We start from the raw sequence: 57,671 nt of genomic DNA, 5'->3' as shown, positions 1-57,671 counted from the left end.
ACTAACCAGTGCTTGTGTATACTGAGCTCCGCCCAATGAGTAGATAGTAGATTGGGCGATTCAGAACCAGCATTGATATCAGCCATTGGTAATCATTCCGCCATTGAGATGCAGGGTTTGACCCGTCATAAAGCTGCTATCTTGGCAAGCGAGAAATACGTAAGCGGGTCCCATCTCATAAGGCTGGCCTAAGCGTCCCATAGGGGATGACATCGACTTTAAAATGTCTTTATCGAAGTCTTTAAATGCCAGTTGGATTTCTGTCACTACCGGGCCTGGTGCTACTTGGTTGACACGAATGCCGCGGCTCAGCAGTTGCTGCGATAGCGCACGGGTATAGCCGACGATAGCTCCTTTGGTGGCGGTATAAGGCACCAAAACGTCATTACCAACATACGCGTTGACCGATGTGGTGTTAATGATACTAGCGCCTTCTTTCATGTGCTCAAGGGCGGCGCGGGTCGCATAAAACATACCTGACATGTTGACATCAAAATGTTGCTGCCAGTCTTCATCGCTGACTTCCGACAGGTCATGGTAAGGCTTTTGCATACCAGCGTTGTTTACTAATACATCGATGCCGCCCCATTGTGATACTACAGATTCTACTGCTTTTTTGCAGCTGTGACTGTCTGCGGTATCGCCTTGTAGGACTAAAGCGTCTGCGCCTTCCGCTTCAATTCCTTCGCGCGTCGTACGTGCGCTGTCTTCATCCGTATGATAAAGAATAGCAACCTTGGCGCCTTCACGTGCCATATGCAAGGCAACGGCACGGCCAATACCGCTATCTCCGCCCGTAATCAAAACACGTTTATCAGCCAGTTTATCCGAGCCTTTATAAGCGTCAGTGATGTATTCAGCTGGTGGTAATAAGTCATCTATATGATCTGACATAAAAGTATCTTTTGTTGTATTTGGTTTTTGTTTTATGGTCTTATAGCAAGGCTGTAATACAGAAATGCTTGTTTTAAAAAGCATATTCCGTAGCCTTGAGAATAATTATAATAATATTTTCGAGTGCAACTTAAAATCTGACTGGGTTTATGTTTGGTAATTTAACGATGCGTTATGGTGACAATGCGATTTCTAATTGGCAAGGATAAGATTACGATAACGCACAGGGAGCACATCGTTTTTGTTATGAGGGGTTTTTCTATATTAGTGTGGGCTTGATTGAGTGCGGGCTTAAAACACAGATGTTTTGATAAATGCTAGAATATTCGCGATTAAAGCTAACTATAATCGCAAATCATGACGAGACTCAAAAACTGTTATATTTAATGATAATATTGTCAGCAACATTTTAAAAACCTTAACCAGCTAACATACTGTTAACTGGATAGGCACAGGCATAGGCACAGAAAAGCGTCATTATCAATAACGCTTTATACTTTTGTCTTTGCCAATATATTCTTGGTGGACGGGAAATTGGGTGTGACTGTCAAACTGTTGTCGATCTGCAAAGTAGCTTTTTAACGTACGGCGCACCGCTTCAAAAGCAATTTGATCCCACGGGATGTCTTTTTCATCGAATAAAGCAGATTCAAGGCTCTCAGAGCCAACGCCATAAGCCCCGTCTTTTAGCTCGGTTAGGTAAATGCTATAGATTTGAGCGATATCAGGAATGTCATACAGACAATATAATTGCGGGTTAATAACCACCGCTTCCGCTTCTTCAAAGCTCTCGCGCGCCGCGCCTTCAGCCATGGTTTCGCCATTTTCCATAAAACCCGCAGGAAGCGTCCAAAGCCCATATTGCGGCTCAATAGCACGGCGACACAAAAGGACTTTGTTTTCGTGAATGACCAGAGAGCCACAAATCACTTTTGGGTTCTCATAGTGAATATAATGACAATTTGGGCATACCAAACGCGGCATATTATCCGTGGGTGGTATTTTATATTCTGCTTCATGACCGCATTCTATACAATAGCGCATATTGGCTGCCTTATATAATAAATAAGATAGAAATGAATTTTTTAATGATTATCGTTCTTATTCTATTAGCATAACATGACCATTATCAATTCATGTTTTATCTGGTGAAAGAGCCGATGTCTAAAGTAACAAAAATTGCTTTTATGCTGGCAAGGATGACAAAGTTAGCACAGGATCGCGTGCGGTTGATGCGGTTGATGCGGTTGATGCGGTTGATGCGGTTGATGCGGTTGCTGGATAAGGAAGGTTTGCGCCAGACCGTCCATGTCAGTCACACAAAGTATATGCAGCGGCAACCCGTTTGCGCTAGGCTTGACTAAGGGTAAATATAGAAGTTAAGCGGGTAGGGCTAGCAAATGAGGGCGCGCCTATCATGATAAAGCCAGCCGTTTGTGATAAAACAGACAATGATAAAAACACAAGGCAATTATAATGTTACTCCCCACGCAGTCTATTAGTTTGGATGAATTGTCAGTCGCTGTTCCAGCCTTTATTCGTTATCCGACGCTCAGAAAGTTGGCTGAGCGAATCCAGCATGAGACGTTAAATGCAGTCACCAGTCCATCACGCCATAACGCTCAAAACGCCTCTTATAGTACCCGCGTCTTAGACAGTCTTTATCAGACACCTATTGCAGACGCGTCGGTCTTGGTCGCTATCACTCATGAGCGTCATCCTAAGCTGCTATTGACGCTCCGTGCGGCTCATATGAATAGTCACGCAGGTGAGGTGTCCTGCGTCGGGGGTAAGCATGATGAGGGAGATGGCAATAACGTAGTGACAGCTCTGCGCGAAGCCTGCGAAGAAACGGCGCTACCACCCAACAAAGTCCAACTGCTCGGTCAATTGCCCATTCAAACATCTAAGAGTGGGCTGAGTGTGCGTCCCATTGTCGCGCTCATTGCCCCAGATTTGGTGCTCGTACCTGAGCTTGGAGAGATATCCCGTATATTTTGGGCAGACTTTGAAGCTCTACTTACTCAGCCTACCGTCGAATATGCCGTAGAATACACAATGCAAGATCAAACGGCGACTATGCTCACGCCCAGTTGGCAAGTGGATGGTGAGACGGTATGGGGTCTGACGGGACGAGTGATAGCCAGTCTGCTAGAAACGGGTTTTGATCGGCAGCTTGAATGGTATTACCGGGTACAGAAAACGCGGCTATAACTATAATCAATTCCCTTCAAAGGTCTCTTTAAAAGCGCTCTTTAAATAAGACGCATCACCCGAGTTTCGTCATAAAAAGGTTAGGACAATAGTTAGTCCATCCATTTTAGTGAGTCGATCCACTTCTAAAAGTACGATGCTATTGGATTAATTTTTTGTTGCCTCTGTCTGTAATGACACAGTAAGCAAGAAAAACCTGCTACTTCATACTACTTCATACTACTTCATACTACTTCATACTACTTCATACTACTTCATACTACTTATAATAATCATCATTCTTTTTGAGCCACCAATTCATATTGTCTTGGCGTTTGGCGCGGAACGCTTCTAGCTTTTTATCTACGACTCGATTGTGCTGCCGTGCCGTGTCTAGGGCAAAAAGAATCGGCACTGAAGACAACACACCAAAGCGTATCTTGGATTTTGGTAAATCCAATCCGTCGCCAATATCGTCCCCGACTAAGGTACGTGTCACACTGGCATTCACCATCTCTACAAAGCGTCCGCGGCGATTGTCCTCACCCATGAGCTGGCGCGGCAAATCGTGCAAGGCTTTTGCCAATGGTTGTCCCATTTTAAAATCAAGCTGCTGAATGGACAGATAGGTATAGAGCCACTCCCAACATGCCGCTTCATCTTTCGGTAGTCGCTGTAAATCAACGCCCATCCAGTAACTGGCCAAGTTCCATAAATGCAGAATGCCTTCGGCTTCCTCCTGACTGATGCGTGCACCAAGCAGTCGTAACCCGCGCATAATCAATAGTGAGAACTGTAAATGCGTGGCAATCATATCGGTCTGATTGATCGGCACGCCCCAATAGTCAGTGTTCCAGCTACCATCAGGATTGTGGTGCTGATCCGCCGCTACTATCGATGCCGTATGGTTCTTACCTTTAAGCAAATTTTGACGTACCAAGGTATGGATCTGACGTACTTGGATTGATTGCCGCCAGCCTTCAGAGCCGATCGCCAGTACTTGCTCGATTGGTTTGCGCTTATGAGAGGTATTGGTATTAGAAACGGGGTGTTCGGAGACCGCTAAAATATAAGCATAAGTACGCATGAGCCGAGGGAGGGCATCATGCATCAGAGCGCCCGTCTGGACCAGGGGCAAGGAGAGCGCAGGAATACTATAGCCTGCCATGAGCGCCACGTTACGTAATAGCCAAATCAGCATTAGTGGATAACGGCGGTAAGCAACCGCGCCAATCTGCGTCAGATTTGGGTCGAACCAGTCAGGGTGGTTGCTAAATTGCTCAGTTAAAGCAGCAAAAGCGGGATCATTGATAATAAGGCTGTCGTTATTGTTATCGTTGTTATTAATAATGACTTGCTGTAAAGGTTTAGCAAAACGAATGCCTTTATTGGCTAAGGTATCTGCAAGTGGATCACCAATATCGTAACCGGTGACCATCTCATTTAATAAGTCTTGTGAGATGACAAAGTCTTTTGGCAGTAAATAACGCTTAATCCGTTTTAAAACCTGAAGGTCACTATGATCGTCAATGGCGGTGGTACGACCATGACGTTGATAGGAGTCAGTCGGCCGCTGCTTGTGGTTTTTATTCATCGAATCCATAGGTATCCATTGCCTTTATGATGACGTGTTCACACAATGCCAACGATAAGCATATCTAGTCATTTCAAGAATAGAGGGTGCAACTGGGGTAAATGTTGCGAGGTCTCTGTCGCGCTCCCACACCGCAAGCAAGAAAAATTTCCACCAGTAGAACATTATAATGGTATGTACACTTTTCTTTTGGTTTGGTTATATCCGTTCATTTGAGGCCAGTAGGTCGATGTTCTAAACTGGCACCACATCGCTTGATAACGATAAGCTACTTATCCGCTATATGGCGTTTAAGTAGCTTATTATGCGATCAATGCGGACGGGTCAAATCGACCGATGTGCCGCTGACATTGTCTTTTAAGCTGAATTTAAGCATGAGATAACCTGCAATACCAGAGACAATTGAACCCATGATGATACCTAGGCGCTCATCGAACATGGTAGTGTCGCCTGCGAAAGCAAGACCGCCGATGAACAAACTCATCGTAAAACCAACCCCGCACAACAAAGAAGCGCCATATATTTGCTTGAAGTTCATGCCTCTTGGCATGGTCGAAATACCAAGCTTGAAGATTAACCAGCACATGATCATGATGCCAAGCTGTTTGCCGATAAATAGACCGGCGGCAATACCAAGCGGTACAGAATGGAACAGCTCAGCAATACCCGCGCCTTCAAGCGATATGCCAGAGTTTGCAAACGCGAATAACGGCAAAATACCAAAAGCCACCGTATTATGTAAATCATGCTCCAGCTCTTCAACGGGTGAGTGCTCAGGATCGGTACGGTCAAACATCGGTATAAAGAGCGCTAAGACCACCCCCGCCAAGGTTGCATGGATACCAGATTTTAGTACGGCAATCCACATAATTACACCAATGAACAGATAAGGCGTAATACGGGTGACGTTGCGACGATTCAAGAAGTATAAGGCTGGCAGACACAGACCGGCAACGGCCAATGATTCTAGCGACAACTGACTGGTGTAAAACAACGCAATGATTAAAATGGCACCAATATCATCAAAAATCGCGATGGACACCAAAAACACTTTTAAAGAGTTGGGAACACGGTTGCCTAAAAGACTCAAAATACCAAGGGCGAAGGCAATATCCGTCGCTGCTGGAATTGCCCAGCCTTTCCAAAACTCAGGCTCATTGTGGTTAACGAGCAAATAAACAATCGCTGGCATAATCATTCCGCCCAATGCCGCACCAGCTGGTAGGATGATTTGCTTGACGTTAGACAGCTCACCGATTAACACTTCACGCTTGAGCTCAAGTCCGACTAAGAAAAAGAAAATCGCCATCAGACCATCATTGATCCAGTGGTGCGCATCTTTGGCAATAGCAAAGTCGCCTATTTGAACGGCAACAGGGGCGTGAATAAAACCTTCATACCAAACATTAAGAGGGGAGTTAGCAATAATCATTGCAGCGACGGCCGCCAATGCCAAGACGATCCCGCCTGCTGCGTCAAGTTGAAAAAAAGACTTAATCCTTCGTATTGCCATATCATCCTCATTTACTAAATACAATTTATAAAATAACTTCAAGTATCTACGTGACCGCTTGTAACCGTCTCGCAGATAGAAAGGGGTAGTTTCGCATACTATTCTTCATATAGACAATAAAACACGTCAACTAAAAGTTATCAGTACGTCTGCTATATCCACAATAACGATATTATAAAGAGGATATAACCGACAAAGTAGTTGTAAGTCGTTACAGCTTTTAGTCCATTTAGAGGACTATCAGTCGAATTAAGGACATGCTTTAGACAAATCTAGCAGACTTTTTCGGGTTTTTGGTTTTTTTTATGGTTTTATCTTTATAATGGGCAGCGTTGCCTCACACTCGGTCGTATTTGTGCCTGTCTCAGCAACGCTAGTGCTTGACCGCTAACGAACATTTTAGCTCACCGCTTTTAGACTTTTCTCTTATCTATCATCCATTCTGAAGGCCAGTGTCATGGACTTATCACTCTCTTTAGAGATTATTTTAATGCTGACGGCTGTGGCAACGCTAGCAGGATTCATTGACGCCATCGCTGGTGGTGGCGGTTTATTGACCATACCTGCCATGTTACTTGCTAACATTCCGCCCGTCCTAACACTTGGCACCAATAAACTACAGGCAGCTTCTGGTGCGTTAGCGGCATCGATCACGATGATAAGAAAAGGCGTTGTCAAACCGCAGCGTATCAAAGTTGCCATTATTGCCGCGTTTATCGGCTCGGTGATTGGAACGATTGCCGTCCAAATGTCTCCGCCAGATTTGCTCGAAAAGCTGATTCCGTTTTTGATTGCCGCCATCGGTATTTATACTTTGTTTGCGCCTAGGCTGGGTGAAGTCGAGGCGGCACCGCGTATCTCAGAGAGCAAGTGGCAAAAGATAGTCGCGCCACTGATTGGGTTTTATGATGGTTATATTGGCCCCGGTACCGGCATGTTTTTTGCGCTCGGCAATGTGGCATTACGCGGTCGTCAGATTATAGAAGCGACGGGTACGGCAAAAGTATTGAACCTATCGACCAATATTGGCTCATTGATCTTTTTTATCTTGGGCGGCAATGTCTTGTGGAAAGTAGGGCTGGCGATGATGGTGGGGCAAGCGATAGGCGCGTATTTTGGTTCTCACATGGTGGTTAAGGGCGGAAGCAGGCTGATTCGACCTTTGATTGTACTGGTGTGCTTGGCGATGATCACCAAATATGTGATGGGGTAGTAGGTAACAAACTGATTGAGTCGGCTCTATAGCCGATGCACTATAAAAAGAGCATAGCGCTACTAGAATGAATGTTGCACAGCCTCTAGGAACGCCGCAAGCCAGTAAAATGTATACCAGTAGCGCATTTAAGTCCGTATAACCGTTTTATTTTCAGCTGACTATATTTTCTGTCCGATATAAAAAAACCTCAGCCCATGTGCATATGTGACTGAGGTTTTTTATGTTATGAATAGCTATTTAGCAGAAGTGGTTAGTGACGACGGTCAACGTCATCGTACTCACTACCCATGATGCCATCATTCATGACTTTAGAGAATTCACGCTCATTGTCTTCATCAATGTGAGCATCGAATACGTCTTTAGAGCCGGCCTCAGGATCATTATAAACGGCTAAGTCCATTTTACCTTCTGACTTTGCCACAATGGCTGTCACTGCTGCATCACCGCCGACGTTAACAGCCGTACGTAACATATCAAGGATACGATCCACACCTAAGATGAGGCCAATACCTTCGATAGGTAAGCCCACTTGAGCAAATACCATTGATAGCATAATCAAGCCAACACCAGGAACCCCTGCCGTTCCGATAGAGGCCAATACCGACATCAAGATGACAATCAGATAGTCGGTCACACTCAAATCAATACCATAAATATTGGCAATAAAAATGGTCGCGGTCCCTTGCATAATGGCCGTACCATCCATATTGATGGTCGCACCAAAAGGAACGGTAAACGAAGCGACTGAGTTATTAACGCCCATGCGCTTAGTTACGGTACGCAACGTAATAGGAATGGTTGCGTTTGAGCTTGAGGTACTAAACGCAAAAATTTGTACTTCGCGCATTTTTGCCAAAAAAGTCTTGATCGACAAACCTGAAAACAGTTTGAGAACGATCATCATGGTAATAAAAAAGTGGAAAGCCAGCGAACCAACCAGGACGGCAACGTAACCAAGCAATGACCAAATAAGATCCAAACCAAGCTCAGCCATGGCTTTGGTTAACAGCGCAAACACACCGTATGGTGCAAGGTTCATAATGATGGTCACCATTTTTAGGATGACTTCATTGATAAGCTCCAAGCTTTGCACCAATCCTTTGGCAGGCTTGCCGACCATCAAAATACTGATACCAATAAGAATAGCAAAGAAAATAATCGATAACATGTCACCGTTTGCCATCGCGCTGATGGGATTAGATGGCACGATATTAGAAAATACGTCTATTAACGGCGGTGCTGATGTGGCTTCAAAAGCAGCTTCCGTTGCGATATTCATGCCTTTGCCGATACCAAACACAATGCCAAGTCCGATCGCGGTTGCAATGGCTAATGCGGTTGTCATCATATAGATAAAAAATGTCTTACCGCCGATACGCCCAAGCAAGCGAATGTCGCCAATACCGCAAACGCCGCAAATAAGGGAGATGAGTACTAATGGGACAACCAGCATCTTTAGCGAGTTAACAAACAGTTTGCCAATAATGGCGAGAAAACCGTTGGTTATGTAGGTATGAACAAAACCGCCTTCCGCATTCAGTCCTGAATAATTGATAAATAAACCCAGTATGATACCAAGCGCCATGGCAACGATGATCTTGCCCGTCAGTCCCATATTTTTCCACATAATATATATCCTTTTTATACAAAATGCCCAGTATCAGATATAGCAGCATTAATGATTGTCACATTGATGCTGCTATATTTAATGCTTCATTGTTGGAGATTTTCTGTCCATTGCTTATGTCAAATGACTGCGCAATATAAAATAATTATTAAGGTCACTGCAACATATTTTTATAGTTTAGTGCATAGGTATTTCATATTTAAGCCATTTAGAGCATTTTTTAGGATCAACAAAGGGAATAGTAATACACTTTGGAGAGCGTTAAGAAGTAAAATATTCATCTACCAACAAAAAAGACTGCCCAAGTTGGACAGTCTTTTTTATGCAAAGGATTTAAACAACGATATTTAAGGCTGTTAGCTGCTTAGACTTTATCGTTTTCGTCACGACGCAGGCCGTCTTGCCACTTAGTATCAGTGCTATCGCTGGCATGAGTAGAAGGTGCTTTCTCTACATTGTCAGTCGTCATGTCCGCATTTCTAGGGCGCTCAGTGTCAAGCACCTGTTTAGAGTCGTCCGCGTTGTACTGATTTTGATTGTGATTATTGCCCATTCGCTCATTCAAATGCGAGGCGGCGTCACGATGACGATGATCAAGGGCTTCGGCATCAGGGTTTGAGTCAGTGAAACTCGCTTGATCTTGCTTTTCTTGAGCGGTGTGCTGCTCAGAGACCATTTCTACATCGCCGTCACTCTCATAACCATGATTGGGATTGGCGTCGCCAGTCTCTTCATTTTTATCCGTCGCTGCATTACTATCGGCTGGGATACCGTGCTTAGCTTGCGCATCATTTTTTAGCTGAGCATAGTCGGTAAGCTGCTGTACCGCATTATCAAGGCTATGAGGGTTGCCACGTTTCAGCGCTTTTACAAGATGCTCATCAAACACATCCGTCAACAATGAGTCAAAACGCAGGGCGTTATATTGAATAAGAACTTCGGCTTCTTCTTCTGTAATCTCATTGTTTTGACTGGCATAAACCACATGGTCCTCAAACGTAAGACCTTCAAAGCTGTCTTTATGCTCTGCTTTTTTAAATTTCTGCCATAACGGTTCTATGTCGAGTAACGTTTGATAAGCGTGTTCCATACGTCCGGTTATATCATCAGCTTCTGTGTTGTAGTAAACCATGGTCTTGAGATAATCGCGGAATGGATTGGCCTCAAAGTCATCCATAAAGGTATCACCCAATTGACGTTTTAACTCATCACTTGGTGGAGTGAAGATACGACCACTTGGGAAAGTCACAAAGCTGACCACACCCGCTGCCATACGATTTGGGAAATTGTCAAAGAACGTCAAAAACGCTTCTTGAATGGTGTAGAGACTGTTTTGTAAAGCCACTTCAGCGTGCAAGCGTTCTGACTCTGATTTGGTACCATGCTCATAAAACTGCAAAATAGCAGTTGAGATAAATAGATGACCATGAATATCGGCAAGGCGACCCGAAAGCATCTCTTTACGTTTTAAATCACCCGCAAGCAAACCTAGTGCCATATCAGCGGTTAATGCAAAACTCGCGCTCAAACGATTGATGTGCTTATAATAAGGGCGGGTAAAGTTATCAGAAAAGCTTGGGGCGTGACTGCTGCCACCAACGTATCCTGCCACAAATGCTTTTGCCCCGCGGTTGAAGGTATAGCCCAAATGCTTGAAGAACATATTATCGAATTCTTTGAGCGCGCCTTTTTTGTCTTCACTTTGTAGTAGTTGCAGCTCATCAAATAGATAAGGGTGACAGCGCATCGCCCCTTGACCAAATATCATCAATGAGCGCGTCAAGATATTGGCACCTTCGACGGTAATAGAAACAGGAATCGCCTGATAAGGCGTTGCCAAAAAGTTGCGTGGCCCCATCTGTACGGCACGACCACCAACCACATCCATACCGTCGTTTACCACACCGCGCATGGTTTCGGTGGCATAATATTTTGCCATGGCAGTCATGACAGATGGCGTACCGCCTTGATTCAGACCGCACGTCACAAGATGACGAAAGGCTTCTAACATATAGGTATTACTCGCCATACGGCTGGTAGCATCTTGCACACCTTCAAACTTACCAACCGAAATCTTAAACTGTTCACGAACCTTGGCGAACGCGCCGACAGACAAATACGTCATTTCACTGGCTGACGTTGATAGGGCAGGTAAAGAGATACCACGACCCACGCCCAAGCACTCCATCAGCATGCGCCAGCCGCGACCCGCATTTTCAACGCCACCAATGATGTAATCTAACGGAATAAAGACATCTTTGCCATCGACCGTCCCGTTCATAAAGGGTGAACCGATAGGATTATGACGCGGCCCTGTAACCACGCCTTCATGGCTGGCAGGGACAAGGGCGCAAGTGATACCGTAATCGGTCTTTTTAGGATCGCCAAGCAAGCCTTCTGGATCATGCATTTTGAATGCCAAGCCTACAACAGTGGCGATAGGTGCTAAAGTGATCCAGCGTTTTGAGAAGTTCATACGTAGACCAAGAACGTTTTCGCCCTCATGCATCCCGTAGCAAACCACCCCTGTATCAGGAATAGCACCAGCATCAGAGCCTGCCTCAGGCCCTGTCAAACCAAAGCAAGGAACTTCATCACCGTTGGCAAGGCCTGGTAGCCAGCGTTGTTTTTGCTCATCTGTGCCGTAATGCATCAAAAGCTCGCCTGGACCGAGCGAGTTTGGCACCATACAAGTGACGGCAGCGGTAGGTGAGCGTGACGCGATCTTACTCATGACACGGCTTTGGGCATAAGAGCTAAACTCTAGGCCGCCAAATTCTTTTGGAATGATTAAACCTAAAAAACCATTACTTTTGATAAATTGCCATGCTTCAGGAGACAAGTCTTTGTCTTCATGCTGAATCTTCCACTCGTCAAGCATCGCACAGAGCGTTTCTACTTCGTTATCAATAAAGCTTTGCTCTTGTTCTGATAACTTTGGATACGGATAATTTGCAAACGTGTCCCAATTAGGCGCGCCCATGAAGAGCTCTTTTTCCCACCAGCTCGTACCAGCATCGAGCGCTTCACGTTCAGTGTCACTCATACTAGGCATGGCCCCGCCCAACGTTTTGTAGACAGGCTTAGTAATTAACGACTGTCTAATGGGCGCGATGAGTAAAACCAAACACAATAGGGCAATGGGTATGCCTAATAACAGCGACCAAGGGCTAATGAGCGCGGTAACAATGACGGTTATCAGGGCAACAACGCTGCCTGTGACCCGCGATAAGGACAACAAAAAGATGGCCAAAACCATGGCTAATTGAATGAGAATTGCTAATATAAATAAGCCAATGGCCATGACTGTCTCCTTTATGACGCTAAATGAAAAGCGTAAAAAATATGAATAGCTGTTTTTTGAATCAGTATTTTTAAATCGATGTTGTTTGCATTTATATATTTATTGTTCTAGGCGGTGATCTATCCTTTCGCATTTTCATTAAAGCTCTAGTCGCGTTTTCATTTAAGCTCTAGATTGCTAGCGAAAACGATCAAAATGAGTTAGCTATCAATATGAGACAGTTATCGATAACTATCAGTAGTTAAAATGCTACGCTGTGTCGATAATATGTATCACGTAGCTTTACACTAAGTTTCTCTTTGTTAATTTACAACGAGCGTGTAAAACTATTTTATAAAACAACCCTGTGAAGCTATGCTATAAACGTCCATGAGATAAACACGGAAAACAATCTTCGAACCCTGCAAATCAGCTGTGAAAAGGTCGCTATAAAAACAGGTCACTATAAAAACAGGTCACTATAAAGTCGTTATAAAAAAGGTCACTATAAAAAAGAGCCAGCATGGATGGTATGAATTTTCTACCACCTCTATCACGCCCTAATCGAAAGGCATTAAACAACTTTCTGCATAAGATAAGGTGTCATTACGTCCCACAATAATATGATCGACCAGCGCTATGTCTAATAAATCACAGGCTTTTTTTAGCTCATAGGTCAGTAGATTGTCTGCGGTGGATGGCTTGGAGTCGGTGTGTGGATGGTTGTGCGCAACGATTAACTGGCTGGCTGCGTGACTCAAGGTGTGCCGTAACACATGTTTGATACAGACAGAACAGGACGAAATACCGCCTGTAAACAGTATCTCAAAATTTAAAAGATTCAGTCCGTTGTCCAAACAAAGAACGGCAAAGACTTCACGAGACTCACCGCGCAGCTGCGTACTGATATAATCCTTGACCACTTGCGAGCGCCCAAGCGCTTGACCTGTTTTAAGCTTACTGTCTAGATAGCGCGTTCCCATCTCAAGCGAGGCAAGTATCTGAGAGTACTTGGCAGGACCAATACCGTGGTAAGCAAGTACCGTATCTTGAGGCGCTGCCAATAATTCAGCCAAACTACCAAATTGTTCAATGAGATGACGGGCAAGCTCGATAGCTGATTGCGACTGTGTGCCTGTCCGCAAAAATATTGCCAAAATCTCGGCATCGGTCAAATGTGCGGCACCAAATTTCAGTAGTTTTTCGCGTGGTCTGTCTTCTTCATGCCAATCTTTAATGGCCATTGTTTCTCCTCAGCGGTGGGTGGGTTGCAAATGCCTTTGTTAGATACCGAAATTGAATACTTAAGTTAAATACTTAAGTTAAATACGGAAAATCTTACCCAACTTATCTCATACTTGTTACTATAAGCGCAATTTTTATCTTTCAACTTTTTCATTGATACCATACTTATGTCCAATATTGTGCTTGCTATTACTGGCGGTATCGCCGCTTATAAATCTGCCATTTTTGCCCGCTTACTGATCAAAGCAGGCTTTGATGTGCGTGTCATTATGACCACAGGCGCTCAAGCGTTTATCACTCCTCTAACCTTGCAAGCCTTGACTGGTAATGAGGTACACATCTCATTGCTTGATGAAAAAGCAGAAGCTGGGATGGGACATATCGAGCTGGCTAAGTGGGCGAATCTAGTGGTCATTGCGCCAGCGTCTGCCAACACGCTTGCACGCCTTGCTATGGGGATGGCCGATGATTTGTTGACGACTGTGTGCCTTGCAACGGCGGCACCCGTTATTGTTGCGCCCGCGATGAACCAGCAGATGTGGGCGCATCCAGCGGTCAATCTAAACGTACAAACATTACGTGATATGAATTATCACATGATACAACCAGCCAGTGGTGAGCAAGCTTGCGGGGATGTGGGCGCGGGACGATTGCCTGAGCCTGAACAGTTATTGGCTGAGGTGCTCTTATTTACCGCCATGCAAACCACGCCGCAACTGCTAGCAGACAAGCGCGTCGTGATTACAGCGGGCGCGACGGTAGAAGCCATCGATCCGGTACGTTATTTGTCCAATCACTCAACAGGCAAGATGGGCTTTGCTTTGGCGCGTGCTTGTGTGGCTGCTGGGGCCGAAGTGATTTTGATTGCGGGTGGTAAGGTGTCTCTACCAACGCCGCTTAACGTCACTCGTATTGATGTGTTGTCTGCTAAAGATATGCTACTTGCCGTCCAGCAATGCATCGATGGCACACATAGTGCGCTACCGTCAGCCTTTGCAGAGGAACATGATCACCACCACGATCATGACCATCACCATCATCACGATGACTGTAACTGCGGCGATGAACATAACGAGGCACATGTGAGCGCGGTTAGCAGCAATGACGGCACGAGAGTCGCTGATATCTTTATTGCGACAGCAGCAGTGGCTGATTATCGAACTGAAGAAGCGGCACCGCAAAAAATCAAAAAAACCCAAGACGCCATGACACTGAACTTGGTCAAAAACCCTGATATCTTGGCCACTGTTTCACTTGCCAATCCTGACTTATTTGTCGTTGGGTTTGCCGCCGAAACGCAAGACGTCGAGCACTATGCTCGCGGTAAGCTTGTCTCTAAAAACTTAGATTTAATCGCGTGCAATGACGTCTCACGAGCTGATATTGGTTTTGCCAGTAATGATAATGCCATGCAAGTGTTCTTTTCTGAACGCTATGAGCGAGAAGCAGTCGCTCTGGAAAAGGCTAGTAAGGATAAGATCGCCGAGCAATTGGCGCTCATAATTGGTGAGTCACTTTGGCAACGTCAAAATGGGTAGCCGTGCCGTTCGGTGCGCCGTCATCAAGGCCATCATTAAGACAGGAACTAAACTTTGAGTGAGACGGCAGGTGTGCCGACAACTGTCGATGACGATAGTATGCAGACAGTAATGCTGCTTGTTATCTTTGCGCTGGCGTCCTTATTACATGGTATCAGTGGACTGGGCGTGACGTTGGTGACAACCACAGCGCTTGCCAGTATTTATCCATTACCGCACGCCATTATATTAACTCTCTTTCCATCGCTGGTGCTCAATGCGACGACGTGGCTGGCGGGCGGCGGGCGTACGCTTTGGCAAAATTTTATTTATTACGGCAGGCGCTATTGGTTGCTTGCTTTGATGAGTTTGCTCGGCAGTATTTTGGGCGCAAAGTTATTATTGTGGGTGGATAGCGCTTATATATTGTTGGTACTGGCAGCGGTCATCGGTTTTTATGTGATAAGCAGCCTACTGGGTAAGCAGATTCGTTTGCCTGATACCAAGCCTGTACTGATCGGTGTGGGATTTGGTGCAGGTGTTATTGGTGGCTCGACCAATGCCATGTCGACCATATTGATGATGTACTTATTGTCTGCCAGCGATGATAAAAACACCATCGCCAAAGTGGGTAATATGTGCTATTTTTTGGGCAAAATCGCTCAAATTATCGTTTTACGTGAGCCATTGATGGCACTAAGTAATAGTGAGTGGCAACTGATTGCATTATTAAGTGCTATATCTATGGTGGCGCTTTTGGTTGGCATTCGCTTACGTCGTTACTTACCACAAGCACGCTTCCGCCAGCTTATTTTAGTAATCTTGACCGTGCTTGGGTTGCGCGTAGGCTGGCAGGGGATAACCACGCTTCTTTAATAGAAGTATAACTAGCGATTAAATAAATTTAGAATGATCGTCGCAACGACGCTGATCACGATCATGGTAACCACAGGGAAATACACCCGCGTATTACCGGATGTGTGCTTAACATCGCCTGGCAAGTTACCTATCCACGAAAAGGCACTGGGAAACACTAGCCAAATTACGCCGACGATCACCAGCACAATGCCGATACCTATTAATATTTTTGCCATGTAAAACTGCCTTATAAAGTAACCAAGCAATTAGGTAAATATTGAGTTGCTCCATAGTTGCTTTCGTTTAAAAAAATACATATTGCTGGGATGAATTTTTTGAAGCCTCTGTCGGCGAAGGCACCGCAAGTGGGGAAAATTTATCCCAGCAATGCTTTTTTATGTCAGTCTGCTATGTTGAACTGGCGACGAGGTACGTCATTGAACTAATTAGTGGTCTCACTAAAATAAATCTGCTGCGCCAATCGAAAGGTATTACAGTGCGCTTCCACCACCTCTTCGATGTCTTCTGAATAACCGCCGCCCATGACAATGGCGATAGGAATATTGGCGACTTTCGCTTGACGCAGTACATATTCATCACGTGCTTTGCAGCCTTCGATCGTTAGCCCCAGCTTTCCCAGTTTGTCAGTGGCAAGTACATCAACCGCCGATTGATAAAATATCATATCGGGCGCAAACTCGTCTATTAAGCGGGGAAGGATGTTCTTTAAAATGGCTAAGTATTCCTCATCGCCCGTCTCGTTATCCAACTCAATATCCAAATCTGATATTTGCTTACGAAACGGGTAGTTTTTGGCGCCATGCATACTAAAGACGAACACGCGTGGCTCGTCGCGCATAATGCTGGCATTGCCATTGCCTTGATGCACATCCAAGTCTACGATCAGAATTTTTTGTGCTTGTCCGCGATTGAGTAATAAGTTGCTGGCGATACAGACATCGTTAAGAACGCAAAATCCTTCGCCATGGTCGGCAAACGCGTGATGTGTGCCACCCGCGACATTCATTGCCACGCCATATTGCTGAGCAAATAAGGCGCATTCATAAGTAGCGTGAGCAATATAACGACCACGCTCGACCAGCGTTGATGTCATCTCAAAACCAATGGCGCGAGCCTCTTTTCGGGGCAGCGTTTGGGTTTTGAGATGATGCCAGTAATCGGGCGTATGCGTGGTTAAAATCTCCTCTTCGCTTAATCGAGCAGGCGCAAAAAAATTCTCATTATTAATGGTCCCTTCAGCCAATAGACGCTCAGGAATGAGTGTGTATTTTTGCATAGGGAAACGGTGTTTTTCGGGTACCGAATAACGAAAAATGTCAGAGTAAGCAATTTTTAGCATCATATCAAAAGAATTCTTATTGGATGAGGTTTGTAAGGTTTTAAAAGTTTTACGAGAAAGGATGTAAGGATTAGCCTACATGTAACTGATGGCCTTATTATTCTTTACTGCACAAACTGGGTGGGCAAAAAGAAGGTACGCGCATCGGTTTGCTCGCGCAGCTCTATGAGTAACGTCTGCAAGTCTTCAGCCGGATCTTGGTTGCTAACCAAGTTGCTAAATAACTCATTAGCAACCGTGATCATGGCAATCGTACTTTGCAATAGGTGATCAATAATCTCATTATTAATGCCAACTGCTTCGACATCGATGGCGTATTTGTAACGTATTTCACCATCATTGATATCTATTTCTAGATTGCCAATGAGCATGTCGTAATTGAGCTGGGTAATCAGTAGCATTGCCGCGCTTTGATGAGTCTCTGGTATCAAAAATGGCAAGATTCCGTAGACAGCGAGCAGCTTGGTTTTTTCTTGCACACGAAACAGATAGCCGCAGTTCAGCTGCTGATGCTGCATTCTTAATGACAAATGATGTGATTGCTGACCGTCATGGGTTTTGGGTCGATAGTAAGTGTAGTGCCACTGTTTTTCATCAAAATAATGTTTTAAGACATCGACAATGGGCGTGTCAGAACGCTCGTGCTTTTTTGTGATCGGTTCAGAAGCGTTAACATGCAAGCGCTCATTGTCGTGTTCTTTATTTTGAGTTGAGACATTGCGTGTCTTTAGGTTGGCACTATCAACAAGGTGTGAAGAGACCGTCGACTTATTGCCGTCCTCATTCGTCGGCTGCGGCGCTGAGGTGGTCAGGAACCGTTTGATCTTTTGCCACAAGCTGAGTTTGTTGCGTTGGCTCATAATAAATAGTGTACTGACAATTAAATGAAGTTAAATATAGAAAAACATAAACGATCAATTATTGATCGTTCAATGTCAGACCGTTTTTAATCGTTGGCTGATCATAAAACGCTTGCAGCATCTCGCGGGTGTGTGCTTCAAACCACGCGCTGTTTAGAGCATCGTGTACGATAGGCAATAGCGCTGTGCTAAATTGGCTCATGGCCTCGGCATCGACATATAAGCTTGCCGCGATGGTCGCCATAGAATCGGTTTGATGATTGGCGTACCACGTATCGATGCCCGCTGCCACAAGGCTATGCACATAAGGCGACAGGCGCAAGCGGTTATAGCTTTGCTGAATACTGGCTTCAATATGCTCGATACTGCTGTCATCAGGCTCATCACGCAGGTAGGTTTGGATATGACTGACTGGCTGCTCTTTGATTCGTGCCCAACCTGTGATTAACAATCGCGCGACTTCTTCGTTTGATAAGTGCTCTTGCGCATTGGCCTCTGCTCGGCGTGCCAAATCTTTGATATTACGATTCAAATAGGCTTGCAGCTTTTCATCAAGGTTTCTGTTGGTGGCTTTTTCAAACGAGCTGCGCCCAAGTTTCATCAGTTTACCGACGCCGCCTGCTTTATCGAGCGTGGTTTCCATAAAATCATTGATGGCATGGTAGAGCGTTTGGGTAAGTAAATCGGCAAAGGTTTCGTTGCCGACCAGCGTATGAATCAAGACATTACGCTGCTGCTCATGACTGCCGACATAATTGGCGAGCATCTCAACCTGCGTGTCGTCTACCAGCTCAGACAACGGCACGTTGTCATTGACGGGATGATAAATCACGGCGTGTAAGATATCACGGATATCCGTACGCATTATCTCGCTCATTGGCTGACTCAGAATCCAATCATTGATAAGATACTGCAAATGATCGCGGCTGACGTATTTGTGTAGCGGTTGCTCGCCAAACCACTGCCAAGCCTCTCGGCTCAAAGGCTCAGATTGCTTATACAGCCACTGCTGCATAAACGCAACTTGGGCATCGATGAGGCTCTCTATAGTCAAGGCGCTACTTTCAGTAGTATCTTTTTGACTAGCATTTGACTGACTAGCATTTGTGTGAGTAGTATCTGCCTGAGGCGTTTGGTTTTGGCTGTCTTTTGAAGTCTGCATAGGTTTTAAGGTCATAGTTATCGACAATTTGTTATACTGTGTGTTTTTAGTACGTATAAAGTATTATGCCACGAACATGGTACTTGTTTGTGATGAATAGTGACTGCCGCTTGATAAATAATGAGAGGTTTTGATGACGGCTTTGGATACACCCTTACTTGTACTTGATGAGTTGACCGTTCAACGCGATGAAGTTCCGCTCTGTGAAGCGGTGTCACTACACTTATCGGCGGGTAGTATTTGTCACCTTATTGGTGCCAATGGAACAGGTAAGACGACGCTATTGATGCAGCTGGCTGGCCTGTTGCCAGTGCTGACAGGTGAGGTTGCTTATCAAGGAAGCACAGGCTTGCCCACACAGCCTTTGTATATCTCGCATCAGTTAGGTATTCATCCCAATCTCACGGTCGCACAAAACCTGACATTTTTGCTCAATTTGTATGGTATCACGCCAAGTCCTGACGACATTGATGATGCGCTCACATGGGTGGGATTACAAGGGTTTGAAACCATCAGCTCAAGCCATTTGTCTGCGGGGCAAACCCGCCGTATCACTCTTGCAAGATTGTATTTATTGACGCCTGAGGTGACGGAATTGTGGCTACTCGATGAGCCTTTTACCGCGCTTGATGTCGATATGGTGGCGCGCATGGAAGACAAGTTACGCGACTTTGCCAATGCGGGCGGGGCAATCTTAATGACCAGTCACCAATCAGTGGGCGTGGCCAATCAGGTACTCGATTTGACAGAGCATATGGTGTAGCGCATTTATCGAAATCCTGCACCGCTCTCGACAGTAAGCAATAAAAAAACCATACCAATAGTACGCTGATACTGACGTATCGAGCTTATGTCGTACTGATCATAATATAAGTGCGATAAGTATAAGTAGAAGAGCGAATAAATGACACAAACCGACAGTCCCTTACAGGCCGCGAATAATCGCTCAAATACAGTCGCAATGACGCGTGGTATTCGCTTTGGGCAGTTGTGGACGCGCGAATGGCAGGTCAAGCAGCAAGGCGCGGTGCAATGGCTATACCCTTTGGTGCTGTTTTTAGTCATTATTACCTTGTTTCCGCTGGCCGTCGGTAGTGAGCCTGCGCTTTTGCAGCGCCTTGGGGTATCAGCGGTGTGGATTGCGGCGTTGTTATCGCTTGTGATGGGCGTGGATGGTTTATTTAAGCCTGCCCTCGATAACGGGACACTGGCACAATTGGTCGTTGCCAACGCCTCATTGCCCTTATGGGTGCTGATTCGCTTGGCGATTCATTGGGTGTTTAGCAGCGGTATTGTGGCCGTACTCAGTTTATTGGCGGTGCCTTTATTTCAGTTAAGCTGGTTTGAGGCAGGGATATTGATGGCTTCTATTGTCACAGGTAGCCCTATGCTACTGATGCTCTCGGCCGTCGCCAGTAGCCTGACACTATCATTGAAAAACGGCGCTGTACTGGTGCCTTTGATTGCGTTGCCCATGCAGTTGCCCGTCCTAATATTTGCGACAGGGGCGGTCGATTTATATGCCACGGGTCTCAATGGATTGCCTATATTGGCCTTATTATTGGCAGGCAGTATTGTGTCTGTTTTGGTAATGCCGTGGGTGATTGCACTGACCTTAAAAATGTCATGGTTGAATTGATTCAGCGAGTTATTGTTAATTCAGCGTTTCATTCAATGAGACAAGTGCCTTGTATGAACGCGCCTGATATTAACATCATGGTGAAAACTGGCAATTTTGTTATAATAGTCGATTCAGTACGCAAACAATTTTTTGTAGATTCTATCCAGTGTTTAACGCCAGCAGGTTGGCAGATAATAGCGCTCACCATGTGCCATGTCAGTCATCACCAGTAAGCTGAGCAATAGGTTAACTCCATGCCCAACCTGAATAATGTCTCATCTCCCAGCCTGTGGCAACGCATTTGGCAGGGTTTCTTGACCACTGTGGGTACCAAGCAGTTTTTTCGTATCTTTACGCCGTGGGTTAAATGGCTGGCGCTATTGGCGAGTCTCTGCTTGCTCATCGGCAGTGTGTGGGGACTGGCTTTTGCACCGCCTGATTATCTGCAAGGCAACAGTTACCGCATTATCTTTATCCATGTACCAGCGGCCAGTCTTGCTATCTCCATCTATTTTGCGCTTGCCATCTTGGGAGTGATTTATTTGGTATGGAAAATCAAGACGGCGAATCTGGTGGCGCAGGCGCTTGCACCAATTGGGTTTTTACTGTGTGTGATTAGTTTGTTGACCGGATCCATATGGGCAAAACCAACGTGGGGAACTTATTGGGTTTGGGATGCACGTTTAACATCGATGCTGATTTTGGCGTTTTTGTATGCCGGGGTGATGGCACTGTTTGCCGCCTTTGAACATACGGCTAACCGTGGTAAGGCCGCCGCTATTTTGTCTATCGTCGGCGCTGTCAACCTTCCTATTATCAAGTATTCAGTACAGTGGTGGAATACCTTGCATCAAGGTTCGACGTTTACCTTAACCGCTGCCCCAAAAATGTCGGCCGATATGTGGATGCCATTACTACTGATGATTATTGGTAGCTATCTAATGGTTGCCGCCTTAGTGATTTATCGTACCAACACCTTGATATTGTATCGTGACCAAGGCAAGGCATGGGTGAAAGAATACATCCGTGGTCAACACAAATAACGGCTAGGAAACTATTATGCAGCCCTATTTTTATAGCGTGTCTGAATTTATCGCCATGGGTAAGCATGGGGTTTTTGTGTGGTCATGCTGGGCAATTACGGTGGGTGTGATGCTGGCATTTGTTATTTATAGCCGCAGACAAAGACAAGCACTTATCAAACAGTTGACGATTCAGCAAGCACGTCAAGCACAGCGCACCGCTAAAACATCAACGCCTGCAACATCAGCGCCTGCCACGAAGCAGTCTCATTAGAAAAACCATCTTAATATCATAACGATATCGCCTTATCAGTGACGATGAGGCTTATTGATTTGTCTGAAAAATGCTACCATACAGTTATGAGAAGAGTACGATTAGAAAGACTTTTTTAGCACGTTTTTCTAATGGTAGATCCTTCAATATTTTTGTTTTATAGCGCCTAATCTATAAAACAGTGAGTCATCAATGAGGTAGTGGTATGAACGCAGTTCGTCGCAAAAAATTAATGTGGGTCATGTTTACACTAGCGGGGGCGGCGGTAGCCGTGGTGCTGGTGCTTTATGCCATTGGGCAACAGACCGATTACTACTTTGACGCTACGGCTATTGCGCAAGGTGAAGCGCCGCAAGACAAGCGTATTCGTGCAGGTGGTATGGTGGTGGCAGGCAGCGTTCAGCGCGCACCCAATGATCCACTAAGTATTGAGTTTGCAATTACCGATTTTAAATCCACGGTGCCTGTGACGTATCAAGGTATTTTGCCTGATTTGTTCGCTGAAAATTCAGGGGTGGTTGCCACAGGTAAAATGCAAGGCGGCACTTTTGTCGCAGGCGAAGTATTGGCGAAGCATGATGAGAACTATATGCCGCCCGAGGTTGCCAAGTCGATGAAAGAAAACAATCGCAATGGCGCAATCCCTCCTTCTGAGCAGTATAATCCTGCTGAAAAAGTTCATGAGACGAATACCTTGCAGCAGTAGCAGGCATCCTATTCATCTCGATATAAAAAAGCCACCGATCATCTCGGTGGCTTTTTTTAATATTTTAAATCAAATCACTGCTAAGGAGTAATGACTAAGGATTAGTCATCCCACACTGGGCTGTAATCAGGATGCTCAATTTTACGACCATCGGCACGGGCTAGGTTACCAATTTTTTCTAACTCGTCTGCACTAAGCGATACATTGATCGCATCCAAGTTGCCTTGCAGATGGTCAGGGTTAGATGTTTTTGGAATAGCAACGCGGTCTTTATCTGACAAAATCCAAGCCAATGAGATTTGAGCTGGCGTGACATTGTGCTTGTCCGCAATCTCTTTGATGGTGTCATTGTCAAAGACATCACCACGAGCAAGTGGCGAGTAAGCTTCTAACAAGATGTGATGGTTGTTTAGAAAAGTCTGTAGCGTATTTTGCTTGATAAATGGATGAAACTCCACTTGGTTTACCACAATAGGCACATCTGCATATTTCTCTGCTTCAGTGATATTGGCAATATTAAAGTTAGACACACCGATATGACGCGTTAATCCTTGTTTTTGTAGCTCACACAAGGCCGGAATCGTTTCAGATAATGGGACACGGTCGTCTGGCCAATGTAAAAGTAACAGATCGACATAATCGGTATCTAAGTTTTCTAACGAACGCTTAGCCGCTTCAGCCAATTTTTCTGGTTGAAACTTCATATCGTCTGGGAAGATTTTGGTGGTCAAAAAGAACTTGTCACGAGCAACGCCTGATTGCTTGATGCCTTGACCGACTTCTTTTTCATTGTCGTATGCTTGTGCGGTGTCGATATGTTCATAGCCCATTTCTAAGGCTTTTTTAACCACATCTATGCAATCTTGACCGGTCGACTGCCATGTGCCCAGTCCTAAGACAGGAATATTTGCTTGTCCAGCGGTACGCATTTTATAAGTTTTAGTACTCATATTATTATCCTTATTTTTTGTGATTTTATAATGTTTGATTGGTTTTTAATCTGCTACTCAGTAGACACATACAGTGCCAAACGTTGCAATCAACTTGATTAAATAACTTATTAACTCAGTCACAAGTTGGCTTAGTTATTTATTCAGCCTGTCCACTATAGGAAAAACAACGCTAAAGGGGAAGGGCGAGTGACGCTTTCCTACAAAGGGCACACAGGCTGTAACGTCATATTTAGTTGTCAGTTATGAATTGCCAGACGTTTGAAACATTCATAATCGTAAAATCAGCGCCATAAAAAACGCCCATGACCGTTAAGCCATGGGCGTTCTGCATCAATATAGCGCTTATGATTAATGCGCTTTTGGTTTGAGCGTTTACTGAGCAGGTGCTTCTGCAGGTGCAGTGCTGGCAGCAGTATCTGTATGCGCACTGTGGTCAGTACCCCAAATTTTTGGATACTTGTAACCTGGGAAGGTTTCGTGAGCGTACTTTTTGAACGCATCTGAGTTATAAGCGTTGGTCACGTCTTTGACCCATTTTTTGTCAGCATCAGCAGATTTGATGGCTGACCAGTTGACATAAGCAAAGCTTGGCTCTTGGAATAGCGCAGTTGATAAGTCAATACCAGAGTCGGTGGCATAGTTACCATTAATAACCGCGAAATCCACTTCATCACGAGCACGAGGCAACTGAGCAGCTTCTAACTCAACGATTTTGATGTCGTATTTACTGTTGTCAGCGATGTCTGTTTTTGATGCTGTCAATGGATCGATGTTGTCTTTTAATGTGATCCAGCCAAGATCATCCATCATAACAAGGGCGCGGGCAAAGTTACTTGGATCGTTAGGGGCTGAGACACTCATGCCTTTATAAGCTTGGTCTAGGCTGGTCTTTTTGCCTGTATAGATGCCAAGTGGGGCTGTTGGTACTTGGAACACTTCGACCAAATCAAGATTGTTTTCTTTTTTGAAGTTATCAAGATAAGGCTTATGCTGGAAAATATTGATGTCCAAATCGCCTTCGGCCAATGCCAGGTTCGGGCGCACATAATCTGTAAAGGCAACCAGTTCAACTTCATAACCTTGCGCTTCAAGTGAGCTCTTAACTTGGTTACGTACCATATCAGCAAAATCACCTTCGGTCGTACCAATGACGATTTTTGTGTGGTCAGGATCGATGTCGCTTGCCGCCGTTTCTGTCGTAGTGCCTTCAGTTACAGGCTCTTTCATTGTTTCTGGGGCTGATGAATTGTTGCAACCGACCAAAACCAAACTTGATACGCCAACAGCAGCAAAAGCAGTCGCTAACTGACGGCTGATATCTGTTAATTTCATGGAACTTCCTTAATAAGAGGGAGGGATTATAGGACAAAATTTGCCATTAAAAAAAGCAACATTATAGTAATGCTGCTAAGTTAACGAGTGTTAAAGTAGCAACAAAATTAAAGGGTCTCAGTAACAAAGTCAAGTATTTTGCTTAGGAGCAATCGGCATTAAACCCTGCCTATTATTCATAATAAACGCGTCGTCCGTGTGATTCGTATCCACTGATTAACGTTTATCCATACGAGTAGCCAGCCAATTACCAGACGCTTGAATGCCGATAACCATGATCGAGAGCACAAGAACGATAAAAATCATCACTTCAGTCTGATAACGATAATAACCATAACGAATCGCCAAATCGCCCAAGCCGCCGCCGCCGATCATACCCGCTGCCGCTGAATAAGACAGGAGGCTAATACAAAGAATCGTCACTGACAATATCAGACCGGAGCGCGCTTCATTAAGCAAAACCTTAATAATAGTAAAAGGACGCGCACCCATAGATTCGGTCGCCTCAATAATACCGCGTGGCACTTCGCGTAAGTTTTGTTCGACCAAACGCGCAAAGTAAAATGAGCCCGCAATTGCCAACACTAATGATGCCGCAATCGGCCCGATACCAGTACCCACAATGGCTTTGGTAAAAGGGCTCATAGCAATCATCAAAATAACAAACGGGAAGGCTCGCATAAAGTTGGTGATACCGCCAAGCACACCATATAAGGTTTTGTTTTGCAAAAACTGACGATCACTTGATAAAAACAAGAAAACGCCAAACAGTCCACCGATGACAATAGCAACCGTCGTTGAGATACCAAGCATGATGAATGTATCAATAAAGGCCTTCACAATCTCTTCGCGCAGCGCAAGCAGCTTGTCTATCGAGGCGGATAATTCAGTACCAGTTAACATATCTATTTCTCCTACCTCTTAGTCTTCTACGACTAAGCCTTTGCCAATCGGGGTGTTCGCCTGAATCAAACCGTCTGTCACCTCTGCCACTTCTAGCAATTTGCCTTGATGCAATAAGGCGGCGCGATCACAGAGACGACGAATTACGCTCATCTCATGCGTTACAATCACAATGGTGACGCCAAGCTTCTCATTGATATCACGCAGACAAGTCAGTAAGCTGCGAGTCGTAGAAGGGTCAAGGGCGCTGGTCGGCTCATCGGCCAACAAGACCTTGGGGCTAGGCGCAATCGCGCGAGCAATACCAACCCGCTGCTTTTGACCGCCGGATAACTGAGCAGGATAATGACCAGCACGATCGGTTAAGTCGACAATCTCAAGACATTCCATCACACGTTTGTGAATGTCACGACGAGGATAGCCTGAAACCGTTAAGTTAAAAGCCACATTGTCAAAAACAGTGTGATTAGACATCAGATTAAACTGCTGAAAAATCATACCAATATTGTGCCGAGCAATACGCAGCTCGCTGGCGGATAAGGTGGTTAAGTCAGTTCCATCGATAATGACTTGACCTGCATCTGGACGCTCAAGCATATTGATCAGGCGAAGTAAGGTCGATTTGCCTGCACCCGAGTAGCCCATTAAACCAAATATTTCGCCTTGCTTGACAGCGAGAGACGTCGGTTCAACGGCAGTAAACCAATGCGGTTTGCCGTCTTTATTTTTGATTGATCGGTCGCTTAAAAAACTTTTGGTCACATCGTTTAAGACAATCATGTCATTCATGGAGGGCTCAAAATTCAATAATTTTTTTAATAGTCATGAACAGGTTGTTGCGCCTCTTCACGATTCAAGAAGCCAATCAAAAAACAACCGTCAATAACCCTATAATAAGGGGCGCTAATATAGCATATTATCAAGTACTTTGGATATGCACATACGCGACCCGCTTATGACCAATCGCTATTAGTGAAGAAGATCTTAAGGAAGGAAATTGCTAGGGTGATATAGTCAGTTTAAGATAAAATCGATACGTAAATAGCTGAGTGCTACTGAGACAAATTTTTTGTAGCCTCTGTCACGCTTGCGAACAGCCAGCAAAAAAAATTTATTTCAGTAGCACTGTAACGGTTTTAAAGTGAATCAACCATATTGTATAAAGAAAGGCGCGCCCTAGTATTTTTGATGACTTAAATTTTCAATAACTTAGATTTTTTATGATCCATGCTTTTTGGAGGTTTAGTCTTTTTGATGATGGTGAGGATTGTGCTTAACTGGCAAGATAACTAAAAACCTCGTATGACCATTCAAAGTGTCGGTCAGAATGCGCCCTTGATGAGCGGTAACAATTTGAGAAACCAAGGATAATCCTAGACCAGAACCTTTGTTTTTTTGTTGCAAACGTACGAATGGGCTAAAGACTTCTTCGCGTTTGTCCTCAGGAATACCAGTGCCTTCATCAATCACTGCTAAGACGGCATACTTTGGTAGTGGACGCACAGGTTCGCCTTTGGGTTTTTTTAGACGCTTGGTGAATAAGCCTTCTTTGCGCGAGGAGCCAGACGTTTCCCCATTGGTCGGGGTATTATCTTTGGCGTCATTTTTGCCAGCAGTTTGATCAGCCGCTGCTTTTGTCGTTTTTTGCGCACGACCATTTTTAGCGCCAGAAGTTGTCTCACTATCAAACGTGTCCTGCTTGTCAGTGGCCTTAGAGGAGGTTTTGGCATCAGGCACGGCTTTCCAAATGACTTTTTTGATTTTTTCAGTCAGATCATTGGTAAAGTTATAATAATCAGCCATCAATGAAGTGCCACTACTGGTCTTTAATGACTGGTTGTCTGAGGTCGGTGCTGACTCTATATCGGCTTTTGTGCCATCCGCGTTTATGCCATCCGCTTTTGTGCTGGGCGCTGTTGAAAGCAGAGGATTATCAAGGCTATCGATGTGACCGTCCACGCTTGCATCGATATTGGCATCATCATTAACAGTTAGGTTTTCGCCATTTTTATAAATAGGCGGTGCTGGCAACAGCGCCGTTGCGGACGTTGTTTCAGCTTTTACTTTATCAACAGCAGCAGCTGAGTCGTTTGAGATAATATCTTCGTTTGTATCGGTAACCTCATTATAAGCGTCAACATCAGAGAGAGGGTAATCAGCAAAGCTACTAGAGATCACTGTCTGCAGCAGATAATCAGGAATGCCATCGGCTTCATCTGTGCTCTGCACGCCATACAGTAATACGGTGACGGGCGGCTTACCATGAAGCATGGCGTTGGTTAATAAATTACGAATTAAATGGGTCAACATGGATGGCTGACCATCAATCATAATATGCTCACCAATCAAAGTCGCTTCAGGATAATGTTGACGCTCTTGATTCATCAAATCATATAAATCTAAATGCTCAACTTGCTGTAAAGCGTGACCTGCATCCATGCGGCTCACCAATAAAATACTCTCCACCAAATCATTAAGACCTGACAGATCGCGATTGATTGCTTGCGCGCGCTTATCGAACTTTGCTTTGATATCAGCTGGCAATGCGCCGGCGAGCATATCCATCATTTCCGTCTGTAAACGGATGCGAGTAATGGGTGTGCGCAGCTCGTGAGAGGCGTGCGCCAGTAATAAGTTATTGGCATCAATAAGATGCTCAATTTTTTGCGCTGCTTGGTTAAAGCCGCGAGCCAATGAGGCAATCTCATCATTACCGCGAGCGTTAACACGAACGGTAAAGTCGCCATCGCCAAGTTGCGCCATCTGCTGACTCATCTGGTTGATGCGCCAAGTGATGGTGCGAGCAATCCACCATAAAACGCCTGCCATAATAATGAGCAAGAGTAACGTGCCTGTAAATAAATTTAGGGCAGCAGAGAGTACAGGTTTTTTGGGCGGTAAGCGTGACTCATACAAAAGCGTATAGCCTGTGCTGCTATATACTTGAGCTTGCTTGGTTGGAGAGGTATCTGCAAATAACGGAAAAACACGGGACAATAAAGAGGGCGGTGCTGGTAACTCAAGCGGTAAGTCGCTATTGTCAGTTTGCATCAGCAACCGACCTTCGCTGTTATACAAGCCCATTTTCGCTTGTAGTGACTCATCAAAGATATCAAAGCTTTTTTTGACCACGGCCAGCATAAAGCGCGATTGTAAACGGCTGTCCTTACTGACGGAGATGTTAAGCTCATGCAAAAATGGGTCAATCTGTCCCATTATCTGAGTAGCCAATACTTCTGAACGAATACCAGCATCTTTATCATGCACAAGCTGCGTCAACAGCACCATAGCCACTGCAAACAAAATAAGTGCTAGCATGACACTGGCAAATAGTTTGGCAAATACGGAACGAAAGCCCAATTGCTGCATTAAACCATCTCTATTATCAAACGTCTGTATCTGTATTTATGGTTTGGCCAATAGATTTAACCAAACCATATGAAAGTTATCTCGATGACGCAATCGCTCTTTATAATCACACTTGATCAGTGGCAAATTGATAACCGACACCGCGTACGGTAATAATACGTTTTGGCTGGCGTGGGTTGTCTTCAATCAAAGCGCGCAAACGGGATATATGCACGTCGATGGCGCGATCAATGTTGTCTGAGCTGTCATCATTTGGCATCGCTTGCCAAAGCTGCTCACGATTCAATACTTTACCAGAATGGGTCGCAAAGTAATGCAATAATTGAAACTGATGCGTCGTTAAACGGACAGGCTCGTCATCAATGGTGACTTCATGGCTGTCAGGGAAGACGCTCAAACGACCAAATGTTAGACTGTCTGATTGACTGTCCGCTTGATTGGGCTGCTCGTGGCGGCGAATAACCGCACGGATACGGGCTAGCAGCTCTCGCGGCTCAAAAGGCTTAGCAATATAATCATCCGCGCCCATTTCAAGACCTAAAACGCGATCTGTCGTATCACCTTTTGCGGTCAACATAATGATAGGGACTTTATTGGTCATGTTGTTCTTATTGCCACGGATCTTTTGGCATACTTGCATCCCGTCCATATCAGGCAGCATCAAGTCCAGCACGACTAAATCAATATCACGTTCTTTAGTATCCAGCAAATCAAGCCCTTCTTGACCCAGTCCGGCATGATGGACATCATAATAATTCATGGTCAAGTAATCGCTAATCAGCTCAGCCAAATCTGGATCATCTTCAATTAATAAAATCTGCTTACTCATGGGTTATCCTCTAGTTGTTGTTATGATTTGCCAAAAGTTTTATGTACTTTGGGGTTTACAAATAATAAGCTGTGTCGGTTTCTTAAGTTTCAAAACCTTTCATTCCTAAAACGAGCAATTCTTAAAACTCTCCATTCTTAGAACGAGCAATTCTTAAAACGAGCAATTTCTAAATATTGGTCTACTAAACACACGTATTGCAAGTACTCAGAAAATGACATATATAATACACTTATATTGCCTAATGAAGGTGTTACAAAGCAATAGAGCGTTTGTTAATGTTTCTACACAATGTAACTGTCACTATTTATTATCAAGAAACGATTACTTTTTTGCCTTCAGAATCAACGGGCAAGTCGGCCAAACAAATCAAACTGTCATTACTAATCCCTGCTATTAAATACTGTTTTGTCGTTGGATTATACTCAACCACCTCAATAGGACGACGTACCAAGCGCTGGTCTTGACCAATAATCCACACATTCGCGGTCAACGGTCTAAGCGGTTTATACGGCGCTGTTTGTAACTCTGTTAAATCCACGTCGTGAAGCGCGCGCTCCGGCACAATGGTACCGACATCTATTTGTCCATAATCCACTCGCCCTGTTACCCTCATAGTAGGCGACAAGTGAGTACGACTGGCTTTATTTTCAATCACATCGACATAGACCAACAGTTTTTTGGGGCGACTGGTAACGGTCAATTTGCTGACTTGACCCGTAAAGTTGTCCGCGATTCCTTCATTCGTAAAGTTGACAGTCTGCCCAATTGACAACTGTGGTTCTGCTTGAATGGGTAATTTGGCGACAAAATACAATTGTCTCTCATCGTTAAGCTGTAATAGAAGCGTACGCGCTGCTAGCGTTTGTCCTGCTTGTATGTTTAGCCCTTCTACGCGTCCTTTAAAGCTGGCGCGTACCGTGACTAGATTGTACGTAGGTTGTGAGTTGACCTCGTTGTTGATCTCACTATCGGTATCGTCAGCCGCGGTATCACTAGGACTTACGTCAGTATCATTTGTCGTTTGCTCTGTCGTTACATTGCTCGGAGTCGCTGGCGCAGAGTTGGGCTTTGGACTGGTATTTTTTTCTGAGTTGTTTTTTTCTAAGTTATCTTTTTCTAAATTTGCTTTCTCTGAATGGTCTTTTTGGCTTTCGCTGCTCTCATCACTTGTAGATGAACGTTTTTTGGTAGATTCATTCCCTTTAGTAGCAGATCTATCTGCTGTTGAATCTGCGCTTTTCAGCGCATTGTTTTGTGTAGCCAGACGTCGAACAATAAGTAAGGGCATGCCCTTTTCTACCAGTTGACCTTCAGTCACCAGTACTTCTTCGATACTGACTGGATTTGCCGCGACAAAATTGATCTGTTTGACAGGTTCGAGGTCGCCTTGTAAACCAATACTGGGTTGATAACGGGATGGTTTGATACTCAAGATATGGTCGGGGCCCATAGTGACGCTATTATCAGTAATGACAAGCGGGGTTTCTGCTGTCTCTACGGTTGCACTGTCGTCCACTAGCATAGGCTCATCAGTAGGCGAGGGTGGCTGGCAGGCAGCAAGTATAAAAGCGCTTAATAGATAGGCGCTGGTTTTTAGAAGTCGAGAGGCTGTCATAGCAGTTACCGCAGTTATCATAGTCATCGTCGTTTCATTATATAGTGAATTACAAAGAGGGGGAACAACTCGCAACTACTCACAAAACTTGCTATCGCGTGTGCAGAACACGTCTCGAAATTAAATATCAGTCTAAATCTTATCGATAACAGGTAAATGTATACCCTTATAGGACTGGTCAGTACAAATATTGATGCACTAATATCTAGAATTAAGTTCACAACTGTGTTAAAACGAACGTAAAGAAATAGGGTGATACATTTTTATTACAATGTAAAATTATGCAGCAATGTGTTTTTCGTTTCTATATAATAAAAATATCATAAAGCGGTCATTTTTTTGATTTAAGCTTACTGTCTGTGATAGCGACAATTAACGCAGATTGAGAAAAACTGGCGATTGGAAAGCGATTTAGAGTTTCCCGTATTCAAGGTTTCAGTTATAAGTGACATAGAAGTGATAGAGGGATTGTCACTCGTCTAAAAAGCTATCCATCTGGTCTAATTTAGTAAGCTTATTAATAAAAAAGTGCGTATAGTAACCGAAGTGGATGCCATATCTGATAGGCAAATACCGACAGCGAATAAATTCACTGTCACAACTTACGGTAGTACAAACTTAGCCGCGCATATCAATCAAATGGCAAACAATATAATCGGTTAAAATAACCGTTAAAATTTTGTATTGATAAACAGCATGACGAATAAACAGTCGTTTATAGGACAATGAAAATGGAAAACAATTTTGATGGCTTAAAAGTAATGGTGATTGATGACTCAAAAACCATTCGCCGTACTGCAGAGACTTTGTTACAAAAAGCGGGTTGTGAAGTAGTGACCGCGATTGACGGTTTTGATGCGTTAGCAAAAATCGTTGATAACAACCCAGATATAATTTTTGTTGACATTATGATGCCACGTTTAGATGGTTACCAAACTTGTGCACTGATAAAAAACAACCCAGATTATGCCAATAAGCCAGTCATCATGTTGTCATCTAAAGATGGTTTGTTTGACAAAGCAAGAGGTCGTATTGTTGGGTCTGATGAGTATCTGACCAAGCCATTTAGTAAAGATGAGCTATTTGAAGCTATTAACCAATACCGCTAACCCAAGATCTATCTGTGTCAGTCTGCATTGATACTGGCAAGTTGGTGTAATGAAGACGTATTTACACAGATAAGATCATTGGTCAGAATATTGGTAGCGGTTATCGTTACTCATAATTGCCCAGTATTTAATCGCAACTGTGTAGAAAATAATTTCGCCATTTATTTTTGGTGTGTTATTTTCATGCGCTTTGTCCCAATAAACTTATGAAGATGTCTTAAAAGGTATCTTCGCAAACAAAGGAAACTCCCATGACTACTGTTTTGGTCATTGATGACTCGCCATCTGAAATGGCAAAATTTCGCGACATGCTTGCCAAACATAACTTTAAAGTATTAGAGGCAACAAATGGTGAGCAAGGGTGTCAGATGGCAGCAGATCACTTACCAGATGTCATATTGATGGATGTGGTCATGCCGGAGATGAATGGTTTTCAAGCCACTAGAAAAATAACGCGTGGTAAAACCACTGCTCATATCCCTGTAATTATGATCAGTACCAAAAACCAAGAAACAGATAGAGTTTGGGGTAAACGTCAAGGGGCGAAAGAGTATATGGCCAAGCCAGTTGATGAAAATGGTTTGGTTAATATCATTCATAAAGTAATGGGGTAGCTTGTGGCTTCCAGAGGGTTTATTGAGCTTCTGCGTCTAGCAGATTTAGCACGCGCGCGCAAAAGTGGTCGCCGCGGTGGGCAAGCATTTGATTGGCAAGGCGTGGTATTTGAGATTGGTGGACAGCGATTGGTCGCGCCCATGAGCCATGTATCAGAAGTATTGGCCATGCCAGAATATACCAGCTTGCCTTTAGTAAAGCCCTGGATGCTAGGCATCGCCAATATCCGTGGACGCTTATTGCCGATTACCGACTTGTCACAGTTCTTGCAAGTTCCCAGTCGTATGGCGCAAATGAGTCAACGCAAAGTCATCGTGGTCGATCATGGTGGCTTTTTCTCAGGACTACTGGTAGATCAAGTGATTGGTATTGAACAGTTCACGCAAGATCAATATCGTGCAGAAGCGATCGAACCGAATTCGCCTTTCGCCCCCTACAATCATGGTAAGTTTTTTAAAAATGAACAGGATTGGTATGTCTTTATGCCAAGCTTGCTTGCACAAGATCCGCAGTATACCGATGCGGCAATATAGCTGTCGATAATGGTGTGTTTGGCTGTTAACACGACGACGAAATAATCACGAATGACATGATACGCTTGGATGTCAGCATTCATACAGACTTTGTTAATCACTGTTGTATTTACAGCAGTAAGATTGTCAAAGTCAGTCACGATAAGACTTTGACGATTGTCTGAAAGGAATATGCAAGATGAGTGATGTTATAAAAAAACCTGTAGCTGGTGCCCCCGCAACAACAGAGAGCAAAGATACCAATAATACGTGGAAGCTATTGTTGGGATTTTTTGTCGTATTGAGTATGGCCTGTGTGATTTGGCTGATTAACGCGGTGTCATCAGTGAGTCAAGATTTCGCTAATTTCAATCAATCGATTGTTTTACCAGCCGTTATATTTGCAATTGGTGCATTAGGTATTTTGTTTGCTTTGTACCAGCTACTTAAGCAGCGCGGTGGCTCAGAGCGATTACTTATCGAACAAGAAACCTTACGTCGTCGTCAAGAAGCAGAAGCAGAGTCTGAGCGTGCACGCCAAATTCAAGAAGAGAACGAGCGTAACCAGATCGCTATTTTACGATTGCTTGATGAATTGGGCGATTTGGCAGAAGGTGATTTGACTGTTAATGCCACGGTATCAGAAGATTTCACGGGTGCTATTGCTGACTCAGTCAACTTCGCGATTGACCAATTGCGTCAGTTGGTATTGGTTATTAACGATACAGCTGACCGCGTTTCACAGTCCTCAGAGCAAACGCAGATGAATGCGGTTGAGCTTGCTGAGGCATCTGAGCATCAAGCACAAGAAATTGCTGGTGTGTCGGCAGCTATTAACGAGATGACCGTGTCAATCGATCAGGTTTCAAACAACGCTTCGGAGTCGGCAACGGTTGCCCAGCGTTCAGTTGCGATCTCTTACAACGGTGCCGAGGTTGTACAGCGCTCTATCGAAGGTATGAACGTCATTCGAGATCAGATTCAAGAAACGTCAAAACGTATCAAACGCCTTGGTGAGTCTTCACAAGAAATTGGTGACATCGTTGGTTTGATCAACGATATTGCCGATCAGACTAACGTATTGGCATTGAACGCGGCTATTCAGGCATCGATGGCTGGAGAGGCAGGACGAGGTTTTGCGGTTGTTGCCGATGAGGTTCAGCGTCTTGCTGAGCGCTCCGCTAACGCCACAAAACAGATTGAGACCTTGGTAAAAACCATTCAGGCAGATACCAACGAAGCGGTTATGTCAATGGAGTCCACGACCTCTGAGGTTGTACGTGGCGCACGTTTGGCAAAAGATGCGGGTGAAGCACTAGAAGAAGTACAGAGCGTATCCAACACCTTGGCTGACTTGATTCAAAACATCTCAAATGCGGCCATGCAACAGGCAGAATCTGCGGGTCACATCTCTCAGACCATGAACATTATTCAAGACATTACCTCACAGACGTCATCTGGTACGATGGCAACCGCCCGCTCTATTGGTGAATTGAGTGAAATGGCGGCGGCACTACAAGAGTCGGTCACAGGCTTTAAAGTGTCGAATGATGAGTTGTTAGACAGTGATATGTTAGACACAAGAGATATGTTATCAGAGAATGCCTGATAATCAGTTTTGACTCTTATTAAGTGCGAAATAAATGGAGTTTTTTCGTATTAGGGTGTTTTAACGCGGCTGAGCGAGTAGATTTGGAAAACAGCCACAATCATGATAGGTGACGTGAATAATCCTACTCAATCAAATAGCTGGCCGATCAAGATGCCCGAACCTGTGGTGGCGAGGGCGTTGATGCAAAAAGATAAGATTGACATACAGCAGTGGCAACGGTATGTAGAGCAAGAGATTGGTTTTGTTTTGCCAGACATTCAGCTGCAGTGGTTGATAAATGCGATTGATCATACAGCGTCATCGTATGGACTGTCTGCTGAAGACTTGTGGTATCAATTATCCAGCAATAACGACATGCGTCAACAACTGCTTGATAAAGTACTGATCCATGAGAGTCGTTTTTTTCGGCATATGCCGTCCATAGATTTTGTTGTAAATTATGCGTTACAACAGCAACGACGTGTTATGGACGACACCAATGGCGATACTGACATTGATACTGATAGCAACCACAAGGCGCCGTTTCGAATTTGGAGCGTTGGTTGCGCCAGCGGGCAGGAGACTTGGTCGTTGGCCATGAGCTTGGCATCAGCGCAATTGACAAACTATGTAGTATTGGGCACGGACGTCAGCCAACAGGCCATTTCTAAAGCCCAACTTGGGCAGTATGATAAGCGGCAGCAATCCTTAATTCCACAGCATTGCCAGCAGTTTGTGCAACCACTGCCTGCGAAGAACATGGCCAATGAGCTGAATTTTCATGACTCATTGACGAGCAAAATAGGCACTCATGCTTGTTGGCAAGTTGCATCAATATTGCGGCCCTATGTAGATTTCGCTTTACACAATATTATTGAACAAAAACCACCCACTTCACATCTTCAGCATGTGATTATTTGCCAAAATGTGCTGCTATATTTCCGTAAGTTTGATCAGCGAGACATTTTGGCACGACTATCAGAGCAATGTGTATTGGGTGGATATATTATATTAGCTCCAGGTGAGGCGTTATTTTGGCGTCCTTCAAATATGCGCCGGATAGCGCACCCCCAGGTAAATGTGTGGCAAAAAATCAATGCCTAAATTAGTGCCTAGACGAGTTAGGATTAATCTATGAAAAACCAGCCCAATGACATAGTGACGCTTGAGTGGTTGTTACCACTGTTCAATCAGCAATTATCACAGGTATCTGATGGCTGGCAATTAGGCGCTGATAGCACTAATTACGAGCAAAGGGTGCAGCATTATCATCAGGTGAGTGGTGCACTGACCATGATTAGCCTTCCTTTACTGGCAAGGCTGGCCAACCGCTTAAGTGTGCTGGCAGAGACAAGTCGCCACAATGCTTTGACCTTTGAGCTTCGCCGTATCGGTCAGCTGTCTCATGGCGTATTACAGCGCGAGCTCAATCAGTACGCACGTACGGGTAGTTATCACACGGCATTGATCACAAAGACGCTTGAAGAATTAACGCAAGCCTTATCAGAGCAAGGTATAGAGACAGACTCATTTGTAGATGCGACCGACAGTCAGCGTGAGCACATATACAGTGACGCGCTTGATGACGATATTCTCGATAGTATTAAAGCTATCGTACCCGCACGCAGTGCGACTATTCGTTTGACCGACGCTCATTATCAACAGCTCTTACTGGTATGGCGTCAACAAGTACAAACACTATTGACTGCCAATACCAATCAGTCTGCTGTATTGGCTGTTTTAGAAAGGGTCAGTCAATACTTGTGGCAAACCGCTTTAGATACGGATTTACAGCGTCTTTGGTATTTAACTGAACTGTGGATTCAAGACCTCGCTTATAACGATACCCCTCTACCTGAGCATTATGCCTCGCTACTGAGCCAGCTTGAGCAAATAATAGAGTCTTGCGCTACTCAGTCTGAGCTGTCGGCAAGCACTATCAAAAATTTGATGGTCAGGGTTTATATCGAGCTGAGCGCTCTTGCGCAAAGTAGCGAGCGTACACAATCTGTACTGAGCCGTGTATCGACGAACACCTCGTCAGCGTTACGCTTTTTGCCACGCATACTTAATGAGCTTGAAGCGCTAATCGTTAATCTAGATAAGCCAGACACACTTTTGACCCCTCTACAAAATATAAAGCGTCAGCTAAAAAGTCGTGGCTGGACATTTTATGAGTCGCAAGTGGCGTCAATCCTTACGGATATAGAACAAGCTTTGGCGTCAGAAACTGAACGTCTACAAGTATCACCGGAGATTAGCAATAAGCTTCAGGCACTATATAGTGCCATCTATAATACCGAACAAACGATATCTCATGAGATAGGAGAGGCGGCTTCTTTTATTCCGCCAGTTGAAACGTTTGATGATATTAATACGCAAATAGAAGCGCAAAACGATACAGATTCTAATAATGAAAACTTGCGAGGACTGCGGATCGCGGTAGAAGACGCAAAGCAAGGCTTTAACGAGTATCTACAGCGCCAAGATGTGCATTTATTACCAGATGCTGCTGATTTTGCCAGCATTGGTGACGCTTTTGCTGAGATGGGTTTGCCAGAGGTTCGTCAGACCACCGAGGACATGGCCAATATATTTACGCAATTGACTACCAATCAGGTTGAAACGCTCAGTTGGGATGTGACGCAAGCACTGGCTGAAGGGTTGACCTCGATTGAGCTATTACTAGACTACCTTGCGCAGCAAGTTTTTGATCCAAAACTGTTAACGCAGGCAAATGAATATACAGCGACAGCGGCAAAATTACTGAATATCTATATTGAAGCACCAGACACGATCAGCGACACTTTTTCTACTCAAAAACCTATCGCGACGGACGTTCTTCGCTACGACGACAGCGGTGAGATTGTCCCAACAGGTAGCCAGCCACCAAATACAGAAGTGTTGACGGCTGTAGATAAAGAAGTGGACGATAAAGACGTAGAGGAACAAAAAGCGACAGATACGGCTCGTCATACGGAAAGTGATGCGTTGATGCGTGTACGTGAGCAGCTCAAGCCCGACAGTTTTGAGATGGATGCAGACATCCGCGATATTTTTATCGAAGAGGTCACAGAAGTCATTGAAGATCTAGAAGACTTTTTGCCTATTTGGCAACAAGATTCAAAAGATTTGACGCCGCTTACAGAAGTACGCAGAAGCTTTCATACCCTAAAGGGCTCAGGTCGTATGGTTGGTGCTTTTAGTATCAGCGAGATGGCATGGTCGATTGAAAGCTTACTCAATCGACTTTTAGATAAGACGGTGCCTGTCACCAACGATGCTGTGAATTTGGTGATAGAAACGGCAAAGCATTTACCAGCACTGGTGGCAGATTTTGAAGCACAGCAGGCGCCAAGCGTAGATACTGCGCCTGTTATTTTACAAAGCCAAAACTTGATGGCGCAGCAGCCTATTCATACGGGGCTTAATACGCTTGAGGATGCCAAATCAGATGTTGAGAATGATACTGCTTTAGCAAGCGAGCTTTTAGAAGACGATTTATTAGACAGCAGCTTAGTAGACTGGGACATAGCTGATACGAGAGCCGAGCAGGTCAACGCATCAGATGTTTCTAATCCTACTGCCGGATCACCAAAAAACGATGCTGATGGTAAAAACGTCGATGAAACTAGCATGGAAAGTGCAGAAGAAGGTAGCGACGTCAGTAACACTGTTAATAATAACGTCAATAACAACATAGATACACCTGTCTCGTTGTCTGCGCTAGCGCTTCCAGCAGTATTGGTTCCTTTTATGAAAGAGACGGAACAACTACCAGCGGATGCTGACGATGCAGATGCGGATATTAAAGAGATATTTTTAGAAGAAGCCGATGAAGTATTGGCCGAAATCATTCCTTTGTATGAGCATTGGCAGCTGTCACCCACCGACTTAAATGGACTTGCAGATATTCGCCGAGGGTTTCACACCTTAAAAGGGTCTGGCCGTATGGTGGGCGCTCATTACACGGCGGAGCTGGCATGGGCCATAGAAAATATGCTCAATCGTATCTTGGATCGTAGTGTTGCGGTCACAGCCGATATACGTCAATTGATTACCGATGTACTAGCGGCATATCCTACCATGCTAACGGTATTTGCAAGTAATGGTCAAAACTATCCAGCAGTGGTGCCTTTGTGGATTGCGTGCGCGAATGCTTATAGCAAACAACAAGGTGATGCGTTTAGCTATCCTACTTTATTTGCTGAGTTGTATGAGCAAATACCTACTGAGTCTGAAACACCAGTCAATGAGGTGTCAACGTTATCATCTGATTTAGCAGAAACCACGTTTACGCCTGTTGATAATAATGAAGAAGTAGATATTGCGCTACAAACCATCAATTCTGTCAATGAAATGATTGCAGAAGCGCCGCTTATCTCAGTGCCTCAAAACGAACAAGAAAAAGCGTTTTGTGAGATTTTCACCGAAGAGGCGGAAGGACTGCTGCGTGAGATTAATAAATTCGTCGCCGCAAACCATGATCAGTCTCATATTGAAATAACAGATGAGATTGTTCGTGCTTTCCATACTTTACGAGCGGCTTCTGGTTCTAGTGCTTTAGTCGCTATCAGCGAAGTGAGTGCAACCATAGAGCACAGTTTAGAGCTGTTACAACATCAAGACATCGTTATGAATGCGCAACATTTAGAAGCGTTGGCTAAGTCAGCCATGTTGATTGATGGGTATTTGGACAGTTATAAACAGAAATTTCAGCCGCACGAATCGGTGGAAAGTACGTCAAGTAATCAAGATATCGAGTCGTTGCAAGCCATGCTTGGAAAACAAGATAGTAATCACGATACCAAGGCCGATGACAAACCGACGATAGAGCAATTATTAGACAATAATATTGATGAGCTATTGGATGCGGAGTGGGAGCTGGATGACGCGCTCAACCACCCTGAAGCAGCACACATTCAGCGCTATGTAGAGCAGCAAATATCACAGATACAGTATTTGACTAATAAAGCGCAAGCGTTCCCAAAATTCACTACTATCCTGAGTGAGCTTGGCAAGACTTATCGTTACTTGCAAGATAATGTCGATGACGCTAGAAAATTAAAGGTTCAAGCAATATTACACGCCGGTCATGCGCAGTTGGTCGGGTTATTTGATGCGCTGGCGAGTAGCACCTCATTGAAAATAGACACACAGGTGATTGAGGATCTGCAAAGTATTTATGAAGCGGATGACAGTAATACAGAGAAAGAAGACTTTACTGTTCGTACGGTTGCCGCACCTGAACTACAAATTGAGTCTATTGATACAGACGCTGAGCTACTAGAGATATTTTTGGAAGAGGCTCAAGAGCTTGATACAGCACTCGATGAGAGCTTTAACAAATGGCGCGCTGATATAAGCAACGTGAATGCGTTGAAAGTGTTACAAAGACATTTGCACACCATCAAAGGTGGCGCGCGTATGGCAGGTATCCGTAGTATTGGTGACCTGACTCACGAAGCTGAAAGTATCTATGAAGCGTTTGTAGAAAACAAACGTGAACCAACCGCGCAGTGGCTCGAGATTATGCAAAGAGTGCAAGACACCATGTCTTTGCAAGTCATGCATCTTGTGAACCACAAAAAATCATTTTTTGCTCCAGAGCTGATTGAGCAACTACAACAGCTTGAAAAAGCAAAAACGTTGCCAGCGACAGTAGAACTGATTATACCAGTACCCAATAACCGTTTTGAGTCTGACAGTCAGAGTACGGACATTGAGACCGACCACAATAGTAACGATGTCTCAGATACCTTAAGTCTCGATCAAATGATTAAACAGTCATGGGCAAATGGTTTGCCAGATCCTGACATCCTGACCGTGTTTTTAGAAGAAGCAGAAGAGCTGACCAATCGTAATAAATATCTTCATATATTCTTAAAAGATACGAGTAATGCCACAGTTATTCAGGCGCTTCAGCGTGATTTGCATACCATCAAGGGTGGTGCGAGGATGGTGACGGCTACCGGTATTGCTGATTTGGCTCATGAAATGGAAGCGGTCTACAAGGACTTTTTGGACGGTCGTCGCCCTGCCACCAAAAAAGTGTTGGAGTTGATAGTTGCCAGTCATGACTGGCTGGCTGACGCTGTATTTATCCTTAAACAGAATGTCAATCCACCAATACCCGCATCATTGATTGAAGCTTTACAGCAGTTCAGTAAAAACCCTGATAGCCTAAAACATATCCCAAAAGAGTCGCTACAGGGGCAACGCGAAGCCATTTTAATTGCTAAAGACAACCAAGACTCGCAGTATATTGCCAAAGATATTAGCAAAATGCCGTCTATGCTCAGTCACACCACTGAGGAAGATCAAAGCGCAAACAATAATGAGATGATTCGTATTTCAGGCGGATTGATCGAGCATATGATTAACTTGTCTGGTGAATCTGCGATTAACCGTGCTCGCATCGACATGGGTATCAGTAGCTTGACCAACAGTATTGAAGATATGGGTGTCACTGTGCAGCGATTGGCCGATCAGTTACGGCGGATGGAGATTGAGCTTGAAGCCCAAATTCTATCGCAGATAGATGACGATGATCTGATTAATAATGAAGGGTTTGACCCGCTCGAGATGGATCAATATTCTTCTTTAAATCAGCTGTCAAAATCTTTGACAGAGTCCGCTTCAGATTTGATTGATATTAATCATACCTTGTTAGAAAAGACCCGTGATAGTGAAAGTCTTTTGTTGCAGTTGTCGCGTACGCAAACAGAGTTGCAAGATGGTCTGATGAACTCGCGTATGGTGCCATTCACACGCTTGACACCACGTCTTGAGCGTATCGTGCGCCAAACTGCCAACGAGCTTAACAAGTCTGTTGAGCTGACCATTATCAATGCTGATGATGAGATGGATAGAACCATTCTTGAGCGCATTACCTCACCGCTTGAGCATATGTTACGTAATGCGGTGGATCATGGTATCGAAAACACCTCAACGCGTCTAAGAGCGGGCAAAGAGCGCAGTGGTCATATCACGCTGGAAGTACACCGTGAAGGAAGTGAGATTGTCATTGAGTTGATCGATGATGGTCGCGGAATCGATGTAGAGGCCGTACGTAACAAAGCCATCTCACAAGGGCTTATTGAAGCAGGTGATAACAGCCTTACTGATCTTGATATCATGCAGTACATTTTTCATGCCGGACTTAGTACCAGCAAGCAGGTAACGCAGATTTCTGGTCGCGGTGTGGGCATGGACGTGGTTATCAGTGAGATTCGTCAATTGGGCGGTGCGGTATCAGTGGTCTCAGAGCTTGGCAAAGGATCGCGTTTTACCATGCGTCTGCCTCTAACGGTTGCCGTGTCTGATGCATTGGTGGTTCGGGCAGCGGATCGTTACTATGCCATCCCCTTGGTGCAGATTGAGCGTGTGGTTCGTGTCAACCCAGAAAAGCTTTATGATTATTATCAGTCCAATGAGGCCACGTTAAACTTTGAAGATGTTGACTATCGAGTACGTTACTTAAATGAGATTTTATCAGGCAATAAACTGAACGAGTTGGTGGTCAATACCAATACCAGCTTACCACTCATTATTATTAAGAACCGTACTGGACACAATATTGCGTTGCAGGTCGATCAGATTGCAGGGTCTCGTATTGAAGTAGTGGTCAAACCGCTAGGACAACAGCTATCGAATCTACCTGGTATTTCTGCGGCGACCATCATGGGTGATGGTTCAGTGATGCTGATCTTAGATCTGATTGCGCTCATGCGTAACGTACAGCTGGGTAAAAACCTAACGAAAATTGCAGAGGCCAAACGAGCAGGTTTAGACGCCAAGGCGACCATTTTGGTTGTCGATGACTCAGTCACAGTACGCAAAGTGACGTCACGTTTCTTAGAGCGCCAAGGGTTCAATGTCGCGGTCGCAAAAGATGGTATTGATGCCATTGAGATATTACAAGACACGACGCCTGATATGATATTGCTGGATATTGAAATGCCACGTATGGACGGTTTTGAAGTGGCGACTCAAGTGAGACACAATAAGCGCTTGAAGCATATTCCGATTATCATGATCACATCACGTACCGGTGAAAAACATCGTGAGCGGGCGCTAGAGGTTGGAGTAAATGATTACATGGGCAAACCTTTCCAAGAGCAAGAGCTGCTGAATAAGATCCAGATGATACTGGGTAAAGAGGTCAGCTTGACTCATGAAGGATAATGCGCGTGTTTTAGCATTCATAGAAAAGAATAAAGAAAACGTTAGGGTGATGGTCATCTCAGAAGACCATCATCAGCGGGTAGCTTTTTCAGATACCATACGCAGTTGGGGTTTTACACTCGTTGGCTGCGTGAGCCGCGCGCAATTGCAAAAAAAACCTGAGCTAATAGAGACAGCGATTGACGTTTGGTTAATAGACAGTGACTACGATGACAGTCTCGTGAAAGCAACCGCTATGTCTAAACCAGCCGCCGTATTGATCGGTTTTAGCCAAGCACCCTACCTCAATGAAGCGCGTCAATACGCCAAATGGCAACGTAAATTGCAGCGTAAATTTGAGCACATGCTTTCTATACCTGTCGCAGTCAATACACCAATCCAAAAGTACGATAGCAGTGAGTCAGATTGGCATTACGTGGTGTTTTTGGGCGCTTCTATGGGCGGTCCCAGCGCCATCAAAGAATTTTTAGACAACTTGTCGCCCACGCTACCTATCTGTCTGTTGTTGGCGCATCATTTTAATAACGCTATGATTGACACCTTACCGCGGATACTTAACCGTCATAATGAGTGGCATTGTCAACTTATTACCTCTTCCCAACGACTGCGGACTGGTCAATGTCTTATCGTGCCGATTAACCAGCAAATTGTCTGCGATTCGGCAGGCCGGGTCATATTGTTAGATCAGGCTTGGAGCGGTGAGTATAAGCCTGCTATTGGACAAATCCTTAAAAACACCAGCGACGTTTATGGCAGTGAGCTTATCAATATCATATTTTCAGGTATGGGTAATGATGGATCTCAATACCTAGATCTCATTCAGGACAATGACAGTCAGCTGTGGGCGCAAGACCCCAGTCTAAGCGCTTGCCCAAGCCAACCTCAAGCGATTATTGATTCAGGGTACTGTGATTTTATTGGTAGTCCCGTTGAGCTGGCAAAAAAACTTACGAATTATATTGGTGAAAGGGCAGCGGTAGCCTCTAAGCCTTAACTTATGGTGAGCGATGTATGAAAACAATTTTGAAACATTCGTTTGAGGCAGTAAGTCTACTGACCACTAACAACGGTATGCTTGATGTGACCATCATTCCAACCTTCAACCAACCTGATTGGCTTATTCCAAGCAGTTTGATTTTGAGCGTGGAGGATTGTGATGAGCGTACGTCAGCCTATTCTTGGGAGCAACAAGAGGTAGCGGTGTTCCATTTGTTACCAGAGGATTTGACGCCTGACACGATGATTGTGTTGGAGGGCAACACCTCAGACCATCGCTTGGCACTACAGACTGCAGGCGAGCTACAGCAGTTGCGAGTACGTATTTCTGAAGTCAAAGACGTTGAGCTTCCTGAGCCGTTTAATGGTGCCAATGCGACAGATAATACCGATAACGCAGAAACTGCCATACCCCTTGATGAAAACGTTGTGCTATCCTACCTTTTTCAGACCGTCATGATTAATGATAATACTTATTTGGTGCCAGATTTAGACAACATTGCGTATCAGTTGATTGATTTGGACAGCTAACTTTTCATTTATGTTTGGTCTGTCGCATTGATAATAAATAACGAGTAATAAAGGTAATAGGCCAACTTATGAGTGATACATATTCCAGCTTATCAAAATGGTCAGTTAGTAGTCGTATTTTCCACTGGATCAGTGCGGTTTTGCTACTGGTTACTTGGACGATGATACTGTTGTACGAAAATCTCGATAGCGGTTTTTATATCGGGCTACATAAAGCGTTTGGGATCAGTTTGTTGTTTTGGATGATAGCGCGGGTAATCAACCGCTTATTAACTAAAGCGCCACCATCAGCACCCATGCCAAAGTGGCAAGCCCTGTTGGCACACTTAACGCATTTCGGTTTATATGCGTTATTAATCGCCATGCCAATGGCAGGACTGCTAATGTCTGTCTATGGTGGTCGACCAGTAGACATCTTTGGTCTGTTTCAAATCCCTGTATTTGTCACACCAGATCGAAGCTTGGCACGTTTTTTTAATGACTTGCATACCGATATTATTTGGCCTACGATTATTGTGTTTACACTACTGCACATCGGTGCCGCTTTATATCATCAGTTTATCAAAAAAGACAATTTGATTGCCCGTATGAAATAATAGTGAGGCGAGTCGTATTTTAACCACGGAAAACAACCAGTTAATAATCTCTGTACAAGCCATTAAATAACAAGCATTAAAAAAGCCCCAAACAATCTGCTTGGGGCTTTTTATTGGCACGGTAAAAGTGCCAGTTATTTTAACTTGTCTTGATAAAATTGCTTTTTATACGAATTTATTTTTTGTGCTCAGGCAAATTGATGTTCATCTCTAGCACATCTAAGCTGTCTTCAGAGCGATGGTTGATATTGACATCATCTATCTGTACGCCGTTGACATATTTGTTGACCACTTCTAGTATTTCACGTTTCATTTTTTCGATACGATCAACGGTTAAGCGATTGTTCAAACGATTTTCGCTAGCAACGATAACTTTGAGACGTTCAGTAGCCAAATTGGCGCTACCTGCGCTACTACTGTCGTCAGTACCAAATAGGCTACTCCAAAATCCTTTTTTCTTAGTCATCATTAACCTCCAAACCAGCGCTGTAATAAACTCTTTTTCTTCACATCAATATGACGCAAAGGACGTTCTTCGCCTAAGAAACGGGCGACAATGTCATCATAACATTGACCAGCGACAGAGTCGGTATAATGAATGACTGGCTCACCGTGGTTAGAGGCTTCAAGAACCGAATGACTCTCAGGAACCACACCAAGTAAGGGCACTTTTAAAATATCATTAGAAATCGTATCAATGTCCATCATCTCATTGGCAGCAGCACGCTCAGCATTGTAGCGAGTGATAATCAAATGCTCACGTACAGAGCCTTGGTTTTCGGCCACCTTTTTCGTCTGGCTTTGCAAAATCCCAATAATACGATCTGAGTCACGTACTGAAGAGATCTCAGGATTGGTAACGATGATCGCTTCATCAGCATGATACATAGCCAGTTGTGCGCCGCGCTCGATACCAGCAGGGGAGTCGCAGATAATATAATCAAACTGTTTGGACAGCTCATTCATCACTTCTGCCACGCCTTCATTGGTCAGCGCATCTTTATCACGCGTTTGACTGGCAGGAAGGATGTAGAGGTTTTCTAACTGTTTGTCTTTGACCAGCGCTTGCGACAAACGGGCACTACCAGTAATAACATCGACAAAGTCATAAACAATTCGGTTCTCACAACCCATGATCAAGTCTAGATTACGTAGACCTACATCAAAATCGATAACGACTGTTTTATAGCCACGCAATGCCAAACCGGCAGCAAAAGAGGCACTTGTTGTGGTTTTGCCCACACCGCCTTTACCTGAAGTGATTACAACTATCTTCGCCACAATGGCACACTCCTATGAATCAATGGGATATCTTTTATATGAATAGCGCGATTTGTTATTACTCATATACCGTTATTATTTACTAGGTACTTGTTATCTACTATGCACTCACGCACCGCAGACACGCGACCTGCGAAGCTAGCCTAGCATAAATAAACGAAAAATTATAGCAAGTCTATACTAAAGTCAAAAAACAGCTGATAGATAATTTATAAGGCATTGTTATTTAAAATCTGGCTATAAATACGGCTTTTATGAATAATAAAATAGAGACATCTCGACCCTACAAACCTCGACCAGGCAAATAATGGCAGAGTCAGAGATTCATCATAGAACATTTTTGTTAAATAAACTTACTATAATATTGAAACAGCGGTTTAAAAGTTGCTTACCAAGCATTTTTTAGCGTCTGCTTTTTATTTCTTTAAAAAACTACTGAGACGTGTGTGTTTTAAAAGTCCTTCAGTTAAGCATCATCCATGACAGTGAAAACCAAGCCTTCACCTTCTACGAATTTTACTTGTACTGATTTATCAATCACATGCTCGGGTAGGTTGTCTCGCAAGCAATACGTGCCAGCGACTGATACCAATGAGGGATTAAATACCTGACAAAAAATACGGGCGTCTTTATCACCAGTGGCACCAGCGACCAATCGACCTTGCGCACGGCCATAAATATGTAAGCTATTGTCAGTGATGGCTTCAGCGCCGCTATTGACACTGCTGGTTAAGATTAAATCACCACCCACATGATTGATGCTTTGACCTGAGCGTAGCATTTGATCATAAATCAGACTGGTAATATGCTCAGCACTCACTAGCGTTTCAGGCGTAACAGCAGGCGTTGCCGTTTCGGTCGCTGATGCGTTGACTGTAGCCGACTCAGTACTCTCGCTTGAAGTGACATCGTTGTTTTTGAGCGTGTCATCTTTTGGTGTTTCGCTGAATTGAGTCGCTGCTTTTTTGCTGGGTAAAATGCGTTCGATTCGTTTGCCGTCAGATGGAAAGATTGCCAAACGTTGGGCGCGTGCTTGTTCGTCCATGGTCCCTGTGACGATACCAATGGGTTGTAGTCCCCACGACCATAATAATTCCACCAAAGCAGCCAGATCCTGCTCAACCTCGCTATCGATAAGAACGGGGATATTGCTGGATTTATTACTCAAGGTTTTGGCAAGCTCAGCCTCAATAATACTCAAATCACTTGTACTGAACTGCAAACGTGAAAAGGTCAACATCTTGCCATAAAATGCCAATGCTGGAGCGGCGTTTGAGGCCTGAAGGTCATTGTTCGAAACGGTCATATATAAATCCTCAAAATATCATCTTGTCGCGTATTCATGGTGGCGTTTTATGGTCGAGATTTATGCTTTTTTATCATTTAGTCATGTTGTTAAAACTACTAGTCATGTTATTAAAACTACAGATTCAGCATGTCTTGATGCTTCCAATGCTGGACTTTTACTTGTGCTTCAAATTCAGTCAAACTGTCATCAATGATACTAGAAATCAACGCATCTAGCGCTGCATTGTCCGTGTCTATTGTTGCCACGCCGCTGGCAATAGCCACCATGAGTGAGTCAAGACGTTCAGCATCAAGAAGACGTTTATTCAAGGCATAAACGACGTTTTCGCCTATATTGTGGCCGATATGTTGTAACTGCGATTCAATCAAGGAGCCGGCGATGGGTATCATACGCAGATAACGACGTAATGCAGGCGTATTGGCTAAGCCTTCTTCTATGGCGTTACCGACCTCAGTGGCTAGGACATTATCGCCTGATGAGGCGGTCAATGCTTGTAGTTTGGGTGCTAGCTCTTGGCGCAATAAGGACAGTAATGCCGTCTCAATCTCATTACGGTTGCGAGCAATGGTAGATTCAATAAACGATTTGTGTGTCTGGGGATCGGTCAGCTGCTGCCGAAAGTTTTGGATAGTTGTCAGTATGACACGGTCAGACAGCTCTTCTAACAGCAAGTTAAGATAAAATTTGATGCGGTTGATCCATGGCTGCGGTAGTACTTGGTAGCCGAGTTGATATAAGCGTCTGCCGATGACCACAGCTCGGAACAAACGCAAGGCACGCAGCTGTGGAAAGCATCCTAACACTTCATACCAATGGGCAAAAGGAAAAAAGAACCAGCGGTAATACGTGTTTTGTTTAATTGCAATAGCCCAGCGTAATAGCAGCTCAGCAATCAAAAACAAGGTAAAAAAACCGCCAGCCGTACGCAAAGGATCGTGCAAGGTCGTTTGATACCAGTTGAGTGTGTCGCTCATGGTCAGCCATGCTGCTGCGTTGTGGCTAAAATTACTCATCAAGATAGCATCGATACTGATAAGCAGTAGGTCAATACTGATCACGACCATCATCACAATATCATAAGTCAGCTTTAAGCGACTTGGTTGAGGACGCTCTGGTCGAGACGTCTTATCATCTAATGGACGAGACGACGAATTGGGCATTGACGCTGAGTCTAAATGCGGGCTTGTAGTAGAAGAGACAGGCACAGACAAACCTTATAGAGAATAAATAGGACGAAAAATAGCAACTCAGATATTTTGGATAAACAAGCCGCTATCAAAGGGAGCATGGGCAAAAAGGCCAGACTCAGACTATTCACATTATCAATGAATAGCGCCAAAAAACAACCTATGTTTTATTATAATTGTGCATTATGACGGGTGATTTAAACCTTGTCCTTTAAATCACCGCTGTTGGTTGTAATGTGACCGCCGTCTTGGCCAAATATTCACCATAAACGAGTCTCAAGCATCAGAGCGTTTCAGGCTTAACGTCGGTTTTAGACATAGAGTCGGTCTGAGGCTTAGTATCGGTCTGAGCATTAGCATCGGTTTCAAACTCAGCCAGCATCTCTGTAATCAGCTGATCCTTTTCGCGCCATATTTGCTCGACCCATTCAAACATTTGCGCTTTGACGGCGGCATCGTTTTCATAACCGCCATTTTGAATACCGATTAATAGAGAATCGGGGATTTCGATATGTCTGACATCCACGCCCAAACGCTTGATATTGCCTTTCCACAAGTCGCTATACGTTGGTACGCCGTCGGGATAAACAATGGTCATATCCAGCATACCATCGATATCTGCGCCCAAGGCATTGATAGCCAATGACAGACCGCCTGCGCGCGGCTTGAGTAAATGAGTATAAGGCGATTTTTGATTGTCATGTTTGGTCTGAGTGAAGCGGGTGCCTTCTAAGTAGTTGAGCAGGGTAAAGGGTTTGTCCTTTAACAGTGCACAAGCACGTTTTGCTTCTTCAATGTCTTTACCCTTTAAGGCTGGGTTCTTTGCGACCGCTTCTTTTGAATATCGACGCATCATGGGGAAGTCTAAAAAGTAAAACGCTTGACCCACTACTGGAATATAAATCAGCTCAAATTTGGTAAAAAACCGTGTCAATGGTAGACGTTTTTCACTAATGTACTGCACGATACTGGTATCCACCCAAGACTGATGGTTACTGACAAGCAAATATTTGCCGTTCGTATTGACGTCATCAGGTAGGCGAATGCGCCAGTCTTTGCGCGGCAACATATTATCGATTAACGCATTATTGCTACTGATCCAGTGGTCGGTGATTTTTATGACGGTTTTATCAGCAATCGATGCGCCAGTAAGAATCTTACCAACACCCATGAACCATAAAGGTATGCTACAACTGATGCTATTGGCCGCGATGACACCAGTCGCTGTCGCAAGTGAAACGGCTTTACCCAACTTAGGTGCACGTTTGTGTATTTTTTGAATAGTAGAAGTCAGGCGCATGCTAGATCCTTTTCGGTCAATCTTATTAGTATATGAGTTATCAATGTTTGGCGTCGCTATTTTTGAATACATCTAAGATAGGAGTGTTTTTATCTGGTAAGAAAATGTTCACACGGATGTTCTTCCTTTAGGGAGTATAGCGCAAGAATGAATTGTTTTACGAGATAACCAAACAAAAACAGAGTGTAATGATAAAGATTGTTATCCACTCATAGGCTTATTGCATACTGCTTAGCCATAGCCAATGTTGTCGCATGATTTTAGCAGAAATGGAATACAGTGTACGAGTGTAAACAGTGACTTGTGATAACACGCTATAAAAACGCTTTCAAGCAAGATAAATTACTTAAGATGTAGAAAAATCGACTCTGCCTGTTATACATAGATGTCATACAGAGATGTGACAAAATATTACACATAACTAGAATGTAATTGCCATAATGATTGCGAGTGCATATATGCACCTAGAAGGAATTAGTGGCAAATATTTATAAAAAGCACATGGTATCTATAACCTGAAATCTAAATTTGATATCAGAATTCAGTATCTATAATTTTTAAGTTTAAGAGGAATAATTATGCGTAATACATTAATGGTTGCAGCAGTAGCATCAGGTTTGGCTCTTAGTGGTTGTTCTACTGATCCAAACACCGGACAACAACGTCTGAACAAAACTGCCCTTGGTACTTTAGCGGGTGCAGTAGGCGGTGCTACAATTTCAAAAGCAACGGGCGGCGATAAGACTGGCCGTGATGCTGCTATCGGTGGCGTGTTGGGCGCAGGCGTTGGCTATTACATGGAGCGTCAAGCCAAGCAGCTCGAGCAACAAATGGCAGGTACTGGTGTATCGGTTGAGCAAAACCCAACCACTGGTAACATTGATTTGGTTATGCCAGGCAGTATTACTTTTGCTTTTGATGATGCAACCTTAAACTCATCATTCAAGCCTACCCTAAGTAAGCTTGCGCAAACAATGAACCAATATAACCAAACCACAGTAAATATCGCTGGTCACACCGATAGCACTGGTTCAGCATCTTATAACATGGGTCTGTCACGCGATCGTGCTTACTCAGTGGCTAACTACCTAACTGCTCAAGGTGTTGCTTCTAACCGTATCAATGTAATTGCTTATGGTCAAACACGTCCAATCGCTGATAATAGTAATGAAAACGGTCGTCAACAAAACCGCCGTGTTGAGCTAACCATCAACTCACCACAAAGCGTTAACTAATTTATAATTTTATCTAAGTAATTCTTATAGATTCAGTTAAATTTATAAAAAAGACCAGCAATTAGCTGGTCTTTTTTTATGTCTTAAATTTGATCTCAAACAACGAACCAAGTCTGAAGCGAACCAAGTCTGAAGCGAAATAGGTCTAAAGTGAACCTGCTCTAGAGTAAACACTCAGATGAAATAATTTATTGATAATGATTATCAATAACACTATACTCTATACATATTTTATTAATGCAATTTAAATGTGCTTATTAGATTTGGTAATCAGTCAACAGCCTTGCTAGTGATTATCGAAATTTTATATAGTCCGTTCAAAATAAAATCCGATATATCAATCAATATATCAATAGCAACGTGCTATTAGGTGAGTTTTTCTTGCTTGCTGTTCGCTAACATGACAGAGGCTGTAAACAACTTATCTCAGCAGCACGGTATCGGTTTTAGAGTAACTTTGTTTTAGAATAACTCGGTTTTAGAATAAATCGGTTATAGCGAATACAGTCGCTGCTATTGACTTAAACCCAAATTTTTCTGCTGTCTTTTTTGAGGATATGTATGACGATCATCACAGTAACGCATCGCAAGATTTTACCCACTACTTTGGCTGTAGCATTGGCAGGGTTGCTTATGGTGTCAGGTTGTACCAAACAAACCGAACAAGACACGCCTACCAATACGGAAACGCAAACTGAGGCACAACCAGCGCCAGCGAGTGATGACACAACGCTGTCAGCTGCCGACAAAGCCCATACTGACAGACTGATGATCAGCTATGCCAACATGGCGCATGCCGCTTACAAAGACTCGTTAGATACCGCCAAAGCGCTACAAGCCGCTATCAAAACCTACGTTGCCACGCCCACGCAAGAAAACCTTTAGGCGGCAAAAGCAGCTTATAAAACAGCGCGTCTGCCTTATTCACAAACGGAGATTTTTCGTTTTGATGAAGGGTTTGTGACGCCCAATGATAAGCGAGCAGTTGGTAGTATCGATAGTTGGGAGGGGCAGGTGAATGCGTGGCCACTTGATGAGGCATTGATTGATTATGTCAGCGATGGCTATGAAGGTGAGTACAACAGTCAAGACAATATCATCAATAGCGATAGTATTACCGTGGGTAGCGCCAAGCAAGACACCAGTACTATTACGCCTAAGCTCTTGGCGGATATGAATGAGATCGGTGGCAGTGAAGCCAACGTGACGACTGGTTATCATGCCATTGAGTTTATGCTATGGGGGCAAGATACCAACGGCGTTGGCGATGGCGCAGGCAATCGTCCAGTGAGCGATTATGTGACTGACACTGGTGAATGCACCAGTGGTGAGACGACTAACGACGATACCAATATATGTAAGCGCCGTGGTGAGTTCTTGACAGCCGCCGCTCAATTGTTGGTAGACGATTTAACGGCAATGGAAGCCGAATGGCAGCCTGATAGTGAGAACACTTTACGTAGCGACCTGATGGCACGCAAATATGACAATGGTCTGCGTCAGATTATGTACCAAATGGGCAGCTTAGCATTGGGTGAGCTGGCTTCTGAGCGTATGCAAGTGGCGTTTGTCACAGGTTCTACCGAAGATGAGCACGAATGTTTTAGTGACTTGACCCATCTAAGCTATGCTAATAACGCGCGCGGTATTCAGAATGTCTTTAATGGTAGCTATAAGACGGTCACTGGTAAAACCGTGGGCGGTTATGGCATCAAAAACTACCTTGGAGATACGGGCAATCAAGAAGCAGCTGATAAGTTGGCCGCAGATTTCATCAAGGTACAAACTGCCTTTAATGTGATCGTCGAACAAGGCGAAAAAGAGAACATCAAGGTGGATCAAATGATTGCCACTGTCGGTCAGGCTAGCAAACAAGGGATCTCAGCTGAAGAACAAAATCTTCGCCGCAGCTGGATAGAAAACGCCATTACAAGTTTACAAGAGCTTACTACGGGTATCGAAAATGCGGCAAAAACAGTCGGTATTGAAAATCTAGATGCGGATGCCGGATCGCAGTTTTAATCCCAGTATTACTATAGGCGGCGCTTATGTAAAGCCGTTTGCGTCCTTTATGTTAATGACGGGCAAAACGCTAGAGCCTTGTGAGGCATACTGTGAAGCATACTTTTTGAAGTTATATAGTAAGAGAGACGCGTTGCTAGCGCTAGTTGGCAACGTGTTTTTCATTCCCTATTAAAATATGGTTTTAGCCCATTTAGATGACCATCGGTTGAATTGAGGACATGCCCTAGGTTGTCGCTCATCAATTAGAAAACGAGCGCTTTATAAGAGGCGATTTTAATGGTTCTATACTTGACCTAAGGTACTCATGATGAACCTCTCAAAGGTTTTAAAATCCAAGCAAGCAGTGGTGTTTTACGCGACTGATTTGGTTAAAAAGGTGTCTTCAAGACCGATACTGAGTGTCCTATGTGCGCTGGCACTAAACGCCTGTCAACCAACGGACAGTACGTCAAGCAACACCTCTACCGATGAAAGCCAAGCCTTAGCACCTGAACGTGTTCACGTAATAGAGACGCTCGCTGGAGTATCTATGCAGCAGCTGGCGGATTTTGATTCGCAAGAAATCAAGCAAGGCGGCGATACGGGTATCACCATTAGCAGTGCTGAGAGCTACTCTAAACCTTCCTCAAATCTGACAGCTTCACGTAAAGGCTCATTTTTTATTGGTAATGCGTTTTTTCGGCAACCGTGGGTTGTTGCGCCTGCCAGTACGGACAGCCGCGATGGCTTGGGCGCTCTATTCAACGTCGCCGCTTGTCAGTCTTGTCATATAAAAGACGGTCGCGGTCATGCACCCATGAACGCAGACGACGATGCCGACAGCTTACTGATTCGTCTGGCGATGCCAGCGACCACCGATGAACAGCGCCAACAATTACAAAGCTCCCTTATCGAAAAAGTGGTTCATCCTATGTACGGCGGGCAATTGCAAGATCGTGGTATTCAAGGCGTCCCTGCTGAAGCAAGTATTACGGTCAAGTGGAGAGACAAGCCTATGACGTTTGCTGATGGTCATATTGAAACATTACGCGCACCTACGTTTCGTTTAACCAACCCCGGATACGGCCCATTTGATGATGAGTTGATGATATCGCCACGAGTGGCGCTGCCTATGATCGGGCTTGGATTGCTCGAACAGATTGCAGATGAAGACATTAAAAAACAAGCGAGCAAGGCCAATGGTGATATCAGTGGCAAATTTAACTGGGTCATGGATCCACAAACAGGTAAGCAGGCGCTTGGACGCTTTGGCTGGAAAGCAGGTCAAACCAAGCTCATTACGCAAAACCAAAGCGCTTTTAATGAAGACATGGGGCTGACGTCAACTATTCGTCCTCATGAATCATGTATGCCGACTCAGACCGCATGCTTAAACGCGACTACTGGTGCTGATGAACAAGGGGATGGTAAACCGCCTGTCGAAGTCAGCGATGACGTAGCCAAATTCGTCGAATTTTATACGCGTAATTTGGCAGTGCCGCATCGCCGTCATGCCGATGATGCACTGGTGCTGGCGGGTAAAAAACGCTTTTATGATATGGGCTGTCAAAGTTGCCATACGCCAAGATATCAGCTACCAAAAACGGATGATGACCACCTTGAGCAGCATGGGCAAGTGATTTATCCTTATACAGATTTGTTGTTACACGATATGGGTGATGGCCTAGCTGATCGAACAATCGCTGGCACGTTGCCGCCCAAAGCGGCTCAAGTTGAATTTTTGGCCAACTCTTATGAATGGCGTACGCCTGCTCTATGGGGCATTGGTCTTGCCCAAACTGTTGATCCACAAGCCACTTTTTTACATGATGGCCGTGCTCGCACCTTAATGGAAGCGGTGCTCTGGCATGGCGGAGAAGCGCAAAAACAACAGCAACAAGTCCTTAAATTGGACAAACAAGGACGTGCTGAATTAAATGCGTTCTTAAAATCGTTATGATCACTCTTCTATCGTCAATCTACTGTAAAAATGAGTCAGAGTGACGGGAATGAATTTTGCGCAGCCTCTGTACTAGCCGCACGCAAGGAAAGTTTATACCAGTCACCTGTGGCTATGAATGTATCGATCTTATTTTGAACTGCCTATAACCACCCTTATGAAAATCACGAACCGAGACATCTATGAAAATCAATCATGCTTTAGCAATGGCATTATCTGCCTTGAGTGCAGGCTTGCTGATTAGCTGCGTAAAACCTGCTGATGAGAACAAAACGCCAGATAATGATAGCCAAAAAGTCGCGCAAGACAAGAGCGCCACAGCCAGCTCAGAAAAAGTGGCAGGCGATGAGGTGGTAACCATTACGGCGGTAGACATCAGTGCCGATACGGAAAAAACCTACTTGACCCACGTGGCAAATGACCTCGTTATCCCAGCGTACGCGGATGCGGCTAAGCAAAGTGATCTATTGCATGATTTGGCACAAACGCATTGCCAACAAGCCCCAGTAAGCAGTGAGACGTTACAAGCGCTGCGCGATCAATGGCTGATATTGGCGCAAGCGTGGGCAAGTGCTGAGATGATAAACTTTGGTCCTGCCACCGCTAGTATGAGCAATTTATATATCAATTATTATCCCGATGAGCGTGGACTGGTACACCGCGGCGTAGCAGAGCTTATTACTGCCAATCCAAAATTGACGGCTGAGCAGCTGGCTAACGAAAGTGCCATTGTTCAAGGTGTGCCAGGTTTAGAAGAAGCATTACATACCAATGACAGTTTGGACGCGGCCCAATGTGCTTATGTTATTAGCGCGAGTGGGGCATTAAGCGCACGCCTAAAAGAGATTGAGAAAAACTGGCAGCAAAACGCCACCAATCTATTAGCGATTGATAAAACGGCTGAAAGCGATCAAGGATTGAATCAATGGGTTAATTCTTTATTATCCTTAGTTGAGACCATGAAGTCGAACGCTATTGAGCAACCGCTAGGCCTGTCAGGAAAGGCAAAAGGCCATCTGCCTGCTGCGACCGCTGGACAAAGCCGCGCGATTATCAATGCAAAATTGGCGACGTTGAACCAAGCGCTAACCGATCCTGTCTTGACGGCGATTTTGGGCAGTAACGATAAAAATAAAGTGGCGGACAATCTCTCGACGGCGCTTGCGGATACCACGACTTTGTTAGCACAAATGCCAGAAGATCTAGCGACGGCTGACAAAGCTGCGCAGCAAGAACTGCTTGATCATCTGACCACCGTCACGCGTTTGATTAAGCGGCAACTGATCCCCACGCTCGGTATTCGTGTTGG

General features: G+C 44.4%; 44 protein-coding genes and 2 pseudogenes (2 of these 46 running past the window's edge). 22 read left to right on the top strand and 24 right to left on the bottom strand.

The annotated features are described in order from the left end of the window. The 3 genes from AAJP47_RS03380 to AAJP47_RS03370 form a co-directional block, all read right to left on the bottom strand. Nucleotides 1–86 carry the beginning of an AGE family epimerase/isomerase gene (locus AAJP47_RS03380; RefSeq protein ID WP_346716478.1) on the bottom strand. It extends 1,198 nt beyond the left edge of the window, so only the first 86 of its 1,284 coding nucleotides appear in the window; the start codon lies at nucleotides 84–86; its stop codon lies beyond the left edge, outside the window. Beyond that, nucleotides 79–894, bottom strand: a complete 816-nt coding sequence (locus AAJP47_RS03375) for an SDR family oxidoreductase (RefSeq protein WP_346716477.1) — start codon at nucleotides 892–894, stop codon at nucleotides 79–81. The genes AAJP47_RS03380 and AAJP47_RS03375 overlap by 8 nt, the downstream gene beginning before the upstream one ends. Nucleotides 895–1,374: 480 nt before the next feature. Beyond that, nucleotides 1,375–1,938: an NUDIX hydrolase gene (locus tag AAJP47_RS03370; RefSeq protein WP_346716476.1), complete on the bottom strand. Its 564-nt coding sequence runs from the start codon at nucleotides 1,936–1,938 to the stop codon at nucleotides 1,375–1,377. 432 nt (nucleotides 1,939–2,370) lie between these two features. Between AAJP47_RS03370 and AAJP47_RS03365 the strand changes: the two genes are divergently transcribed. Next, nucleotides 2,371–3,108 carry an NUDIX hydrolase gene (locus AAJP47_RS03365; RefSeq protein ID WP_346716475.1) on the top strand — a complete coding sequence of 246 codons (738 nt, stop codon included), beginning with the start codon at nucleotides 2,371–2,373 and terminating at the stop codon, nucleotides 3,106–3,108. A 259-nt stretch (nucleotides 3,109–3,367) separates the two neighbouring features. On the opposite strand, the gene AAJP47_RS03360 is transcribed toward AAJP47_RS03365, so the two are convergent. Both AAJP47_RS03360 and nhaA read right to left on the bottom strand, forming a co-directional pair. Next, complete coding sequence (locus tag AAJP47_RS03360) at nucleotides 3,368–4,690, bottom strand: oxygenase MpaB family protein (protein WP_346716474.1); 1,323 nt, start codon at nucleotides 4,688–4,690, stop codon at nucleotides 3,368–3,370. Nucleotides 4,691–4,991: 301 nt separating this feature from the next. Beyond that, the gene (gene nhaA / locus AAJP47_RS03355) at nucleotides 4,992–6,194 is read right to left on the bottom strand and encodes a Na+/H+ antiporter NhaA (protein ID WP_346716473.1); all 1,203 of its coding nucleotides are present in this window, start codon (nucleotides 6,192–6,194) and stop codon (nucleotides 4,992–4,994) included. A 457-nt stretch (nucleotides 6,195–6,651) separates the two neighbouring features. Here nhaA and AAJP47_RS03350 point away from each other — a divergent pair, with 457 nt between their 5' ends. Next, a complete protein-coding gene (locus AAJP47_RS03350) occupies nucleotides 6,652–7,407 on the top strand; it encodes a TSUP family transporter (protein ID WP_346716472.1) in 756 nt (251 codons plus the stop codon). Between the two features lie 253 nt (nucleotides 7,408–7,660). Here the strand turns inward: AAJP47_RS03350 and AAJP47_RS03345 are convergent, their stop codons facing one another. From AAJP47_RS03345 to radC, 3 genes are all read right to left on the bottom strand, one after another. Then, nucleotides 7,661–9,037 carry a dicarboxylate/amino acid:cation symporter gene (locus AAJP47_RS03345; protein ID WP_346716471.1) on the bottom strand — a complete coding sequence of 459 codons (1,377 nt, stop codon included), beginning with the start codon at nucleotides 9,035–9,037 and terminating at the stop codon, nucleotides 7,661–7,663. A gap of 364 nt (nucleotides 9,038–9,401) precedes the next feature. Next, the gene (locus AAJP47_RS03340; protein ID WP_346716470.1) at nucleotides 9,402–12,341 is read right to left on the bottom strand and encodes an acyl-CoA dehydrogenase; all 2,940 of its coding nucleotides are present in this window, start codon (nucleotides 12,339–12,341) and stop codon (nucleotides 9,402–9,404) included. Nucleotides 12,342–12,880: 539 nt separating this feature from the next. Next, on the bottom strand, nucleotides 12,881–13,564 hold the full coding sequence (gene radC / locus AAJP47_RS03335) for a RadC family protein (RefSeq protein ID WP_346716469.1): 684 nt from the start codon (nucleotides 13,562–13,564) through the stop codon (nucleotides 12,881–12,883). A 168-nt stretch (nucleotides 13,565–13,732) separates the two neighbouring features. On the opposite strand from radC, the gene coaBC reads away from it, so the two are divergent. After that, nucleotides 13,733–15,103: a bifunctional phosphopantothenoylcysteine decarboxylase/phosphopantothenate--cysteine ligase CoaBC gene (gene coaBC / locus AAJP47_RS03330; RefSeq protein WP_346716468.1), complete on the top strand. Its 1,371-nt coding sequence runs from the start codon at nucleotides 13,733–13,735 to the stop codon at nucleotides 15,101–15,103. Nucleotides 15,104–15,202: 99 nt separating this feature from the next. Then, a complete protein-coding gene (locus AAJP47_RS03325) occupies nucleotides 15,203–15,958 on the top strand; it encodes a sulfite exporter TauE/SafE family protein (protein ID WP_346716573.1) in 756 nt (251 codons plus the stop codon). A gap of 11 nt (nucleotides 15,959–15,969) precedes the next feature. Here the strand turns inward: AAJP47_RS03325 and AAJP47_RS03320 are convergent, their stop codons facing one another. The 4 genes from AAJP47_RS03320 to AAJP47_RS03305 form a co-directional block, all read right to left on the bottom strand. Then, nucleotides 15,970–16,176, bottom strand: coding sequence for a DUF2905 domain-containing protein (locus AAJP47_RS03320; RefSeq protein WP_346716467.1), 207 nt, complete (start codon nucleotides 16,174–16,176; stop codon nucleotides 15,970–15,972). Between the two features lie 206 nt (nucleotides 16,177–16,382). Beyond that, nucleotides 16,383–17,300, bottom strand: a complete 918-nt coding sequence (locus AAJP47_RS03315; protein ID WP_346716572.1) for a histone deacetylase family protein — start codon at nucleotides 17,298–17,300, stop codon at nucleotides 16,383–16,385. A gap of 104 nt (nucleotides 17,301–17,404) precedes the next feature. Then, on the bottom strand, nucleotides 17,405–18,160 hold the full coding sequence (locus AAJP47_RS03310) for a YbjN domain-containing protein (protein ID WP_346716466.1): 756 nt from the start codon (nucleotides 18,158–18,160) through the stop codon (nucleotides 17,405–17,407). 58 nt (nucleotides 18,161–18,218) lie between these two features. Next, on the bottom strand, nucleotides 18,219–19,322 hold the full coding sequence (locus tag AAJP47_RS03305) for a hypothetical protein (RefSeq protein ID WP_346716465.1): 1,104 nt from the start codon (nucleotides 19,320–19,322) through the stop codon (nucleotides 18,219–18,221). A gap of 133 nt (nucleotides 19,323–19,455) precedes the next feature. On the opposite strand from AAJP47_RS03305, the gene ccmA reads away from it, so the two are divergent. The 5 genes from ccmA to ccmE all read left to right on the top strand — a co-directional run bounded on the left by ccmA (nucleotide 19,456) and on the right by ccmE (nucleotide 22,945). Then, nucleotides 19,456–20,085, top strand: coding sequence for a heme ABC exporter ATP-binding protein CcmA (gene ccmA, locus AAJP47_RS03300; protein ID WP_346716464.1), 630 nt, complete (start codon nucleotides 19,456–19,458; stop codon nucleotides 20,083–20,085). Between the two features lie 198 nt (nucleotides 20,086–20,283). Continuing rightward, complete coding sequence (locus AAJP47_RS03295) at nucleotides 20,284–20,961, top strand: heme exporter protein CcmB (protein WP_346716571.1); 678 nt, start codon at nucleotides 20,284–20,286, stop codon at nucleotides 20,959–20,961. A 236-nt stretch (nucleotides 20,962–21,197) separates the two neighbouring features. Further along, nucleotides 21,198–21,986 carry a heme ABC transporter permease gene (locus AAJP47_RS03290; RefSeq protein WP_346716463.1) on the top strand — a complete coding sequence of 263 codons (789 nt, stop codon included), beginning with the start codon at nucleotides 21,198–21,200 and terminating at the stop codon, nucleotides 21,984–21,986. 16 nt (nucleotides 21,987–22,002) lie between these two features. Beyond that, on the top strand, nucleotides 22,003–22,239 hold the full coding sequence (gene ccmD / locus AAJP47_RS03285; RefSeq protein ID WP_346716462.1) for a heme exporter protein CcmD: 237 nt from the start codon (nucleotides 22,003–22,005) through the stop codon (nucleotides 22,237–22,239). Between the two features lie 205 nt (nucleotides 22,240–22,444). After that, a complete protein-coding gene (gene ccmE, locus AAJP47_RS03280) occupies nucleotides 22,445–22,945 on the top strand; it encodes a cytochrome c maturation protein CcmE (protein ID WP_346716461.1) in 501 nt (166 codons plus the stop codon). Nucleotides 22,946–23,046: 101 nt separating this feature from the next. Here the strand turns inward: ccmE and AAJP47_RS03275 are convergent, their stop codons facing one another. From AAJP47_RS03275 to AAJP47_RS03245, 7 genes are all read right to left on the bottom strand, one after another. After that, nucleotides 23,047–23,895, bottom strand: coding sequence for an aldo/keto reductase (locus AAJP47_RS03275; protein ID WP_346716460.1), 849 nt, complete (start codon nucleotides 23,893–23,895; stop codon nucleotides 23,047–23,049). Between the two features lie 375 nt (nucleotides 23,896–24,270). Continuing rightward, nucleotides 24,271–25,230 carry a MetQ/NlpA family ABC transporter substrate-binding protein gene (locus AAJP47_RS03270; protein ID WP_346716459.1) on the bottom strand — a complete coding sequence of 320 codons (960 nt, stop codon included), beginning with the start codon at nucleotides 25,228–25,230 and terminating at the stop codon, nucleotides 24,271–24,273. A 216-nt stretch (nucleotides 25,231–25,446) separates the two neighbouring features. Continuing rightward, a complete protein-coding gene (locus AAJP47_RS03265) occupies nucleotides 25,447–26,133 on the bottom strand; it encodes a methionine ABC transporter permease (RefSeq protein ID WP_346716458.1) in 687 nt (228 codons plus the stop codon). An 18-nt stretch (nucleotides 26,134–26,151) separates the two neighbouring features. After that, on the bottom strand, nucleotides 26,152–26,922 hold the full coding sequence (locus AAJP47_RS03260; RefSeq protein ID WP_346716457.1) for a methionine ABC transporter ATP-binding protein: 771 nt from the start codon (nucleotides 26,920–26,922) through the stop codon (nucleotides 26,152–26,154). A 453-nt stretch (nucleotides 26,923–27,375) separates the two neighbouring features. Beyond that, complete coding sequence (locus AAJP47_RS03255) at nucleotides 27,376–29,502, bottom strand: ATP-binding protein (RefSeq protein ID WP_346716456.1); 2,127 nt, start codon at nucleotides 29,500–29,502, stop codon at nucleotides 27,376–27,378. 106 nt (nucleotides 29,503–29,608) lie between these two features. Then, a complete protein-coding gene (locus AAJP47_RS03250) occupies nucleotides 29,609–30,331 on the bottom strand; it encodes a response regulator transcription factor (protein WP_058025471.1) in 723 nt (240 codons plus the stop codon). A 313-nt stretch (nucleotides 30,332–30,644) separates the two neighbouring features. Continuing rightward, the gene (locus AAJP47_RS03245) at nucleotides 30,645–31,949 is read right to left on the bottom strand and encodes an efflux RND transporter periplasmic adaptor subunit (protein ID WP_346716455.1); all 1,305 of its coding nucleotides are present in this window, start codon (nucleotides 31,947–31,949) and stop codon (nucleotides 30,645–30,647) included. A 731-nt stretch (nucleotides 31,950–32,680) separates the two neighbouring features. Here AAJP47_RS03245 and pilG point away from each other — a divergent pair. From pilG to AAJP47_RS03200, 9 genes and pseudogenes are all read left to right on the top strand, one after another. Further along, nucleotides 32,681–33,058 carry a twitching motility response regulator PilG gene (gene pilG / locus AAJP47_RS03240; protein ID WP_021813722.1) on the top strand — a complete coding sequence of 126 codons (378 nt, stop codon included), beginning with the start codon at nucleotides 32,681–32,683 and terminating at the stop codon, nucleotides 33,056–33,058. Nucleotides 33,059–33,309: 251 nt separating this feature from the next. Continuing rightward, on the top strand, nucleotides 33,310–33,672 hold the full coding sequence (locus AAJP47_RS03235; RefSeq protein ID WP_346716454.1) for a response regulator: 363 nt from the start codon (nucleotides 33,310–33,312) through the stop codon (nucleotides 33,670–33,672). Nucleotides 33,673–33,675: 3 nt separating this feature from the next. Beyond that, entirely contained in the window at nucleotides 33,676–34,206 is a 531-nt protein-coding gene (locus tag AAJP47_RS03230; protein ID WP_346716453.1) for a chemotaxis protein CheW, read from the top strand. A 517-nt stretch (nucleotides 34,207–34,723) separates the two neighbouring features. Then, a pseudogene (locus AAJP47_RS03225) lies at nucleotides 34,724–35,794 on the top strand (methyl-accepting chemotaxis protein); the annotation flags it as partial. 114 nt (nucleotides 35,795–35,908) lie between these two features. Further along, the gene (locus AAJP47_RS03220) at nucleotides 35,909–36,880 is read left to right on the top strand and encodes a CheR family methyltransferase (protein WP_346716452.1); all 972 of its coding nucleotides are present in this window, start codon (nucleotides 35,909–35,911) and stop codon (nucleotides 36,878–36,880) included. A 30-nt stretch (nucleotides 36,881–36,910) separates the two neighbouring features. Further along, entirely contained in the window at nucleotides 36,911–43,963 is a 7,053-nt protein-coding gene (locus AAJP47_RS03215) for an Hpt domain-containing protein (protein WP_346716451.1), read from the top strand. Further along, nucleotides 43,953–44,957, top strand: a complete 1,005-nt coding sequence (locus tag AAJP47_RS03210; protein WP_346716450.1) for a chemotaxis protein CheB — start codon at nucleotides 43,953–43,955, stop codon at nucleotides 44,955–44,957. The genes AAJP47_RS03215 and AAJP47_RS03210 overlap by 11 nt, the downstream gene beginning before the upstream one ends. A gap of 17 nt (nucleotides 44,958–44,974) precedes the next feature. Then, nucleotides 44,975–45,490, top strand: coding sequence for a hypothetical protein (locus AAJP47_RS03205; protein ID WP_346716449.1), 516 nt, complete (start codon nucleotides 44,975–44,977; stop codon nucleotides 45,488–45,490). Nucleotides 45,491–45,558: 68 nt separating this feature from the next. Next, nucleotides 45,559–46,086 carry a cytochrome b gene (locus AAJP47_RS03200; RefSeq protein WP_346716448.1) on the top strand — a complete coding sequence of 176 codons (528 nt, stop codon included), beginning with the start codon at nucleotides 45,559–45,561 and terminating at the stop codon, nucleotides 46,084–46,086. A 175-nt stretch (nucleotides 46,087–46,261) separates the two neighbouring features. On the opposite strand, the gene minE is transcribed toward AAJP47_RS03200, so the two are convergent. From minE to yihG, 5 genes are all read right to left on the bottom strand, one after another. Further along, on the bottom strand, nucleotides 46,262–46,552 hold the full coding sequence (gene minE / locus AAJP47_RS03195; RefSeq protein ID WP_201597908.1) for a cell division topological specificity factor MinE: 291 nt from the start codon (nucleotides 46,550–46,552) through the stop codon (nucleotides 46,262–46,264). A 2-nt stretch (nucleotides 46,553–46,554) separates the two neighbouring features. Beyond that, on the bottom strand, nucleotides 46,555–47,367 hold the full coding sequence (gene minD, locus AAJP47_RS03190) for a septum site-determining protein MinD (protein ID WP_346716447.1): 813 nt from the start codon (nucleotides 47,365–47,367) through the stop codon (nucleotides 46,555–46,557). Nucleotides 47,368–47,833: 466 nt separating this feature from the next. Further along, nucleotides 47,834–48,673: a septum site-determining protein MinC gene (gene minC / locus AAJP47_RS03185; RefSeq protein ID WP_346716446.1), complete on the bottom strand. Its 840-nt coding sequence runs from the start codon at nucleotides 48,671–48,673 to the stop codon at nucleotides 47,834–47,836. Nucleotides 48,674–48,789: 116 nt separating this feature from the next. Next, nucleotides 48,790–49,881, bottom strand: a complete 1,092-nt coding sequence (locus AAJP47_RS03180) for a hypothetical protein (RefSeq protein WP_346716445.1) — start codon at nucleotides 49,879–49,881, stop codon at nucleotides 48,790–48,792. Between the two features lie 265 nt (nucleotides 49,882–50,146). Next, the gene (yihG, locus tag AAJP47_RS03175) at nucleotides 50,147–51,163 is read right to left on the bottom strand and encodes a 1-acylglycerol-3-phosphate O-acyltransferase, YihG family (protein ID WP_346716444.1); all 1,017 of its coding nucleotides are present in this window, start codon (nucleotides 51,161–51,163) and stop codon (nucleotides 50,147–50,149) included. Nucleotides 51,164–51,741: 578 nt separating this feature from the next. On the opposite strand from yihG, the gene AAJP47_RS03170 reads away from it, so the two are divergent. The 4 genes and pseudogenes from AAJP47_RS03170 to AAJP47_RS03150 form a co-directional block, all read left to right on the top strand. Then, nucleotides 51,742–52,398, top strand: a complete 657-nt coding sequence (locus tag AAJP47_RS03170; RefSeq protein WP_346716443.1) for a YiaD family glycine zipper/OmpA-like lipoprotein — start codon at nucleotides 51,742–51,744, stop codon at nucleotides 52,396–52,398. Nucleotides 52,399–52,959: 561 nt separating this feature from the next. Further along, a pseudogene (locus tag AAJP47_RS03160) lies at nucleotides 52,960–54,420 on the top strand (imelysin family protein). A 307-nt stretch (nucleotides 54,421–54,727) separates the two neighbouring features. Beyond that, nucleotides 54,728–56,362 carry a di-heme oxidoreductase family protein gene (locus AAJP47_RS03155; protein WP_497198671.1) on the top strand — a complete coding sequence of 545 codons (1,635 nt, stop codon included), beginning with the start codon at nucleotides 54,728–54,730 and terminating at the stop codon, nucleotides 56,360–56,362. 182 nt (nucleotides 56,363–56,544) lie between these two features. Continuing rightward, nucleotides 56,545–57,671: the 5' portion of an imelysin family protein gene (locus AAJP47_RS03150; protein WP_346716441.1), read on the top strand. The gene runs 25 nt beyond the window's last position; the window shows 1,127 of its 1,152 coding nt (coding positions 1–1,127); the start codon lies at nucleotides 56,545–56,547; its stop codon lies off the right edge, out of view.

The sequence above is a fragment of the Psychrobacter halotolerans genome (assembly GCF_039680845.1).
Lineage (GTDB): Bacteria > Pseudomonadota > Gammaproteobacteria > Pseudomonadales > Moraxellaceae > Psychrobacter.
This window is presented reverse-complemented; position numbering and strand designations above follow the sequence as displayed.

Excerpts from the sequence above, each read along its gene's own strand:
- AAJP47_RS03275 (WP_346716460.1), bottom strand. The coding sequence starts at position 23,895 with ATGAGTACTAAAACTTATAAAATGCGTACCGCTGGACAAGCAAATATT.
- radC (WP_346716469.1), bottom strand. The coding sequence starts at position 13,564 with ATGGCCATTAAAGATTGGCATGAAGAAGACAGACCACGCGAAAAACTA.
- AAJP47_RS03235 (WP_346716454.1), top strand. The coding sequence starts at position 33,310 with ATGACTACTGTTTTGGTCATTGATGACTCGCCATCTGAAATGGCAAAA.
- AAJP47_RS03260 (WP_346716457.1), bottom strand. The coding sequence starts at position 26,922 with ATGAATGACATGATTGTCTTAAACGATGTGACCAAAAGTTTTTTAAGC.
- AAJP47_RS03295 (WP_346716571.1), top strand. The coding sequence starts at position 20,284 with ATGACGCGTGGTATTCGCTTTGGGCAGTTGTGGACGCGCGAATGGCAG.
- AAJP47_RS03305 (WP_346716465.1), bottom strand. The coding sequence starts at position 19,322 with ATGCAGACTTCAAAAGACAGCCAAAACCAAACGCCTCAGGCAGATACT.
- ccmA (WP_346716464.1), top strand. The coding sequence starts at position 19,456 with ATGACGGCTTTGGATACACCCTTACTTGTACTTGATGAGTTGACCGTT.
- AAJP47_RS03265 (WP_346716458.1), bottom strand. The coding sequence starts at position 26,133 with ATGTTAACTGGTACTGAATTATCCGCCTCGATAGACAAGCTGCTTGCG.
- AAJP47_RS03310 (WP_346716466.1), bottom strand. The coding sequence starts at position 18,160 with ATGAGCCAACGCAACAAACTCAGCTTGTGGCAAAAGATCAAACGGTTC.
- yihG (WP_346716444.1), bottom strand. The coding sequence starts at position 51,163 with ATGCGCCTGACTTCTACTATTCAAAAAATACACAAACGTGCACCTAAG.
- AAJP47_RS03210 (WP_346716450.1), top strand. The coding sequence starts at position 43,953 with ATGAAGGATAATGCGCGTGTTTTAGCATTCATAGAAAAGAATAAAGAA.
- AAJP47_RS03255 (WP_346716456.1), bottom strand. The coding sequence starts at position 29,502 with ATGCAGCAATTGGGCTTTCGTTCCGTATTTGCCAAACTATTTGCCAGT.
- AAJP47_RS03270 (WP_346716459.1), bottom strand. The coding sequence starts at position 25,230 with ATGAAATTAACAGATATCAGCCGTCAGTTAGCGACTGCTTTTGCTGCT.
- AAJP47_RS03205 (WP_346716449.1), top strand. The coding sequence starts at position 44,975 with ATGAAAACAATTTTGAAACATTCGTTTGAGGCAGTAAGTCTACTGACC.
- AAJP47_RS03370 (WP_346716476.1), bottom strand. The coding sequence starts at position 1,938 with ATGCGCTATTGTATAGAATGCGGTCATGAAGCAGAATATAAAATACCA.
- coaBC (WP_346716468.1), top strand. The coding sequence starts at position 13,733 with ATGTCCAATATTGTGCTTGCTATTACTGGCGGTATCGCCGCTTATAAA.
- AAJP47_RS03350 (WP_346716472.1), top strand. The coding sequence starts at position 6,652 with ATGGACTTATCACTCTCTTTAGAGATTATTTTAATGCTGACGGCTGTG.
- AAJP47_RS03245 (WP_346716455.1), bottom strand. The coding sequence starts at position 31,949 with ATGACAGCCTCTCGACTTCTAAAAACCAGCGCCTATCTATTAAGCGCT.
- AAJP47_RS03325 (WP_346716573.1), top strand. The coding sequence starts at position 15,203 with ATGCAGACAGTAATGCTGCTTGTTATCTTTGCGCTGGCGTCCTTATTA.
- AAJP47_RS03170 (WP_346716443.1), top strand. The coding sequence starts at position 51,742 with ATGCGTAATACATTAATGGTTGCAGCAGTAGCATCAGGTTTGGCTCTT.
- ccmD (WP_346716462.1), top strand. The coding sequence starts at position 22,003 with ATGCAGCCCTATTTTTATAGCGTGTCTGAATTTATCGCCATGGGTAAG.
- AAJP47_RS03365 (WP_346716475.1), top strand. The coding sequence starts at position 2,371 with ATGTTACTCCCCACGCAGTCTATTAGTTTGGATGAATTGTCAGTCGCT.
- minE (WP_201597908.1), bottom strand. The coding sequence starts at position 46,552 with ATGACTAAGAAAAAAGGATTTTGGAGTAGCCTATTTGGTACTGACGAC.
- pilG (WP_021813722.1), top strand. The coding sequence starts at position 32,681 with ATGGAAAACAATTTTGATGGCTTAAAAGTAATGGTGATTGATGACTCA.
- AAJP47_RS03360 (WP_346716474.1), bottom strand. The coding sequence starts at position 4,690 with ATGGATTCGATGAATAAAAACCACAAGCAGCGGCCGACTGACTCCTAT.
- ccmE (WP_346716461.1), top strand. The coding sequence starts at position 22,445 with ATGAACGCAGTTCGTCGCAAAAAATTAATGTGGGTCATGTTTACACTA.
- AAJP47_RS03250 (WP_058025471.1), bottom strand. The coding sequence starts at position 30,331 with ATGAGTAAGCAGATTTTATTAATTGAAGATGATCCAGATTTGGCTGAG.
- AAJP47_RS03315 (WP_346716572.1), bottom strand. The coding sequence starts at position 17,300 with ATGCTAAAAATTGCTTACTCTGACATTTTTCGTTATTCGGTACCCGAA.
- nhaA (WP_346716473.1), bottom strand. The coding sequence starts at position 6,194 with ATGGCAATACGAAGGATTAAGTCTTTTTTTCAACTTGACGCAGCAGGC.
- AAJP47_RS03215 (WP_346716451.1), top strand. The coding sequence starts at position 36,911 with ATGAAAAACCAGCCCAATGACATAGTGACGCTTGAGTGGTTGTTACCA.
- AAJP47_RS03375 (WP_346716477.1), bottom strand. The coding sequence starts at position 894 with ATGTCAGATCATATAGATGACTTATTACCACCAGCTGAATACATCACT.
- AAJP47_RS03290 (WP_346716463.1), top strand. The coding sequence starts at position 21,198 with ATGCCCAACCTGAATAATGTCTCATCTCCCAGCCTGTGGCAACGCATT.
- AAJP47_RS03155 (WP_497198671.1), top strand. The coding sequence starts at position 54,728 with ATGATGAACCTCTCAAAGGTTTTAAAATCCAAGCAAGCAGTGGTGTTT.
- AAJP47_RS03200 (WP_346716448.1), top strand. The coding sequence starts at position 45,559 with ATGAGTGATACATATTCCAGCTTATCAAAATGGTCAGTTAGTAGTCGT.
- AAJP47_RS03345 (WP_346716471.1), bottom strand. The coding sequence starts at position 9,037 with ATGTGGAAAAATATGGGACTGACGGGCAAGATCATCGTTGCCATGGCG.
- minC (WP_346716446.1), bottom strand. The coding sequence starts at position 48,673 with ATGACCGTTTCGAACAATGACCTTCAGGCCTCAAACGCCGCTCCAGCA.
- AAJP47_RS03320 (WP_346716467.1), bottom strand. The coding sequence starts at position 16,176 with ATGGCAAAAATATTAATAGGTATCGGCATTGTGCTGGTGATCGTCGGC.
- AAJP47_RS03340 (WP_346716470.1), bottom strand. The coding sequence starts at position 12,341 with ATGGCCATTGGCTTATTTATATTAGCAATTCTCATTCAATTAGCCATG.